52 protein-coding genes (1 of these 52 cut by a window edge) are annotated in these 57,671 nt (G+C 53.8%); 35 read left to right on the top strand and 17 right to left on the bottom strand.

The genetic code is table 11. The features are described 5' to 3' along the window. The 4 genes from EPIR_RS10320 to EPIR_RS10305 form a co-directional block, all read right to left on the bottom strand. A protein-coding gene (locus tag EPIR_RS10320; protein WP_023655336.1) for an AAA family ATPase crosses the window boundary here: on the bottom strand, positions 1 to 2,919 show its 5' portion. Its footprint begins 1,644 nt before the window's first position; 2,919 of the gene's 4,563 nt are visible here — the first part of the coding sequence; it begins with the start codon at positions 2,917 to 2,919; the stop codon falls past the left edge of the window. A 126-nt stretch (positions 2,920 to 3,045) separates the two neighbouring features. Next, entirely contained in the window at positions 3,046 to 4,308 is a 1,263-nt protein-coding gene (umuC, locus tag EPIR_RS10315) for a translesion error-prone DNA polymerase V subunit UmuC (RefSeq protein ID WP_023655335.1), read from the bottom strand. 2 nt (positions 4,309 to 4,310) lie between these two features. Continuing rightward, on the bottom strand, positions 4,311 to 4,730 hold the full coding sequence (gene umuD / locus EPIR_RS10310) for a translesion error-prone DNA polymerase V autoproteolytic subunit (protein ID WP_023655334.1): 420 nt from the start codon (positions 4,728 to 4,730) through the stop codon (positions 4,311 to 4,313). 176 nt (positions 4,731 to 4,906) lie between these two features. Next, a complete protein-coding gene (locus tag EPIR_RS10305; RefSeq protein WP_023655333.1) occupies positions 4,907 to 5,638 on the bottom strand; it encodes a YoaK family protein in 732 nt (243 codons plus the stop codon). A gap of 688 nt (positions 5,639 to 6,326) precedes the next feature. On the opposite strand from EPIR_RS10305, the gene otsB reads away from it, so the two are divergent. The 19 genes from otsB to flhE all read left to right on the top strand — a co-directional run bounded on the left by otsB (position 6,327) and on the right by flhE (position 29,061). Beyond that, on the top strand, positions 6,327 to 7,130 hold the full coding sequence (otsB, locus tag EPIR_RS10300; protein WP_420834760.1) for a trehalose-phosphatase: 804 nt from the start codon (positions 6,327 to 6,329) through the stop codon (positions 7,128 to 7,130). Next, positions 7,105 to 8,532, top strand: a complete 1,428-nt coding sequence (gene otsA / locus EPIR_RS10295) for an alpha,alpha-trehalose-phosphate synthase (protein ID WP_023655331.1) — start codon at positions 7,105 to 7,107, stop codon at positions 8,530 to 8,532. The genes otsB and otsA overlap by 26 nt, the downstream gene beginning before the upstream one ends. Positions 8,533 to 9,506: 974 nt before the next feature. Continuing rightward, a complete protein-coding gene (flhD, locus tag EPIR_RS10290; RefSeq protein ID WP_023655330.1) occupies positions 9,507 to 9,860 on the top strand; it encodes a flagellar transcriptional regulator FlhD in 354 nt (117 codons plus the stop codon). Further along, positions 9,860 to 10,438 (top strand): flagellar transcriptional regulator FlhC, encoded by a 579-nt coding sequence (gene flhC, locus EPIR_RS10285; protein ID WP_023655329.1) that lies wholly within the window; start codon positions 9,860 to 9,862, stop codon positions 10,436 to 10,438. Before flhD ends, flhC begins: the two co-directional genes overlap by 1 nt. Positions 10,439 to 10,571: 133 nt before the next feature. Continuing rightward, positions 10,572 to 11,456 (top strand): flagellar motor stator protein MotA, encoded by an 885-nt coding sequence (gene motA, locus EPIR_RS10280; protein WP_023655328.1) that lies wholly within the window; start codon positions 10,572 to 10,574, stop codon positions 11,454 to 11,456. Then, the gene (motB, locus tag EPIR_RS10275) at positions 11,453 to 12,484 is read left to right on the top strand and encodes a flagellar motor protein MotB (RefSeq protein WP_023655327.1); all 1,032 of its coding nucleotides are present in this window, start codon (positions 11,453 to 11,455) and stop codon (positions 12,482 to 12,484) included. The genes motA and motB overlap by 4 nt, the downstream gene beginning before the upstream one ends. 10 nt (positions 12,485 to 12,494) lie before the next feature. Next, the gene (gene cheA, locus EPIR_RS10270) at positions 12,495 to 14,474 is read left to right on the top strand and encodes a chemotaxis protein CheA (protein ID WP_023655326.1); all 1,980 of its coding nucleotides are present in this window, start codon (positions 12,495 to 12,497) and stop codon (positions 14,472 to 14,474) included. A gap of 24 nt (positions 14,475 to 14,498) precedes the next feature. Beyond that, positions 14,499 to 14,996 carry a chemotaxis protein CheW gene (gene cheW, locus EPIR_RS10265; RefSeq protein WP_023655325.1) on the top strand — a complete coding sequence of 166 codons (498 nt, stop codon included), beginning with the start codon at positions 14,499 to 14,501 and terminating at the stop codon, positions 14,994 to 14,996. 171 nt (positions 14,997 to 15,167) lie between these two features. Continuing rightward, positions 15,168 to 16,832 (top strand): methyl-accepting chemotaxis protein, encoded by a 1,665-nt coding sequence (locus EPIR_RS10260; RefSeq protein ID WP_023655324.1) that lies wholly within the window; start codon positions 15,168 to 15,170, stop codon positions 16,830 to 16,832. A 143-nt stretch (positions 16,833 to 16,975) separates the two neighbouring features. After that, positions 16,976 to 18,640 (top strand): methyl-accepting chemotaxis protein, encoded by a 1,665-nt coding sequence (locus tag EPIR_RS10255; RefSeq protein WP_023655323.1) that lies wholly within the window; start codon positions 16,976 to 16,978, stop codon positions 18,638 to 18,640. Positions 18,641 to 18,798: 158 nt separating this feature from the next. After that, positions 18,799 to 20,481, top strand: coding sequence for a methyl-accepting chemotaxis protein (locus EPIR_RS10250; protein ID WP_023655321.1), 1,683 nt, complete (start codon positions 18,799 to 18,801; stop codon positions 20,479 to 20,481). 81 nt (positions 20,482 to 20,562) lie between these two features. Then, positions 20,563 to 22,122 carry a methyl-accepting chemotaxis protein gene (locus EPIR_RS10245; RefSeq protein ID WP_023655320.1) on the top strand — a complete coding sequence of 520 codons (1,560 nt, stop codon included), beginning with the start codon at positions 20,563 to 20,565 and terminating at the stop codon, positions 22,120 to 22,122. Positions 22,123 to 22,201: 79 nt separating this feature from the next. Continuing rightward, positions 22,202 to 23,077 carry a protein-glutamate O-methyltransferase CheR gene (gene cheR / locus EPIR_RS10240; RefSeq protein ID WP_023655319.1) on the top strand — a complete coding sequence of 292 codons (876 nt, stop codon included), beginning with the start codon at positions 22,202 to 22,204 and terminating at the stop codon, positions 23,075 to 23,077. Further along, positions 23,077 to 24,126, top strand: a complete 1,050-nt coding sequence (locus tag EPIR_RS10235) for a protein-glutamate methylesterase/protein-glutamine glutaminase (protein WP_023655318.1) — start codon at positions 23,077 to 23,079, stop codon at positions 24,124 to 24,126. Before cheR ends, EPIR_RS10235 begins: the two co-directional genes overlap by 1 nt. A gap of 102 nt (positions 24,127 to 24,228) precedes the next feature. Beyond that, a complete protein-coding gene (cheY, locus tag EPIR_RS10230) occupies positions 24,229 to 24,618 on the top strand; it encodes a chemotaxis response regulator CheY (RefSeq protein ID WP_023655317.1) in 390 nt (129 codons plus the stop codon). 13 nt (positions 24,619 to 24,631) lie between these two features. Continuing rightward, entirely contained in the window at positions 24,632 to 25,276 is a 645-nt protein-coding gene (gene cheZ / locus EPIR_RS10225) for a protein phosphatase CheZ (protein ID WP_023655316.1), read from the top strand. Between the two features lie 161 nt (positions 25,277 to 25,437). Beyond that, the gene (gene flhB, locus EPIR_RS10220; protein WP_023655315.1) at positions 25,438 to 26,589 is read left to right on the top strand and encodes a flagellar biosynthesis protein FlhB; all 1,152 of its coding nucleotides are present in this window, start codon (positions 25,438 to 25,440) and stop codon (positions 26,587 to 26,589) included. Then, complete coding sequence (gene flhA / locus EPIR_RS10215) at positions 26,582 to 28,669, top strand: flagellar biosynthesis protein FlhA (RefSeq protein WP_023655314.1); 2,088 nt, start codon at positions 26,582 to 26,584, stop codon at positions 28,667 to 28,669. Before flhB ends, flhA begins: the two co-directional genes overlap by 8 nt. Next, positions 28,669 to 29,061 carry a flagellar protein FlhE gene (gene flhE, locus EPIR_RS10210; RefSeq protein WP_048697318.1) on the top strand — a complete coding sequence of 131 codons (393 nt, stop codon included), beginning with the start codon at positions 28,669 to 28,671 and terminating at the stop codon, positions 29,059 to 29,061. Before flhA ends, flhE begins: the two co-directional genes overlap by 1 nt. 100 nt (positions 29,062 to 29,161) lie before the next feature. Here the strand turns inward: flhE and argS are convergent, their stop codons facing one another. Then, entirely contained in the window at positions 29,162 to 30,892 is a 1,731-nt protein-coding gene (gene argS, locus EPIR_RS10205) for an arginine--tRNA ligase (protein WP_023655312.1), read from the bottom strand. A gap of 310 nt (positions 30,893 to 31,202) precedes the next feature. Between argS and EPIR_RS10200 the strand changes: the two genes are divergently transcribed. Then, positions 31,203 to 31,772 carry a VOC family protein gene (locus tag EPIR_RS10200; protein WP_023655311.1) on the top strand — a complete coding sequence of 190 codons (570 nt, stop codon included), beginning with the start codon at positions 31,203 to 31,205 and terminating at the stop codon, positions 31,770 to 31,772. Here EPIR_RS10200 and EPIR_RS10195 read toward each other — a convergent pair. Beyond that, the gene (locus tag EPIR_RS10195; protein WP_023655310.1) at positions 31,766 to 32,905 is read right to left on the bottom strand and encodes a MalY/PatB family protein; all 1,140 of its coding nucleotides are present in this window, start codon (positions 32,903 to 32,905) and stop codon (positions 31,766 to 31,768) included. The two genes, EPIR_RS10200 and EPIR_RS10195, sit on opposite strands and share 7 nt — an antisense overlap. Positions 32,906 to 32,993: 88 nt before the next feature. Between EPIR_RS10195 and cutC the strand changes: the two genes are divergently transcribed. The 3 genes from cutC (at position 32,994) to EPIR_RS10185 (ending at position 34,335) form a co-directional block, all read left to right on the top strand. Further along, positions 32,994 to 33,749, top strand: coding sequence for a copper homeostasis protein CutC (cutC, locus tag EPIR_RS10190; RefSeq protein WP_023655309.1), 756 nt, complete (start codon positions 32,994 to 32,996; stop codon positions 33,747 to 33,749). A 223-nt stretch (positions 33,750 to 33,972) separates the two neighbouring features. Next, a complete protein-coding gene (locus EPIR_RS18720) occupies positions 33,973 to 34,131 on the top strand; it encodes a hypothetical protein (RefSeq protein ID WP_023655308.1) in 159 nt (52 codons plus the stop codon). A gap of 9 nt (positions 34,132 to 34,140) precedes the next feature. Beyond that, positions 34,141 to 34,335: a hypothetical protein gene (locus EPIR_RS10185; protein ID WP_023655307.1), complete on the top strand. Its 195-nt coding sequence runs from the start codon at positions 34,141 to 34,143 to the stop codon at positions 34,333 to 34,335. 154 nt (positions 34,336 to 34,489) lie between these two features. Here EPIR_RS10185 and cmoB read toward each other — a convergent pair whose 3' ends face one another. The 5 genes from cmoB to EPIR_RS10160 form a co-directional block, all read right to left on the bottom strand. Beyond that, positions 34,490 to 35,458: a tRNA 5-methoxyuridine(34)/uridine 5-oxyacetic acid(34) synthase CmoB gene (gene cmoB, locus EPIR_RS10180; protein ID WP_048697313.1), complete on the bottom strand. Its 969-nt coding sequence runs from the start codon at positions 35,456 to 35,458 to the stop codon at positions 34,490 to 34,492. Then, positions 35,455 to 36,195 carry a carboxy-S-adenosyl-L-methionine synthase CmoA gene (gene cmoA / locus EPIR_RS10175; protein WP_023655305.1) on the bottom strand — a complete coding sequence of 247 codons (741 nt, stop codon included), beginning with the start codon at positions 36,193 to 36,195 and terminating at the stop codon, positions 35,455 to 35,457. The genes cmoB and cmoA overlap by 4 nt, the downstream gene beginning before the upstream one ends. A gap of 85 nt (positions 36,196 to 36,280) precedes the next feature. Further along, positions 36,281 to 36,676, bottom strand: coding sequence for an MAPEG family protein (locus tag EPIR_RS10170; protein ID WP_048697484.1), 396 nt, complete (start codon positions 36,674 to 36,676; stop codon positions 36,281 to 36,283). A gap of 86 nt (positions 36,677 to 36,762) precedes the next feature. Further along, entirely contained in the window at positions 36,763 to 37,587 is an 825-nt protein-coding gene (locus EPIR_RS10165; protein ID WP_023655303.1) for a DUF72 domain-containing protein, read from the bottom strand. A gap of 104 nt (positions 37,588 to 37,691) precedes the next feature. Further along, on the bottom strand, positions 37,692 to 38,258 hold the full coding sequence (locus EPIR_RS10160; RefSeq protein WP_023655302.1) for a hydrolase: 567 nt from the start codon (positions 38,256 to 38,258) through the stop codon (positions 37,692 to 37,694). Positions 38,259 to 38,570: 312 nt separating this feature from the next. Between EPIR_RS10160 and aspS the strand changes: the two genes are divergently transcribed. From aspS to ruvB, 6 genes are all read left to right on the top strand, one after another. Continuing rightward, positions 38,571 to 40,358, top strand: coding sequence for an aspartate--tRNA ligase (gene aspS / locus EPIR_RS10155; RefSeq protein WP_023655301.1), 1,788 nt, complete (start codon positions 38,571 to 38,573; stop codon positions 40,356 to 40,358). After that, on the top strand, positions 40,358 to 40,792 hold the full coding sequence (gene nudB / locus EPIR_RS10150; protein WP_023655300.1) for a dihydroneopterin triphosphate diphosphatase: 435 nt from the start codon (positions 40,358 to 40,360) through the stop codon (positions 40,790 to 40,792). Before aspS ends, nudB begins: the two co-directional genes overlap by 1 nt. 62 nt (positions 40,793 to 40,854) lie before the next feature. Then, positions 40,855 to 41,598, top strand: a complete 744-nt coding sequence (locus tag EPIR_RS10145; protein WP_023655299.1) for a YebC/PmpR family DNA-binding transcriptional regulator — start codon at positions 40,855 to 40,857, stop codon at positions 41,596 to 41,598. Between the two features lie 31 nt (positions 41,599 to 41,629). Beyond that, positions 41,630 to 42,151, top strand: a complete 522-nt coding sequence (ruvC, locus tag EPIR_RS10140; RefSeq protein ID WP_023655298.1) for a crossover junction endodeoxyribonuclease RuvC — start codon at positions 41,630 to 41,632, stop codon at positions 42,149 to 42,151. 68 nt (positions 42,152 to 42,219) lie between these two features. Then, the gene (ruvA, locus tag EPIR_RS10135; protein WP_023655297.1) at positions 42,220 to 42,834 is read left to right on the top strand and encodes a Holliday junction branch migration protein RuvA; all 615 of its coding nucleotides are present in this window, start codon (positions 42,220 to 42,222) and stop codon (positions 42,832 to 42,834) included. A gap of 8 nt (positions 42,835 to 42,842) precedes the next feature. Then, positions 42,843 to 43,847, top strand: coding sequence for a Holliday junction branch migration DNA helicase RuvB (gene ruvB, locus EPIR_RS10130; protein WP_023655296.1), 1,005 nt, complete (start codon positions 42,843 to 42,845; stop codon positions 43,845 to 43,847). Positions 43,848 to 43,891: 44 nt separating this feature from the next. Here ruvB and znuB read toward each other — a convergent pair whose 3' ends face one another. Together znuB and znuC are read right to left on the bottom strand one after the other, a co-directional pair. Beyond that, on the bottom strand, positions 43,892 to 44,677 hold the full coding sequence (gene znuB / locus EPIR_RS10125; RefSeq protein WP_023655295.1) for a zinc ABC transporter permease subunit ZnuB: 786 nt from the start codon (positions 44,675 to 44,677) through the stop codon (positions 43,892 to 43,894). Further along, entirely contained in the window at positions 44,670 to 45,428 is a 759-nt protein-coding gene (znuC, locus tag EPIR_RS10120; protein ID WP_023655294.1) for a zinc ABC transporter ATP-binding protein ZnuC, read from the bottom strand. The genes znuB and znuC overlap by 8 nt, the downstream gene beginning before the upstream one ends. A gap of 77 nt (positions 45,429 to 45,505) precedes the next feature. Here znuC and znuA point away from each other — a divergent pair, with 77 nt between their 5' ends. The 3 genes from znuA to lpxM all read left to right on the top strand — a co-directional run bounded on the left by znuA (position 45,506) and on the right by lpxM (position 48,903). Beyond that, entirely contained in the window at positions 45,506 to 46,453 is a 948-nt protein-coding gene (gene znuA, locus EPIR_RS10115) for a zinc ABC transporter substrate-binding protein ZnuA (RefSeq protein WP_023655293.1), read from the top strand. Positions 46,454 to 46,465: 12 nt separating this feature from the next. Continuing rightward, positions 46,466 to 47,791 (top strand): murein DD-endopeptidase MepM, encoded by a 1,326-nt coding sequence (gene mepM / locus EPIR_RS10110; protein WP_023655292.1) that lies wholly within the window; start codon positions 46,466 to 46,468, stop codon positions 47,789 to 47,791. A 140-nt stretch (positions 47,792 to 47,931) separates the two neighbouring features. Next, entirely contained in the window at positions 47,932 to 48,903 is a 972-nt protein-coding gene (gene lpxM, locus EPIR_RS10105; RefSeq protein WP_023655291.1) for a lauroyl-Kdo(2)-lipid IV(A) myristoyltransferase, read from the top strand. A 61-nt stretch (positions 48,904 to 48,964) separates the two neighbouring features. Here the strand turns inward: lpxM and EPIR_RS10100 are convergent, their stop codons facing one another. Both EPIR_RS10100 and pyk read right to left on the bottom strand, forming a co-directional pair. Further along, a complete protein-coding gene (locus tag EPIR_RS10100; protein ID WP_023655290.1) occupies positions 48,965 to 50,206 on the bottom strand; it encodes an MFS transporter in 1,242 nt (413 codons plus the stop codon). A 213-nt stretch (positions 50,207 to 50,419) separates the two neighbouring features. Then, a complete protein-coding gene (gene pyk, locus EPIR_RS10095) occupies positions 50,420 to 51,901 on the bottom strand; it encodes a pyruvate kinase (protein WP_048697309.1) in 1,482 nt (493 codons plus the stop codon). 739 nt (positions 51,902 to 52,640) lie between these two features. Between pyk and zwf the strand changes: the two genes are divergently transcribed. Then, a complete protein-coding gene (gene zwf, locus EPIR_RS10090; RefSeq protein ID WP_023655287.1) occupies positions 52,641 to 54,116 on the top strand; it encodes a glucose-6-phosphate dehydrogenase in 1,476 nt (491 codons plus the stop codon). Between the two features lie 171 nt (positions 54,117 to 54,287). On the opposite strand, the gene purT is transcribed toward zwf, so the two are convergent. Then, complete coding sequence (gene purT, locus EPIR_RS10085; RefSeq protein ID WP_023655286.1) at positions 54,288 to 55,466, bottom strand: formate-dependent phosphoribosylglycinamide formyltransferase; 1,179 nt, start codon at positions 55,464 to 55,466, stop codon at positions 54,288 to 54,290. A 137-nt stretch (positions 55,467 to 55,603) separates the two neighbouring features. On the opposite strand from purT, the gene EPIR_RS10080 reads away from it, so the two are divergent. Next, positions 55,604 to 55,903: a YebG family protein gene (locus EPIR_RS10080; RefSeq protein ID WP_023655285.1), complete on the top strand. Its 300-nt coding sequence runs from the start codon at positions 55,604 to 55,606 to the stop codon at positions 55,901 to 55,903. A gap of 15 nt (positions 55,904 to 55,918) precedes the next feature. On the opposite strand, the gene EPIR_RS10075 is transcribed toward EPIR_RS10080, so the two are convergent. Further along, the gene (locus EPIR_RS10075) at positions 55,919 to 56,731 is read right to left on the bottom strand and encodes a sugar phosphate isomerase/epimerase family protein (RefSeq protein WP_023655284.1); all 813 of its coding nucleotides are present in this window, start codon (positions 56,729 to 56,731) and stop codon (positions 55,919 to 55,921) included. 178 nt (positions 56,732 to 56,909) lie between these two features. Here EPIR_RS10075 and EPIR_RS10070 point away from each other — a divergent pair, with 178 nt between their 5' ends. Beyond that, the gene (locus EPIR_RS10070) at positions 56,910 to 57,563 is read left to right on the top strand and encodes a tellurite resistance TerB family protein (RefSeq protein WP_023655281.1); all 654 of its coding nucleotides are present in this window, start codon (positions 56,910 to 56,912) and stop codon (positions 57,561 to 57,563) included. Positions 57,564 to 57,671 lie beyond the last annotated feature (108 nt).

The raw sequence follows: 57,671 nt of genomic DNA, 5'->3' as shown, positions 1-57,671 counted from the left end.
GAAACCGGAGGTGGCGGTTCGCATACTCAAAATAGTCGCCATGACAGCATCTTGTGCTGGCGTTGCGAGGAACCTGAAGGCTGACGCTATCAATTCACCGGATTCGTAGGAAAGTTGAGATGCCAGCAGGGTGTTATCGCGCAACATGCGGCCGGTCAGCTCAATATTGGCTTCAGGCGATGCGGTGCAAGCCCGTATGGCGAAGTAGCGCAACGCACCTTCGGGATGGAAGCCAAGACGTTCGCGGTTTTTTTGCCACCAGTCTGAGTGTGTTTTTGCATGCTGGAGAATGGCAGCTTCAACGGCCTCAAGCAAAATGTTCATACTGTTCTTGTGGCTTATGATTTTCTGGCTATGTGTATCTGCGTAAGAGGTGCTTTTTAAGAAACCCTCCCGGTAGTCTGCGCGGGGGATGCCATAGCGAGGGGCGCGAGCATTGCTCCAATGTTCAATTGACTCCAGGGCTAAATCCAGCAAAGCGCTGGATTGCATCATACGTTGACGGAGAAATTGTTTATTTTGGCTGCCGAACTCATGAGGCAGGCAACGCAGCCTGTTACCGAAGCTGATTTGCTGCATATTTTTGTCTCTGAGGTCATCAGTGATATAACGCCAGAGCAAGCCATCGTCCACCACACCTGTCGTCACACAATGAGCGATAACGCGCCCAAGAAATCTGCTCTCAAAGTTTGGTACATTTATCAGCCGCTCCACTAATGGCGCAACCCGTGCCAGATTTTGTGATTTAATGGCAGAAAGCTGCGATCCCAGCAGGCGGGCAATGCCACTGCTATCAAGCCATTCCAATGACAGCGCTTCCATCCAGAATGCAATGACGCCTGTGCTGTCTTCATTACACCATTGCGTAATACGATGCGCATGCGCCGCCATTCCTTCCGCATCGCGCATCATTTTTAAATGGGGAACCAGATATTTGAGCCAGAAGCGATGCCACTCAATCTCACCAGCCGAGGTATAGATCGTCTGAAAAACAGCGCGATGATTTTCACGTAAATCACGTATCAATGACCAGTCTTCATCTTCGGGTCGCTGTCCGGCAAAGGATTCTGCCACCAGACGTTTGATATGGAAGGGCGAACTACCCGTTAAGACCGTTCTAAGCTGTTTTCTGAATTCGCGGCGATCGCCTGGCGCCAGCTGTGCGACAAAGCTGCGGATGCTGGGGCGTACAAAAGGAACGGGCGGCAAGCTGTGTATAAACGTATTTAACGTGACGCCATTGCGCATGGCTCCGCTGATGACAAGCACATCCAGCAGCGTTTGATGTCCGAATGTCAGCTTTCCATCCTGGGTTTCCTGCAACACGTTAAGACTGCACAGCTTGCGCTGAATATCCTCAGAGGCAGTGAAACGCTGATAGGGTATCACCAGGCTACGCGATTGCAGCATTTCCGCCGCGATCGTTTCTAACGCCACTATTGCCGTATTGCCTAATTCATTGTTGGCACGCACGATAGTGTCAATATAGCGTTGCGCTAATGCCTGACTGGTCACCACGTTGAAGCTGCCGTCTCGCTGAGCCAGCTCGACAAACAGTGCAAGCTCGCGTGGGTTTCTGATCAGCTCACGGGTGATGGCATCAATAGCCGCAGTCGCAATCCCCAGCGTATCAAGCAATGGCGCTATTTCGCTATTCCAGTTCAGCGGTTGGCAGGTTACTTCACAATCCCATCTCCTTTCGGCAATACGTCGGTCGTAATGTCTGTCAAAGTCACGGCAGGCAGTCACAACCGTAACGTTGGGAATGAGTAACAGGCGATCGGTCTGGGCCAGAAAATACTGCAATACCCGATGATCCCTGGCGATGGACAGCACATCCAGGGAATCAATGACGACGATCACCCTGGCATCTTCAGCCAGTCGGGCGGTGTTTTCCACCCATTGCTCAGCCAGGCCCTGGGCCTGGCGCTCATCAGATGTCGCCAGGTCGGCGAATTCGCGCGACTGGATAAACAGAGGAACGATATCCGAACGCGTTTTTGTCCGTTCTTCCAATGCTTCCTGCAACGTAAGCATCGCACAGGTTTTTCCCGAGCCAGGAAGCCCGGTGAGCAGGATAGATCTTTTTTGGGCATCAATGGCTGCAAGCAGTTCATCGACAATGGAGGTGGAAATTTGTTGTCCCGCAATGTCGCGCCGCCACGATCTGCCGATGGCAGAGGTGCTGGCAAAAGAGCGACGGATCTCAGCAAGGTCCATCGGCGGAGCCAGCATTGCGCCAGCCTGCTGAATAATCGTCCGAAGGTCGCCTTTGGTCAGGCGATACTGCGTAGCGACAGAGGCATTATCGCTATCCATGCGCCCGCCTAATCTATCAAGTTTTACCCATAGTGCATTGAATGCAGCCTCAGGATTGCTTACCAATTGTCGTAAGCGCTGGTGTAGATCTTCATTCATTCGATCTATGTCATCGGTAGCGACAAAATGGGTCCGGCACAAGAATGCAAAAGTAGAAAGGTTGGGGGCAGGTTTAGCAAGCTGTGCAGACAAATCCCCATCTACCGCCTGTAATTCCTTACCTAAACTTTGGCGGTAGCTATTTTCATCATGCTGGGTTGAGCTGTGTTCTTTCAGTTTTGCCAGAGCGCCGAAGTTGTTGCGGGAATAGAAGCGGACTTGTACATTTTGATCGCTGGCCAGCATATGGGCCGCTTTGTCCAGTTCGTCTGCAAGATCGGCTATCGTCCACGCCCTGAAATGGATTTGATTTTTTTTGCATTGACAAGCGATCCTGGCATCGCCAACTTTGCCAATGACCACATCATCTACGGGGCAGGTTATCGAATCAATTTCAAGCCATTGATAATCTTTATCGGACAATACTTTCAATGCCCAATCAAATGCGACCAGCGTCTGGTACCCATCACCACGATTGGATCGTATGCCTGCAATACTCATCAATTTTATCCTGTCGGATGGTCTCTGTTCACGCATCCGCAATAACGTTAAGTTTTGATTATGATACTCACCTCTTATTGACCGCACCAGACTGTTAGACGATATAGCCGCAGTGACAATGTGGCGTCATTTCGCCACGGGAAGGTCGGCATAGCGCGTGGTGTAAGCGGGCGAAAGCATCTCCCGCTTCATCTTCCAGGCTTTTTCTATTCCCTGACCGGCAAACCAGATCTTACCTTTACCCGAGTGGTTTAAACCGTCGATGGTTTGCATTAGTGCGGCGCTGTTAGCCCACATGCGCTGCTGATCAAACAGGTTGAGCTGCGAAACCCCGTTACTGTAGAAATCTGCCAGCATCACGCCAGCTTTCATATAGCGGTGGCCGTCTACCCATATACGCTCCAGGGATTCTGTTGCGGCACGGATAATGTCGCGCGTGTCGTTTGACGGTGTCATCAGCGTTGTTGACGCCTGGTTGCCGTAGTAAATTTCATTGTCTGCGTGCGGGCTGGTGCGCACGAACACGCTGATAAAACGGCAGAACTGTCGTTCGCCGCGCAGCTTTTCCGCTGCCCGCTCGGCATAGGCGCAAACCGCCTGATGCACGTCTGGATATTGCGTTAAGCGGCTGCCAAATGAGCGGCTACAGACGATCTGCTGCTTGGTCGGGGCGAACTCTTCCATCTCCAGGCAAGGTTCACCACGCAGTTCACGCACGGTCCTTTCCAGCACCACGTTGAAATGTTTCCTGATCACCCACAGGGAGCTTTCTGCCAGATCGAGTGCGGTCGTAATGCCCATCAGATTAAGCTTTTTACTGATACGCCGTCCCACTCCCCAGACATCTTCCACCGCCACCAGCGCCAGCAGTTTGCGCTGGCGGTCAATATGAGACAGATCGACAACGCCGCCGGTAGCGCGCCATTTTTTCGCTGCGTGATTGGCCAGCTTTGCCAACGTTTTGGTTTGTGCAATGCCCACGCCAACCGTCAGTCCGGTATTCCTTAACACTTGATTACGCATCTGATGACCAAAATCCGCCAGAGAAACGCAGTTGCTGACGCCGGACAGATTAACGAAGGCTTCATCGATGGAATAGATCTCAATGGCGGGAGCGATATCGCTCAGCGTTTGCATAACGCGTTCGCTGAGGTCGGCATAAAGCGCATAATTAGAGCTGAATACGTGAACTTTAGCGGGATATACGGCGTTTTTTATTTTAAAAAAGGGCTCCGCCATTTTTATACCCAGCAACTTTGCCTCCGCAGAACGTGAAATCACGCAGCCATCGTTATTGGAGACCACCACCACCGCCTGTCCGCGCAGGTCCGGGCGGAAAACGGTTTCGCAAGAGGTATAAAAACTGTTTACGTCGACCAGGGCAAACATGATTACTTATGTGCTTTCAGGGTAAAAGTGACGACGCCAAAGATTTCCAATTCTTCATCATTTTGGAATGAAATGGGTGAATAGTGGCGGTTATGTGGTATCAGCTGTAAAACCGGATGGGTGCGTAGCTCTTTGACGGTAAACTCACCGGATATAGCGGCCACCACGATATCGCCATGCACGGCATTCAGCGAACGATCGACGATCAACAAATCACCATCGCCGATCCCTGCTCCACGCATCGAATCACCGCTGACTTTAATAAAATAAGTGGCACTAGGATGTTTAATGGCGAGTTTATTCAGGTCGATGCGGTCTTCAACGTAGTCCTGAGCAGGGCTGGGGAAACCGCAAGGGACGCGCTCTGTAAATAACGGAAGCAGCAGGGGGCTATCAATGTTGAGCGGGCGGATAAACGGCATAACGGTAATCTCAAAATAACTGTATTTATATACAGTATCAGCGAATAACCGGAGCAATCAAGCCACCCAGCAGACAATTCCTGGAAGCAATTGAACGGGCAGGGAATTTAACTTTTTTCTTTTCTGCGGGCCAACGCCTCTCGATGGACCGCAGCGGAAAGACACCGGCAGGCGGGTCAATAACGTGCAATACGCACGGTCACCACAATCGAGCTGATGGCGATCAGCACCAAAAACCCGCCTACGGCGATCATTGAGCTGAAACCAAACTGGTTAAATAACAGCAGGCCAGCAATACCTCCGGTCAGAAAGGAGGTAATAGTCACCAGATGAGTGACAAACTGCTGGCATTGGGGGGCCATCGGCTGCGAGCGGTCACGCTGCAACAGAGCGCTTAGCACGGAGCCGAGAGCAATGCCCGCATCCGTCAAGGTGCCGGTGACGTGGGTGGAACGCACGCGGCCGTTGGAAAGTTGGGTGGATGTCGCGTTATGTATTCCCATCAAAAACCCGAGGAAAACAATCACCTCACGGTTATTGCGGGTGGCATAAAAGAACGTTTCAAACGCTGACAGCATCATCAACATGATGCCTTCAGTCAGCAGAATAAGGCTGAAAATGGTGCGTATATTCTTTTTAATCCCCCACAGCCCCGTCAGGCGAGACGCCACGCAGCCGATCACAAAAGCGGTAATAATCGCCAGCAGAAACTTCAGATCTCTGAAATCGACGCTGGAGACTTCAGAAGATAATTGTGACGTATTGCCGGTCATATGTGATGGGAAGATGCCGAATGCCCCCAGCGCCATCGCATTCAGTAATCCGGCGCTGGTGGCCAGTACCAGCGCCAGGTAACGGTCTTCAGCGTGGGTGCGTTCACACTTTCTTTTGATCATCATACGCAGCATTATCGCCTCTCCTTGTTGACGCCAGGCTTCAGCCGGGCTGGTGCCATTTTTTCAGGGCAATATAACGTATCTGAACGGGTTTAGTGAACGGATGAGGCATTATTGCCTACATCTCGGACTGGTCTGAAAAAGATCTCGATTTCGTACTTGAAAAATGCGTAAACAGGCTGTCATTCAGCCGCTACGCATAAGCCGTTTCAGCCGTTGTTATAGAGAGCCAAAGCCGTGCTGGGGCGGTGCGCGAAAGGGAGAAACGTCTGTCGTGTTGAAGATGTCGACAGAGAATAAACTCCCTGGGCTGGCTGGCTGATATCCAGCCACCACGCTGGAGCCACGGGTCAGGCGGCACGGCCGGGCTGACTGAAAACTGTTATACTGACTTGTCGAACCAGGATTATCTGTCCGGCATCATCATCGGTTGGTGCGATCGCATAAAAACAGGAAGCTTTTAACAAGTAACGCTGTTAATCCTTTTTTTATCATAAGGTTATTTTGGTGTTTTTTGGAAGTGTAGCTACAATTTACTGTGATGTTGTCCGCACTCAGGGGGCAGGGTAAGAAAACCGTGACCCTCTCACCGTCGTCTGGCGGCAGACGCTATGGTCTGCTGTATTACCCATGAATGCAATGCTCCTTCCATTGCCTGCAACATCTTTCCGCATGCTTAACCCAGGAGAACGATGTGCTGATATCAAAAGATTCCGTTTCCCCGTTACAGGCGGCAACAACCTATGCTTTTTTCTTTGATGTGGATGGCACTCTTGCCGCGATCCAGCCGCATCCGGATGAGGTTTTTATCCCTGCCACCGTGCTGAATGACTTGCAGTGGCTGGCGCATCACTGCGCCGGGGCCGTTGCTCTGGTTTCCGGTCGTCCGATGGTTGAACTGGATGCCCTGGTTGCGCCGTTAATTCTGCCGCTGGCCGGTGTGCACGGTGCCGAGCGCCGTGATATTAACGGTGAGATGACGCGTGTAGCGCTCGAACCACACACTGTCAGCGTACTACAACGGGAGCTGGAACAGGCTATCGCCTCGCTGCCGGGCTGCATGCTGGAAACGAAAGGGGTTGCCTTCGCTCTGCATTACCGACAGGCACCGCAGCATCAGCAGCAGATAGAGCAGCTGGCAGCCGCAATGGTGGCGCGTTTTCCCGAACTGGCTCAGCAGCCGGGGAAATGTGTGGTTGAACTGAAGCCGCAGGGGGTGAACAAAGGTGCTGCCATTACTTTATTTATGCAACGGCCCCCGTTTGCCGGTCGCATACCGGTTTTCCTCGGCGATGATTTGACCGACGAAGCCGGTTTTAAGGCGGTGAATGATATCGGAGGCCTCTCTATTAAAGTCGGTACCGGTTCCAGTGAGGCGCAGGAACATCTGGCCGATGTGAACGCCGTTTATCGCTGGCTGGCGCAGGCTCGAAAACAACTGGAAAGCGGCGCAGAAGCGTCGGTAAGGAGTCAAGGTTATGAGTCGCTTAGTAGTCGTATCTAACCGTATTGCCATCCCTGATGGCAGCAAGGTCAGTGCAGGGGGCCTTACCGTAGGCATCGTCGATGCGCTAAAAACGACCGGCGGCGTGTGGTACGGCTGGAACGGTGAGATAAATGAAATTGGTGAAGATGACGACGAACTGACTATTCTGGAGCAGGATGGTATTACCTATGCCTCCTTCGGTCTGAATCAAAATGATTATGATCTCTACTATCTGCAATTTTCCAACGCGGTGCTGTGGCCAGCGTTTCATTATCGCCTCGATCTGGTCAACTTCCAGCGGGAAGCCTGGGATGGTTACTGCCGCGTGAATACGTTGCTTGCTCATCGCCTGCAACCGCTGCTGAAACAGGATGATATCCTGTGGATCCACGACTATCATCTGCTGCCTTTCGCTGCTGAACTGCGCAAGCTGGGCATCACTAACCGCATTGGCTTTTTCCTGCATATTCCTTTCCCCACCCCGGAAATATTCACTGCACTTCCACCCCATGCCGAACTGTTGCAGATGATGTGTGAATACGATCTGTTAGGCTTCCAGACGGAAAGTGACCGGATCGCATTTCTCGAATGCTTATCGTCACTCACTTCGCTGCAAAGCGATGGGAAACAGCACCGTGCTTTCGGCAATGGCTTTGCCACTGAGGTCTACCCAATCGGTATTGAACCCGACAGTATCAAAGAAATGGCTGAAGGGCCGTTACCGCCAAAAATGGTGGCAATGAAGAAAGATCTCGGCGACGCGCAGAATATTATCGCCTGTGAGCGACTGGATTATTCAAAAGGGCTACCGGAACGCTTTCTCGCCTATGAGGCGCTGCTGGAGCATTACCCGCAGCATCACGGCAAAATCCGCTATTCGCAAATTGCCCCCACATCGCGTGGGGATGTGCAGGCCTACCAGGATATCCGTCACCAGCTGGAAACGGAAGCCGGACGAATTAACGGTAAATATGGCACCCTGGGGTGGACGCCGCTCTACTATCTCAATCAGCACTTTGATCGCCGTCTGTTGATGAAAATCTTCCGTCTGACGGATATCGGGCTGGTGACGCCGCTGCGTGACGGTATGAATCTGGTGGCGAAAGAGTATGTTGCCGCTCAGGACCCGGACGATCCGGGTGTTCTGGTGCTGTCGCGTTTTGCCGGGGCGGCGAACGAGCTGACCTCTGCGCTTATCGTCAATCCTTACGACCGGGATGACGTGGCTGCGGCTCTGCATCAGGCATTGACCATGTCGCGAACTGAACGCATCTCGCGCTATAACGACATGATGGCGGTACTGCGTCAAAATGATATCGCTCACTGGCGCAAAAGCTATCTGCAAGACCTGCGGACGTTAACGCCGTCACGCGCGGCAGCGGATGAAAAAAAATCCCCCCCTCTTTCAAAACTGGCCTGAATCGAGGGTGGATCTGAAACAGGTCCACCCTGATAACACAACTCCATCCTGTTTAACCGAGACGCGACTTTACCGACATGTATATATTGACATTACTTTACAAGTATTTTGTATAAATCGCTCAAAAAATGAGCAATAAAGGCATAACACAAATAAAAATGGCTTTTCGCTAAAGGTTCCAGCGCCTGTGCCGATACTAGCGGGGTAGATCCCTATCGTCTCGCTAAAATCATTCATATCCCTTATGTGATCTATGCTGCACATGCTGTTATGGGCTAAATATAAGGTGTCAACCGCTTACAAAACGCTATCACTTCCTGCTAAAAACCTGCGATACATCACATTTCTCGTACAAAAAAATCTTCAGTTACTCACCGTGATTCACTAGCTTCTTATGGCTGGGAATTGTCATTTACGTAGCTTAAAACGCTATTTTTGTGACATTTTTATTATTTTTTATTCTTTTTTTTGTGATTAATGCAGTTTTTAGGACTTATGTGTTTCGTGGTTGTTTTTTGGTGCTCGGTCATAATTATCTTTAAGGATAAAACCTGCAAAAAAAGCCATAAATGATTAGTTAGTGAGCTAATCAACAGCGTTGCTGATAGGTTTTTAGGAAAAAGTTTTAGATAAAGTGTGATCTGGATCACACTTTATCTAAAATTGGCACTGTCTCACGTTGTATGTCGCGATCAGAGGGGATAGAGTTGCCTTGCTTTAAGAAAAGTCCTAATCGAATGTAACAGCGAGTTACAAAGGAACAGGTCAGGGAAGAAAGGCTCAGGAATAGCCGCTGGCAAAATGAGTTTATAATTATCCTTGGCTTAGTTTCTGCAAAAAATATGAAACAAGTCAGCTTTAGCTCATCTTTGGCTCCTGCCACTAATTTTTGCCATCTTTAGATCTACCAACCAGCAACCAGGTAGCGGTTTCCACCGCACACGTTAAAAGTAGTGCTAGTCAGGATGGAAAAAATGGGTACATCAGAATTACTCAAACATATTTACGACATCAATTTGTCTTACTTATTGCTTGCACAACGTATAATAAATCAGGAAAAAGCTTCGGCTATGTTTCGTTTAGGAATTGACGAACAGATGGCTGACGCCTTATCGAGCCTAACATTGCCAGAAATGGTTAAGCTTGCCGAGACCAACCAACTGGTTTGTCAATTTCGCTTCAGCGACCACCAGTCAATCAGTCGTTTAACCCAGGAGTCACGGGTGGAAGATTTGCAACAAATCCACACCGGTATCCTGCTATCCAGTCGTTTATTGCGCGACGTCTCGAAAGAAAAAGAGATGCCGAAAAAAAGGGCGGCAAGCTGATGAGTGAAAAAAGCATTGTTCAGGAGGCGCGTGATATTCAACTGGCAATGGAGCTCATCACTCTGGGCGCACGCCTGCAAATGTTAGAAAGCGAAACTCAATTAAGCCGTGGCCGCTTAATTAAGTTATATAAAGAGCTGCGTGGTAGCCCGCCGCCTAAGGGCATGCTGCCATTTTCTACCGATTGGTTTATGACATGGGAGCAAAATATTCATGCTTCCATGTTTTGTAACGCCTGGCAATTTATGGTGAAGAGCGGGCAGTGTCGCGGGATAGAGGCGTTGATTAAAGCCTATCGGCTGTATCTTGAACAGTGCCCGCAGCAGGATGAAGGGCCGCTGTTGGCGTTGACCCGCGCCTGGACGCTGGTACGGTTTGTTGAAAGTGGAATGTTGGAGTTAACCGACTGTAAATGCTGTGGCGGAAGTTTTATCAGCCACGCCCACCAACCGCGAGGCAGCTTTACCTGTAGCCTTTGCCAGCCACCATCTCGTGCGGTAAAAAGACGTAAACTTTCGCCTGAAACTGCCGATAACAACTCACAACTGCTGGATGAACAGGTTAAACAAGCCGTTTAAACATGTTCGCCACGAGGAGTGAATCCAGCAGCGGTCTTTGACCGCTGCTTTTTTTTGCCCCACGCCCGGCGTACTGACCTGTCAGATATCTGGCTCATCTTTCACCCACGTGTTTACAGCGTAAGGATTTATCGTGCTGATTATATTGGGTTATATCATTGTCCTCGGATCGGTTTTGGGCGGCTACGCTATGGTTGGTGGCCACCTCGGCGCATTGTATCAGCCCTCGGAAGTGCTGATTATTGTTGGTGCTGGCGTGGGGGCTTTTATCGTCGGCAATAACGGTAAGGCGATTAAAGCAACGTTGAAATCACTGCCATTACTGATGCGCGGTTCGAAATACAACAAAGCCGTGTATATGGATCTGATGGCGCTACTGTATCGGTTGATGGCTAAATCGCGTCAGCAGGGGATGTTGTCTCTGGAGCGCGATATCGATAATCCACAGGAAAGTGAAATTTTCGCTAATTACCCGCGCATTCTTGCCGATAAAAAACTGGTCGACTTTATTAGCGATTATTTGCGTCTGATGGTCAGTGGCAATATGAATGCCTTTGAAATCGAAGCGTTAATGGATGAAGAGATTGAAACCTACGAGCATGAGTGTGATGTGCCGGCCACGGCGCTGGGCACCATGGGCGACTCGCTTCCGGCATTTGGTATCGTCGCCGCAGTGATGGGGATTATCCATACGCTTGCCGCCGCCGATCGCCCGGCCGCCGAGCTTGGTGCGCTGATCGCCAACGCGATGGTGGGAACGTTTCTCGGCATCCTGCTGGCCTACGGTTTTATCTCGCCGCTGGCGGGCGTGCTGCGCCAGAAATGTGCGGAAAATATCAAGATGATGCAGTGCATAAAGGTCACGCTGCTCTCCAGCCTTAACGGCTACGCCCCGCAGATCGCGGTCGAATTTGGTCGTAAAACTCTGTATTCGACCGAGCGGCCGTCGTTCAGCGAGCTGGAGGAGCATGTGCGTAACGTTAAATCTCCACAACAGACCTCGGACCAGGACGCATGAAGCATAACGATCGCCCCATTGTGCTGGTAAAGCGAAAAAAGGCCAACAAGCATAGCGGCTCGCACGGCTCATGGAAAATTGCCTACGCCGATTTTATGACGGCCATGATGGCATTTTTTTTGGTGATGTGGCTGATTTCAATCTCAAGCCCTCAACAATTGGTGCAGATTGCCGATTACTTCAAGACGCCGCTAAAAGTGGCGATTACCGGGGGGCAGCGCAGCAGCGATAGCAGTAGCCCTATTCCCGGCGGTGGGCAGGACCCGACGGAGAAAATAGGTGAGGTGCGTAAAGCGATCGATATGAATGCGCAGAAACGTAAGCTGGATGAGATACGTCTTAACCATCTGCGTGAAAACCTGGACCAGCTGATTGAGGCCGATCCGAGACTGCGCGCCCTGCGTCCGCACCTGATTATTAATATGGTGGAAGAAGGGCTGCGTATCCAGATTATAGACAGCCAGAATCGCCCGATGTTTAAAACCGGTAGTGCCGAGGTGGAATCGTATATGCGCGATATTTTACGCGCCATTGCACCGATTCTGAACCAGATCCCTAACCGTATCAGCATGGCGGGTCATACAGATGACTTCCCCTATGCCGGGGGGGAGCGTGGTTACAGTAACTGGGAACTTTCAGCTGACCGGGCTAACGCTTCACGCCGTGAACTGGTTGCCGGGGGGCTGAGCAGCGGCAAGATGCTGCGGGTGGTGGGGATGTCGGACACCATGAAATTGAAAAACCGTGGAGCTAACGATGCGGTAAACCGACGTATCAGCCTGCTGGTGTTGAACCACGACGCCGAAGAGCAGATAGAGCGGGAAAATGCCGAGAGTGATGCGGTAGATGTTAAAGATACCAATAGCCTTAAAGAAATCGCGGCACCGGAGATGTCCTCCGCTGCCAGTAAAAACCAAGACCTTCAACAATCACGGGCTGAGCCAGGTAGTGCCAATGCGCAAGTAACTCCGTTACCTGCTGCGGCGACGCCACCTGCCCAGACCGATCGCGACTCACAGCCGAGGTAATACCGTGAGCATGGATATCAGCGATTTTTACCAGACGTTCTTTGATGAAGCCGACGAGTTGTTGGCTGACATGGAACAACACCTGTTGGGACTTGACCCACAGGAACCAGATGCGGAACAGCTCAATGCTATCTTCCGGGCGGCCCACTCTATTAAAGGCGGGGCCGGAACGTTCGGTTTTTCTGTATTACAGGGAACCACGCATATTCTGGAGAACATTCTCGATGGTGCGCGCCGTGGCGAAATGCAGCTGAGCACCGATATCGTCAACCTGTTTTTGGAAACTAAAGATATTATGCAGGAACAGTTGGATGCATATAAAAGCAGCACCGAACCCGATGCGGCAACCTATGAATATATTTGCCAGGCTCTGCGTCAGTTAGCGCTGGAAGTGAAGGGCGACGCACCGCAAGCGGCTGCGCCTGTCTCCGTGGGCGGAAAAGCTGAACCTGCCGTTGTCGCCAGCGGTCTGCGTATTAAGCTGACCGGGCTGAAGGCGAACGAAGCCGATCAGATGCTGGAAGAACTGGCTAACCTCGGCACGGTTTCTGCGGCGGTCAAAGGTGAGAACTCACTGGAAGCCACGCTCGATTCATCGGTCGGTAAAGACGATATCATCGCGGTACTGTGCTTTGTCATCGACGAATCGCAGATTCACTTCCCGCAGGCGGATGAGGTGAGCGCCGTCACGACCACGGACGCGGTGGAACCGACACCCGCCGCAGCGCCACAACCCGTTACTGCCAGTGAAAGCGCCGCACCTAAGCGGGAAGTGGCGAAAAAAACGGCGGCGAAAGCCAGCGAATCAAGCAGTATTCGCGTCGCGGTCGAAAAGGTCGATCAGCTGATCAACCTGGTCGGTGAACTGGTCATCACCCAGTCGATGCTGGCCCAGCGGTCGAGCGCACTTGACCCAGTTCATCACGGCGATCTGTTGAACAGCATGGGCCAGCTGGAACGCAATGCCCGCGATCTGCAAGAGTCGGTGATGTCGATCCGCATGATGCCGATGGAGTATGTCTTCAGCCGCTTCCCGCGTCTGGTACGCGATCTGGCCAGTAAGCTGGGTAAAGAGGTTGAGCTGACCCTGTTGGGCAGTTCAACGGAGCTGGATAAGAGTCTGATCGAGCGCATTATCGATCCGTTAACACATCTGGTACGCAACAGCCTCGATCACGGTATCGAATCGCCGGATAAACGCGTGGCCGGTGGTAAACATGCCACGGGTAATCTGACGCTTTCCGCTGAACACCAGGGCGGTAATATCTGCATCGAAGTCAGTGATGATGGAGCGGGCCTGAATCGTGAGCGTATTCTGGCCAAGGCCCTGTCATCGGGGCTGCCGGTTAGTGATGCCATGAGCGACGAAGAAGTGGGTATGTTGATTTTCGCTCCCGGTTTCTCCACCGCCGAACAGGTGACCGATGTTTCCGGCCGAGGCGTGGGGATGGACGTGGTGAAACGTAATATCCAGGAGATGGGGGGACACGTTGAAATTGCCTCTAAGCAGGGTAAAGGCACCACTATCCGCATCCTGCTGCCGCTGACGCTGGCGATCCTTGACGGGATGTCGGTTCGCGTGGCGGATGAAGTGTTTATTCTGCCGCTGAACGCGGTAATGGAATCACTGCAACCGCTGGCTGACGATCTCAAGGCGCTGGCGGGTGGCGAGCGCGTGCTGGAAGTACGCGGCGAATATCTGCCGCTGGTCGAGCTGTGGAAGGTGTTTGACGTGCAGGATGCTAAAACCGAAGCGACGCAGGGCATTGTCGTTATTCTGCAAAGCGCCGGTAAACGCTATGCGCTGTTGGTCGATCAGCTGATTGGACAGCACCAGGTGGTGGTGAAAAACCTGGAAAGTAACTACCGCAAAGTGCCGGGCATCTCTGCCGCCACCATCCTTGGCGATGGCAGCGTGGCGCTGATCGTCGATGTCTCTGCATTGCAGTCTCTGAACCGTGAAAAGCGTGTGGCGGGAGCCGCAGCCTGACAATAACTGATTAAGGGTAGAATTATGACTGGAATGGCTACTGCCACCAAACTCGCCGGAGAAACCGAGGGACAGGAGTTTCTGGTGTTCACGCTGGGCGACGAAGAGTACGGAATTGATATTCTCAAGGTGCAGGAGATCCGTGGCTACGATCAGGTCACTCGCATTGCCAACACACCGCCGTTTATAAAAGGGGTGACCAACCTGCGCGGCGTCATTGTACCGATTATCGATCTGCGCATTAAATTTGCTCAGCCTGATGTCGAATATAATGAAAACACCGTGGTGATTGTGCTGAACCTTGAGCAGCGCGTGGTAGGCATTGTGGTGGATGGCGTATCGGACGTTCTGTCCCTGACGCAAGAGCAGATCCGTCCTTCACCGGAATTTGCCGTCACCATGTCGACCGAGTACATGACCGGACTGGGTGCGCTGGGCGAACGTATGCTGATTCTGGTCGATATTGAAAAGTTGTTAAGCAGCGAAGAAATGGCGCTGATGGATACGCTGCGTAGCGCATAAGCAATAACGCAGACGGGTTCCAACAGGGGCAGATCGCAGATCTGCCCTTTTTTATCGCAAATTTTTATTTTCTGACAATTTCGTACCGAATTTTAACGTTGCGCCTCATAAAGATCGTCGTCTGATTACCGATACCCAGTGGTATTCCCTCATTTCTTGCAAAGGTATTTTATGTTCACGCGTATCAAAGTCGTCACCAGCCTGATCCTCGTATTAATGATTTTCGGCTTTTTACAATTATTATCGGGCGGCTTGTTTATTAAAGCGCTGACAAAGGACAAGGAAAACTTCGCGTTATCGCAAACGTCAAATGATAATGTCACCCAGTTTACCGATGCGTGGATCACACTCAACCAGACGCGTATTGTGCTGAACCGTGGCATGCTGCGCATTCAGAGCGAAGCCGCCAATGCAGGCAGCAGCGCCTCTCTCACGGCGTTAAGTGACCGGGCAAAACAGCTTCTGAATGAAGCGCAGGCCTTTCACGCTGCCTATAAGGCTACGCCAGACACGCCGGGAATCGATCCGAAACTGTCAGAAGACTTGGAACAAACTTATGAGCAGTTCAGCAGCGCTCTGCAAGAAATGACCCAGCAGATGGCAAACAGGCAGCTGGACGCGATGTTCGCGCAGAATATTGAACAGAAGCAGGTGGCGATGCAGGCTGTTTATACCAAGTGGCGTAGCCAGCAGAACCGACTTATTGAACAGGGAGCCAGCCAAAATAAACAGGCTTATGACCATATGCTGTGGGCCATTGCCGCCATGATGACGCTGGTTCTTGCGCTGATCGTGCTGTGCTGGTTTGGTCTTCGCAACATTTTGATCCGCCCGTTACAGACAACGATTGGACATATCAGCCGCATTGCGGAAGGCGATCTGACGCAGAACGTTGAGGTAAATGGCCGCAATGAAATGGCCCAGTTGGCTGGCAGCGTGAAGAACATGCAGCAGGCGCTGGTCAAAACCGTCAGCGTAGTGCGCGAGGGTTCCGATGCCATCTATACCGGTGCCAGCGAAATATCTTCAGGCAATAATGACCTCTCGTCGAGAACCGAACAGCAGGCCGCTTCACTGGAGCAAACCGCAGCCAGCATGGAAGAGCTTACCGCCACGGTGAAACAGAACGCCGAAAACGCGCGTCAGGCATCACAACTGGCGTTGACGGCATCAGAAACGGCGCAAAAGGGCGGCAAAGTCGTCGATGGCGTGGTGAAAACCATGAGTGAGATTGCCGGTAGTTCGAAGAAAATTGCCGATATTACCAGCGTCATCGATGGCATCGCCTTCCAGACCAATATCCTGGCGCTGAACGCAGCGGTAGAAGCGGCACGCGCGGGTGAACAGGGGCGTGGTTTTGCCGTGGTGGCGGGAGAAGTTCGTAACCTTGCCCAGCGCAGTGCGCAAGCGGCGAAGGAAATCAAAGGGTTGATTGAGGATTCTGTCGCGCGCGTAGACAGCGGATCCACGCTGGTAGGCACCGCCGGTGAAACTATGACCGATATCGTCAATGCGGTCACCCGCGTCACCGATATTATGGGTGAGATTGCTTCCGCCAGCGATGAGCAGAGTCGCGGTATTGACCAGGTGGGCGAAGCGGTAAACGAAATGGATCGCGTCACCCAGCAGAATGCGGCGCTGGTGGAGCAGTCAGCGTCGGCATCGGCATCACTGGAAGATCAGGCCAGCCGACTGACCCAAGCGGTAGCGGTGTTCCGCATCACGCAGCCGTCCGGCATGGCTACCCGCGAGCTTAAACGTCCAATGCTCAAACCGGCGGCGATGCCAGAACGCACGTCGTCACCGGTCAGTGACAGCAACTGGGAAACATTCTGATTTTCGCCAACGGGTGAGGAGCGGAATTGACGTTCATTTCCTGTTGAGCAAGATAAAAAAACAGACCTTCAGGCGTTTAAAAACATAAAGATCCGTCATGGGCTGCCGATAACAGCAGCCTAAACAGGATAATTAGGAACATTATGTTTAAGCGAATGAAGGTCGTTACCAGCCTGATTCTGGTGCTGGTATTTTTTGGTTCTTTGCAGTTAATTACCGGCGGTCTGTTCTTCCAGGCCCTGAAAGGCGACAAAAACAACTTCGCCATCTCCCAGCAGTTGCGTTTGCAGCAGTCAGCCCTGAATCAGTCATGGATCGCACTGGTGCAAGCGCGAAATACTCTCAATCGTTCCGGTATCCGCTATATGTTGGATGCTAACCATATGGGCAGCGGCGACAGCGTGAAACAACTGTTGGCAGCGGCGCAGGAGCAGCTCGGCATCGCAGAAAAAAACTACCAGCTGTGGCATTCACATTTGTCTGAGGCGGGTAAAACGTCGGTCAACGTACAGGCAGTACAGAAAAACTACGCCATCCTGCATGACGCGCTCAGCGAACTTATCCCACTGATCGGTTCCGGTAAAATCACCGAGTTCTTCGGGCAGCCCACCCAACGCTATCAGGACGACTTCAGCGCGGCTTATGATACCTGGTTGGCAAAAAATGACTCCCTCGCCGCGCTGGGTGTGGCGGAAAACCAATCCGCTTTCCATCAGGCTATCTGGATAATCTTCCTCGGGCTGACAGTTACCCTGCTGGTTATTGCTGGCGTTTGGATCGGTATGCGTCACATTCTGCTGCTGCCTCTCCGGACCAGCATTGACCATATTCGTCGTATCGCCAGCGGTGATTTAACCCGGGAGATCACCGTCGAAGGGCATAACGAAATGTCCAGTCTGGCCGCCAGTCTGCAACATATGCAGGAGGAACTGGTACAGACCGTTAGTGCGGTGCGTAACGGTTCTGATGCCATTTACAGCGGTGCCAGCGAAATTGCCGCTGGCAATAACGACCTCTCATCCCGCACCGAGCAGCAGGCGGCCTCGCTGGAGCAAACGGCCGCCAGCATGGAAGAGCTGACCGCCACGGTGAAGCAGAATGCTGAAAATGCCCGTCAGGCGTCACAGCTGGCGCACAGCGCCTCAGATACGGCGGTGAAAGGCGGCAAAGTGGTGGATGGCGTGGTGAAAACCATGAGCGAAATTGCCGTCAGTTCACGGCAGATCGCGGATATTACCAGCGTTATCGACGGCATTGCTTTCCAGACCAATATCCTGGCGCTCAATGCGGCGGTCGAGGCGGCGCGTGCCGGAGAGCAGGGACGTGGCTTTGCAGTAGTCGCGGGAGAGGTGCGCAATCTGGCACAGCGCAGTGCGCAGGCCGCCAGGGAAATCAAAGAGTTGATTGAAGACTCGGTGGCACGTGTCGACAGCGGATCGGCACTGGTGGAGCATGCCGGAGAAACCATGAGTGAAATCGTTAATGCCGTCACGCGCGTCACCGATATCATGGGTGAGATCGCCTCCGCTTCAGACGAGCAAAGCCGGGGGATCGATCAGGTTGGCAGCGCGGTTACTGAAATGGATCGCGTCACCCAGCAGAATGCTGCGCTGGTAGAACAGTCGGCTTCAGCGGCGGCATCGCTGGAGGATCAGGCCAGCCGTCTGACGCAGGCGGTGGCGGTGTTCCGCATCGCGATGCAGCAGGCCGTGCCACCAGTGGAGCTAAAGCGTCCGCAGCAGCCCGCTGCGAAACCCCCCACATCTGCCGCTGTGACCACCAGTGACGGCAACTGGGAAACCTTCTAAAGCCTCAACACGAGGCGAGCGAAAATAAACGCTCGCCTCTGACAAACATATCCGCCTTTTGCCTCGTCATGCTTCTGCTATTTATCTGAATAACCCGATAAAGATCCTTTCACTGATGCCGATAAAACAGAGTGGTAGCTATCTCACAGGGGAAAGATATGTTTAAGCGTATTAACGTGGTGACCAGCCTGGTGCTGGTTTTAGTTTTGTTTGGCTCACTACAGCTTATTTCAGGCGGTCTGTTCTTCCATTCGTTAAATGGGGATAAGAATAACTTCACATTGACACAACATATCCGCCATGAGCAGGCAAATCTTACCTCTGCGTGGATTGCGCTGGTACAAACGCGTAACACGCTTAATCGAGCCGCTACGCGTCACCTGCTGGATGAAAAAGGTCAGGGAACGGGTTCCTCCGTCGATGAGTTGGTTGCCCTGGCGAAAACTCAACTGAACACGGCGCAACAGCAGTTTGCCCTCTACAGCCAGGAACTGCCGACGGGAGTGGCTAACCAGCCTCACGTTCAGGCGGTTAACGAACATTACAACATTCTGAACCATGCACTCAGCGAACTGATGCGGATGTTGACCAGCGGCGACTTTAAAGGTTTTGTCGACCAGCCCACCACGGGTTTCCAGAATGGTTTTGAACAAGCCTATGATAACTGGTTGCAACATACCGATCGGCTGCTCAGTGCCGGTTCTGAAGAGAACAATCATGCCTACCAGCGCGCAATCTGGGTATTGCTGTCTGTGCTGGTGATATCGCTGGCGCTCATCGCCGTGGCATGGTCGGGTATCCATCACATTTTGCTGCGCCCGTTGAAACAAAACATTGAGCATATCCGTGGGATTGCCAGCGGCGATCTCACCCAAGTTATCGAGTCGCAGGGGCATAACGAAATGGCGCAGCTGGCCGCCAGTCTGCAACATATGCAGGAGTCGCTGGTGCGCACCGTCAGCGAGGTGCGCGACGGTTCCGAGGCCATCTACACCGGAGCGAGCGAAATTGCTTCGGGCAATAACGACCTCTCATCGCGCACCGAGCAGCAGGCAGCCTCACTGGAGCAAACCGCTGCCAGTATGGAACAGCTGACCGCCACGGTGAAGCAGAATGCTGAAAACGCCCGTCAGGCGTCACAGCTGGCGCTAAGCGCCTCGGAAACTGCGCTCAAAGGCGGCAAAGTGGTGGATGGCGTGGTGAAAACCATGAGTGAGATCTCCACAAGCTCGAAGCAAATCGCCGATATTATCAGCGTGATCGACGGCATTGCTTTCCAGACCAATATCCTGGCGCTCAATGCGGCGGTTGAAGCGGCGCGTGCCGGAGAACAGGGGCGTGGCTTCGCGGTAGTGGCGGGAGAGGTGCGTAATCTGGCACAGCGTAGTGCGCAGGCCGCCAGGGAGATCAAAGGGTTGATTGAAGATTCCGTGACACGGGTCGATACCGGTTCGGTACTGGTGGAGAGCGCCGGAGAAACCATGAGCGATATTGTTAACGCCGTCACGCGCGTCACCGACATTATGGGCGAGATCGCCTCTGCTTCCGATGAACAGAGCCGGGGAATCGATCAGGTTGGCAGCGCAGTCACCGAAATGGATCGCGTCACCCAGCAGAATGCCGCCCTGGTCGAGCAGTCTGCTTCAGCGGCAGCCTCGCTGGAAGAACAGGCAAGCCGACTGACAAAGGCGGTGGCGGTGTTCCAAACTCGTAAAGAAAATCTCATCGCGGCCGTTAATAACCCTGCCGCGCCGAAGAGTTCCATGCTGTCGCCACCGGCTACGGCGAATAAAGCCCTGGCGAAGGCGACAGGCCCAGATGTCAACTGGGAAACGTTCTAAATAATAATATCGACGCTGCGCGTACAGGGGCTGCGTCGAATAATTTTTTACTTTGCAGGCTATATCTCTGGGGAGATCGCAATGTTAGGTCGTTTACGTATTGCTGGCACGGTTATCTGCCTGTTTGGCCTCTTCTGTGTGATGCAGATTGTGGCTAGCGGCTTGTCATTTAACTCATTCCGCCTTGATGCCCACAATATACATCAGGTGGAGATCAGTGGCGGTCAGCGCGATGCGCTGGGCGAAAGCTGGGCGGCACTGCTGAGCACCCGACTGACCTTGAGCCGGGCCAGTACCCGTGCCGCGATTAATCGTCCTCATGAACAGGTGATCAGCCTGATGAGTAAGGCGCAAGCCGACTTGGTAACAGCCGATAAAGCGTTTAAAGATTTTCAGGCTATCCCGGCGGTGACACCTGAAGGCGAGGTGTTGAAGCAGCAGATCGCGACGGCCTATGACGTCTACTACAACGAGCTGGCGCAGCTGGCCGAGTATCTACGTAACGATCGGCTACAGGCCTTCCTCGACTCACCGACGCAGGGCAAACAGGATCAATTCCAGCTTCAATATAACCGCTGGATGGAGCATATCGACGAGCTGCGCGATCATGCTGGTGAAGCTAGCAAAGGCTTCTATTTCCAGTCGAAGGTGATTTTTGCCGCGTCTGTGGTGCTGTCGTTGCTGTTGACGCTGGCGGCACTTATCTGGGTAAAACGCGGCCTGATTGCGCCACTGGCACGTATGCGTAGCCACTTTGAACGCATTTCTCACGGCGATCTGAACGGTCAGATAGAAAAGTGGGGAAGCAATGAGCTGGGGCAGCTGTTTACCAGCTTGCAACATATGCAACAGGCGCTGGCGTCGACGGTACGTGATGTTCGTGACGGCAGCCGCAGTATGCAGAGTGGTATTCAGGAGATCGCCTTAGGGAATAACGATCTCTCTGCGCGTACCGAGCAACAGGCGGCATCGCTGGCCCAGACGGCGGCCAGTATGGAACAGCTGACCGCAACGGTGTCGGCCAACGCTGATAATGCGCGTCGGGCTTCAGAGCTGGCACGCTCTGCTTCTGGCACCGCGCATAAGGGCGGTACGTTAACTGATAACGTGGTGACCACCATGAACGGCATTGCCGACAGTTCGAAAAAAATTGCCGATATTACCAGCGTCATTGATGGGATTGCCTTCCAGACCAATATTCTGGCGCTGAACGCGGCGGTAGAAGCGGCGCGTGCCGGTGAGCAGGGGCGTGGCTTTGCCGTCGTCGCCGGTGAAGTGCGTAGCCTCGCGCAGCGCAGCGCCGGAGCAGCGAAAGAGATTAAAACACTGATAGAAGAGTCCGTATCGCGCGTTGATCAGGGAGCCGGGCTGGTGGCTTCAGCCGGAGACACCATGACCGAGATTGTGCAAAGCGTGACCCGGGTCAATGAAATTATGGGCGAGATCGCGGCGGCAAGTGATGAGCAGCGACGCGGTATCGAACAGGTGGCGCTGGCAGTCAGCCAGATGGATCAGGTTACCCAGCAGAATGCCGCGCTGGTCGAAGAAGGTGCCGCCGCGACCGATGCACTGGAAGCACAGGCTGGACAGCTGACCGAAACGGTAAGCCGTTTTGCGCTGGATGATGCCCGGCAAGAATAGGGACTGACCCGCAGGCCGCAAAAGCCCGCAGGACAGTCAGATGATATGGATAACTTATCCGCGCTTGCGGGATGGCAAAATGAAGAAAACGACGTTGTTAGCTCCACCGGAAAATGAATCGCTGCTGACGCAGATGGTTCAGCGCCTGCCGTTATCCGATACGCATTTCAAGCGTATCAGTCAGTTGATTTATCAGCGGGCTGGCATCGTCCTTGCGGACCATAAGCGTGAGATGGTTTACAACCGTTTGGTACGCAGACTGCGTACCCTGAACATTGACGATTTTGGTCGCTATCTCGCGCTGCTGGAAAAGGATGTCAATAGCGCCGAATGGCAGGCCTTCATCAATGCACTGACCACCAACCTGACGGCATTTTTCCGAGAGGCGCACCACTTCCCGGTTCTGGCACAACACCATGCAGCGCGCAGTTCGGGCACTTACAACGTCTGGTGTGCGGCAGCGTCAACCGGCGAGGAGCCTTACTCCATCGCCATGACGCTGGCAGAAACCCCTACCGGTGGAGCGGGGAAATTTCAGATCCATGCCAGCGACATTGACACTCAGGTCTTGGAAAAGGCGCAGGCGGGCGTATACCGCCAGGATGAGCTGCGCACGCTATCCCAGCAGCAGCTTCAGCGCTTCTTTCTGCGCGGTACAGGGCCCCATGAGGGCATGGTGCGGGTACGACCGGAGCTAACGAACCGGGTAAGCTTCTCTCAGCTCAACCTGCTGGGGAATGAGTGGGCGCTGCCCGGCACCTTTGATGCCATTTTTTGCCGCAACGTAATGATCTACTTTGATAAAGAGACGCAGGAAAAGATTTTGCGGCGTTTTGTTCCCTTGCTAAAACCAGGCGGTCTGCTGTTTGCCGGTCACTCAGAAAACTTTAGCCAGATAAGCAAAGAGTTTTATCTGCGTGGCCAGACGGTCTATGGACTGACTAAGGAAAGATAATGAGTAAAATCAAAGTATTGTGTGTTGATGATTCATCTCTGATGCGTCAGTTAATGACCGAAATTGTCAACAGTCACCCCGACATGGAGATGGTGGCTTCAGCACCGGATCCGCTGGTAGCGCGGGAATTGATCAAGCAATTCAATCCGGACGTGTTAACGCTGGATGTTGAGATGCCGCGTATGGACGGCCTCGACTTTTTGGAAAAACTGATGCGCTTGCGCCCGATGCCGGTGGTGATGGTCTCCTCACTGACCGGGCAAGGCTCTGAAATCACCCTGCGTGCGCTGGAACTGGGGGCGATAGACTTTGTCACCAAACCGTCTCTGGGGATACGCGAAGGGATGCTGGCCTATAGCCAGACCATCGCCGACAAGGTACGCGCGGCCTCACGCGCACGTCTGCCGACGCGTGGTGCGCAGCCCGCACCGGTGATGCTGAAGGCCGGCCCACTGCTGAGCAGTGAGAAGCTGATCGCTATCGGTGCCTCAACCGGGGGCACAGAGGCGATTCGCCATGTGCTGCAACCGCTACCCGCTACCAGCCCGGCATTACTGATTACTCAGCATATGCCGGCAGGGTTCACCCGCTCGTTTGCCGACCGTCTGAATAAGCTGTGCCAGATTACGGTGAAAGAAGCGGAGGACGGGGAGCGTATTCTGCCCGGCCATGCCTATATCGCGCCGGGGGCTATGCACCTTGAGCTGGCGCGTAGCGGCGCGAACTATCAGGTCAAATTGAATGACGGGCCGCCGGTTAATCGTCATAAGCCGTCGGTCGATGTGCTATTTAACTCCGTCGCGCGCTTTGCCGGTCGAAACGCCGTTGGGGTGATCCTGACTGGTATGGGTAACGACGGCGCCGCCGGATTGCTGGCGATGAATCAGGCCGGAGCCTGGACTATCGCCCAGAACGAAGCCAGTTGTGTGGTATTCGGCATGCCCCGTGAAGCGATAGCGCTCGGGGGAGCCAGTGAAGTGCTGGACCTTCACCAAATCAGCCAGCATATGCTGGCAAAAATCAGCGCCGGACAGGCGTTACGTATCTAGGACGTGTTGCACAGTCAGAATTGACGCACGGCGGTATGCGTGTGCGCTGGTGTGACACAGCCTAAAACGGTCCTCGTAGGGCTACAAAAAACGGGAGTAGTTATGGTCGATAAAAATATGCGGTTTTTGGTGGTAGACGATTTCAATACGATGCGTCGTATCGTCAGAAACCTGTTAAAAGAACTGGGCTTTAACAATGTGGAAGAAGCGGAAGATGGCGTTGACGCGCTGAACAAGCTGCGCGCTGGGGGTTTTGACTTCGTGGTTTCCGACTGGAACATGCCGAATATGGATGGACTGGAACTGCTGAAAACCATTCGTACCGACGCCGCGTTAAGCAAGTTACCGGTATTGATGGTGACGGCTGAAGCCAAGAAAGAGAACATCATTGCCGCCGCTCAGGCGGGCGCCAGCGGCTATGTGGTTAAACCCTTCACAGCAGCAACCCTGGAAGAGAAGTTAGGCAAAATCTTCGAAAAACTGGGTATGTAAGTCAGGAGCCGAGATGAGTACTATTCCGAAACCTAATGTTGATGCTGCTTCGGCACAGGACATTATCTCCAAAATTGGTTCACTGACGCGGATGCTGCGCGACAGCCTGCGTGAGCTGGGGCTGGATCACGCGATTGCCGAAGCGGCAGAAGCGATACCGGATGCCCGCGACCGCCTCGATTATGTGGTACAGATGACCGCGCAGGCGGCAGAGCGCGCGTTAAATGGCGTTGAAGCCTCACAGCCGCGTCAGACGCTGTTGGAAGAGGGAGCGAAGGGGCTGAAAGGGCGCTGGGATGAGTGGTTTGAGCACCCTGTCGAACTGGCCGATGCCCGCTCTCTGGTTTCGGACACCCGCGGCTATCTGGAAGCGGTGCCGGAACATACGTCTTTCACCAACTCCCAGCTGATGGAAATCATGATGGCTCAGGATTTCCAGGATCTGACTGGCCAGGTGATTAAACGGATGATGGACGTGATCCAGGAAATCGAACGTCAGCTGCTGAACGTTCTGCTGGAAAACGTGCCGGAGCAAGGCCAGCGCAAGCCAAAAGAGACCGATAATCTGCTTAATGGTCCGCAGATTAATGCGGCTGCGCCGAACGTCGTGGCAAGCCAGGATCAGGTCGATGACCTGTTGGATAGCCTCGGTTTTTGATCACAGTGGCGGACGTTGTCCGCCGCTATCTCCCCTCACGCCAACCTCGCACTTAATACCATTCCACAAATAACCCCCTATTTAGCTGCTTACTCGAGGCATCACCCCTGTATGAATTTGGCATCCTAGCGGCTGTCATTCCGTGCTGAAGGTCAGAGTTCGTGTCTCAGGATAGTGATGAGGAAAAAACAGAGTCCCCCACGGCCCATCGTCTGGAAAAGGCGAGGGAAGAAGGACAGATCCCGCGTTCGCGTGAACTGACATCTATCCTGATGCTGGTCGCCGGTTTGAGCATCCTATGGGTAGGTGGCGAGTGGATGGGGCGCAAATTGGGCGCGCTGTTGGCGGATGGCCTGGTATTTAACCATTCGATGGTGAGCGATACCAGTCAGATGCTTCGCCAGATTGCTAATTTATTGCAGCAGGCCGTGCTGGCGGTGCTGCCAATGATGTTTGGCCTGGTGGTGGTGGCAATTGCCGCACCCATGCTGCTCGGCGGTTTGGTGCTCAGCGGCAAGGCGATTAAATTTGACCTCGGAAAAATGAACCCCATCAAAGGGTTGGCGAAACTGGTATCCGCACAATCCGCAGCGGAGCTGCTGAAGGCGGTGCTGAAAGCCACGCTGGTCAGCATTGTTTGCGGTCTGTATATCTGGCACCACTGGGCCGACATGCTGCGTTTGATGGCGGAGTCACCGCTTAACGCCCTGGCTGGCGCCATGAATATGATCGCCATGTGCTGCATTCTCGTGGTGCTTGGACTGTCGCCGATGGTCGGCTTTGACGTTTTTTTCCAGCTGTACAGTCATTTTAAGAAGTTGCGCATGTCGCATCAGGATATACGCGATGAGCACAAACAGCAGGAAGGCGACCCGCATGTTAAAGGGCGGATCCGCCAGCAGATGCGCGCCGCCGCGCGCCGCCGCATGATGGCCGATGTACCGAAAGCCGATGTCATTGTCACCAACCCGACTCACTACTCGGTAGCGTTACAGTATGACGAAAAGAAAATGAGTGCGCCGAAAGTATTGGCGAAAGGTGCAGGGGAAATCGCCCTGCGTATCCGTGAACTGGGCGCAGAGCATCGAATTCCCGTCCTCGAAGCCCCGCCGCTGGCGCGTGCACTCTATCGCCACAGTGAAATTGGTCAGCATATTCCGGGCACGCTGTATGCGGCCGTGGCTGAAGTACTGGCCTGGGTATGGCAACTACGCCGCTGGAAAGTGGAAGGCGGCCTGATCCCGAAACGACCTGTTAAACTGCCGGTGCCGGAAGCGCTGGACTTTGCTGGAGAACAAAAATCTGATGGCTAATCTGGCCGCTTTACTACGCCTACCGGGCAGCATGAAAGAGACGCAGTGGAAGGTACTGGCCGGGCCAGTCCTGATCCTGCTGATCCTGTCAATGATGGTGCTGCCGTTACCGCCTTTCATTCTCGATCTGCTGTTCACCTTCAATATTGCATTATCGATTATGGTGCTGTTGGTGGCGATGTTTACCCAGCGTACGCTCGATTTCGCCGCCTTCCCGACCATTTTGCTGTTCTCAACCCTGTTGCGCCTTGCGCTGAACGTCGCCTCGACGCGCGTCATTCTGATGGATGGCCACACCGGGGCGGGTGCTGCCGGGCGGGTGGTTGAAGCCTTCGGCCACTTTTTGGTCGGCGGCAACTTCGCTATCGGCATCGTGGTATTTATCATTCTGGTTATCATCAACTTTATGGTTATCACCAAGGGTGCAGGACGTATTGCCGAGGTAGGCGCGCGTTTTGTGCTCGATGGTATGCCGGGTAAGCAAATGGCGATCGATGCTGACCTGAACGCCGGTTTGATTGGCGAAGAGGAAGCAAAAAAGCGCCGTAGCGATGTGACTCAGGAAGCCGACTTCTACGGCTCAATGGACGGTGCCAGTAAATTTGTGCGCGGTGATGCCATTGCCGGGATTATGATCATGGTGATCAACGTCATCGGCGGCCTGCTGGTCGGCGTGATCCAGCACGGTATGGATGCAGGACATGCGGCGGAAACCTACACCCTGTTAACCATCGGTGACGGGCTGGTGGCGCAGATCCCGGCGCTGGTTATCTCCACGGCCGCAGGTGTGATTGTCACACGCGTTGGCACCGATCAGGATGTTGGCGAGCAGATGGTCGGCCAGATGTTCAATAACCCGCGCGTTATGATGCTCAGCGCCGGTGTACTGGGCATGCTGGGCCTGGTTCCGGGCATGCCGAACTTCGTCTTCCTGCTGTTTACCGCCGGGCTGCTGGCGCTGGCATGGTGGGTTCGTGGCAAACAGATGGCACCGCAAGCACCCGCCGTGGCGCAGTCATCCAGCATGCAGCCGGAAAACGCAGGCAGCCTGGAAGCCACCTGGGGCGATGTTCAGCTGGAGGATTCGCTGGGCATGGAGGTAGGGTATCGTCTGATCCCGATGGTAGACAGCGCGCAGGATGGCGAACTGCTTGGACGTATTCGCAGCATCCGTAAGAAATTTGCCCAGGAGATGGGCTTCCTGCCGCCGGTGGTGCATATCCGTGACAATATGGATTTGACCCCCGCACGCTACCGCATATTGATGAAGGGCGTGGAAATTGGCAGCGGTGACGCCTTCCCTGGCCGCTGGATGGCGATTAATCCGGGCACGGCGGCCGGTACGCTACCGGGCGAGAAGACCATCGATCCGGCATTTGGGCTGGAGGCCATCTGGATCGACAGCGCCCTGAAAGAGCAGGCGCAGATCCAGGGATTTACCGTGGTCGAAGCCAGTACCGTGGTGGCCACCCATCTCAACCACCTGATTGGCCAGTACGCCAGCGAGCTGTTTGGTCGTCAGGAAGCGCAGCAGCTGCTCGACCGCGTCACTCAAGAGATGCCGAAACTGACGGAAGACCTGATCCCTGGTGTGATTACCCTCACCACCCTGCACAAAGTATTGCAGAATCTGCTGGCTGAACGGGTTTCCATTCGCGATATGCGGACGATTATCGAAACGCTGGCAGAACATGCGGCGGTGCAGACCGATCCTCAGGAGTTGACTTCCGTGGTGCGCGTCGCGCTTGGCCGGGCCATCACCCAGCAATGGTTCCCCGGAGCGGGTGAAGTACAGGTCATCGGATTGGACACTACCCTTGAGCGCCTGTTGTTGCAGGCCCTACAGGGCGGCGGTGGACTGGAGCCGGGGCTGGCAGACAGACTGCTGGCGCAGGCGCAAACCGCGTTGCAGCATCAGGAAGGGCTGGGAGCACCGCCGGTACTGCTGGTTAATCATCCGCTAAGGGCGCTGCTGGCACGTTTCCTGCGCCGTAGTTTGCCGCAGCTGATGGTGATTTCAAATATGGAACTGACTGACAACCGGCAAATTCGCATGACCTCAACCATTGGTGCCCAGTGATGAAAATGATCCTGTGGCTGCTGCTGAGCGTTCCCGTTCTGGCTGCGGCGGCTGACGGTGGATGGCAGGCCAGCGGCACCGGGCCTGCGCTGTCGAATCGGGGTGTGCAGGCCTCGTCCCAGCCGCTAAATCCGGCTGCCCCGGTGGGCGGAACCATCACGGATGTCTACTGGCGCTATACGCTCAGTGCACCCGCGCCCGCCGGTTTGCAGGTGCGGCTGTGCTCAACAAGCCGTTGCGTGGCGATTGAGGGCGGTAGTGGGATGACGCGCGGTTTAACCAACGTGGCTGCGGGAGAAACGCTGCGCTTTATTTGGCTGGTGGAGGGAAAAGGACGGGTGTATCCACCACTGCGCGTGGTCAGTAACGAGGTCATGGTCAATTACCATTAGTGCGGGGAGCAGTGAGCGGATAAGGCGGGTTGGCTAACATTATCCGTTAATCGCGGCGTTGATAACCGGGCCGATGTGCTTCACACCGGCCCCGGCAGATTTACATGCGTTCTACCGTTTCAATCCCTAACGTATCCAGACCCTGTTTCAGGGTTTTCGCCGTTAACAGCGCCAGACGCAGACGACTCTGTTTGGTGGCTTCATCTTCCGCGTTGAGAATAGGGCAATGTTCGTAGAAGCCGGAGAACAGGCCAGCCAGGTCGTACAGATAGGCACACATCACATGCGGCATGCCGTCACGCGCCACCTGGGTAATCGTCTCTTCAAACTGCAACAGGCGAACGGCAAGAGCGGCTTCACGGTCATCAATAATACGCGTTACCCCACCCACCGCATCTGCATCGATACCGGCTTTGCGGAAGACCGACAGCACGCGAGTATAAGCGTACTGCATATAGGGGGCGGTATTGCCTTCAAACGCCAGCATATTGTCCCAGTCGAAAATATAGTCAGTAGTGCGGCTTTTTGACAGGTCGGCGTATTTGACCGCGCCGATACCGACGATATTTGCCAATGTTTTCAGCTCTTCGGCGGGCATGTCCGGATTTTTTTCCGCGACCAGCTTAGTGGCGCGATCCACCGCTTCATCCAGCAGATCGGACAACTTGATCGTACCGCCAGCACGGGTTTTAAACGGCTTACCGTCTTTGCCCAACATCATACCGAACATATGGTGCTCTAACGGGATTGTGTCCGGCACGTAACCCGCTTTGCGCACGATAGTCCAAGCCTGCATCAGATGCTGGTGCTGGCGTGAATCGATGTAATACAACACCCGATCGGCTTTCAGCGTTTCATAACGGTATTTGGCGCAGGCGATATCGGTGGTGGTGTAAAGATAGCCGCCATCCTTTTTCCGAATGATCACGCCCATCGGTTCACCTTCCTTGTTTTTATACTCATCAAGGAAAACCACCGTTGCACCTTCGCTCTCTACCGCCAGCCCTTTGGCTTTCAAATCCGCCACGATGCCAGGAAGCATATCGTTGTACAGGCTTTCACCCATTACATCGTCACGCGTCAACGTCACGTTCATGCGGTCATAAATCAGCTGATTCTGCGTCATGGTCACGTCAACCAGCTGTTTCCACATTTTGCGGCAGTACTCATCCCCGCCCTGCAATTTAACCACGTAACCACGTGCACGCTCGGCGAACGCCGGATCTTCATCATAGGTGCGTTTTGCTTCACGGTAGAAGGCTTCAAGGTCAGCCAGCGCGATCGCTTCGTGCTGTTCGTTCTGCTGTTTTTCCAGGAAGGCAATCAGCATACCAAACTGGGTGCCCCAGTCGCCGACGTGGTTGGCGCGGATCACCTTATGACCGAGAAACTCCAGGGTACGCACCGCTGCATCGCCAATGATGGTCGAACGGACGTGACCGACGTGCATTTCTTTGGCCACGTTAGGCGCAGAGTAATCAATAACCACCGTTTTGGGCGCGACAGGCGCGACGCCGAGTTTTTCGGCCGTCAATACGCTGTCAATTTGTGCAGAAAGCCACTGCTGCTCAAGGAAAATATTGATAAAACCGGGTCCGGCAATTTCAACTTTATGGGCAATACCGCTAAGATCCAGCTGCTCCAGCACCTTTTCAGCCAGTTGTCGCGGCGGCATACCCAGTTTTTTTGCCACGGCCATCATGCCGTTGGCCTGGTAATCACCAAACTGTGCTTTTGCCGACTGACGAACCTGAGGCTCGCAATCTGCCGGAGCACCTACCGCGATCATCGCCTGACTGACTTTTTCTGAAAGAAGGGCCTGAATATTCACCGAGTTACCTTAAATTTTCTCCGCCCACGCGGGCGGGCAAGAGGTTGTCACCACGTCGCGACAAGAAGATAATCATCCCTTGCCAGCAACGTTCAAAAAAGAAGGGGAAAAGTATACTGCATTTAGAGACAAGTTATCCAGGAACCTGAGGGTGCGGCGGGTGCATACTGCGGCTCCGCTGCGGGCAAGAAGGGCGTATTTAAAGCCTGTTATCATAACGTGGCCCATTATTGCCTGATGTTGTCGGGCAGAATAGCGATGACGCCGTGCGCTTCGGCCATGATCGATCGAGAAAGGAAAGGATTTTGTGATGTCAGATATGAAAAATGTACAAGAGCTGGCCGATTTAGTCGCCGATTTGCCGCGTTTTACCGAATCAATCCACCATTTGGCGCAGCGGTTAGCGCTGGATTTGCCGCCGCTGGAAGTCGATCATATAGCGTTACGTTGTCACCAATACGCTACCGCAGAACGCTGGAAGCAGGGGCTGTTACGCTGCGGTACGCTATTTTCACAAAAGGAGATTGCCGGGCGGCCCATCGCGCTGTTTGAGTTAGCCACGCCGCTCGAGGTCGGGCCGTGGAAAATTAGCGTAGTTGAACTGCCGTGGCCGGGGCAACGTCTCTACCGCCATGAAGGCTGGGAGCATGTGGAAGTGGTGCTACGTGGTGATGTGAGCCAGTTAGGCACGCGCGCCCTGGCGCTGATGGCCGACGAGGGGCTGACGCAGCAGGGCATATCAATTAAAACCAGTGCGCCACGGGGAGAAGGGGAAGCGCTGCCAAATCCTACGCTGGCGGTGACCGATGGCCAGGTCACCATTAAGTTTCATCCCTGGAGCCTGAAAGAGATCGTCGCCAGCGAAAGTGAGGTTCAGTGACCCACCGCCTGCGTCATGCGCTGTAGCGCTTCTTCAAGCAGCTGGCGTTGACAGCCGAAGTTGAAACGGACAAACCGATCGTTACCAAAGTCGCGTCCCGGTGAGAATCCAAGTCCGTGTTCTTCGAAGAAAAGCGCCGGGTCTGCCACGCCAAGTCCGCTGGCATCGATCCAGCCGAGGAAGCCCGCTTCCGGCGTGACCATGCTCAGGCCCGATAACTGATTGACGTGCTGCGCCAGCCTGTCACGATTAGTGCGCAGATAATCCAGCTGCGCGTCCAGCCAGGGCTGACCATCGCGCCAGGCGGCGCCGGCAGCGACATAAGCCAGCACATCGACATCGGGTACAATTCCTTTGCGCATGCGGTTAAAGCGCGCGCGCAGCTCAGGGTTGGGGATCACTGCCAGTGAAGCACCCAGCCCGGCGATGTTGAAGCTTTTAGACGGCGACAGCAGGGTTATCGAGCGCTGTGCCGCATCATCGCTCAGACTGGCGAAAGGAATATGGCGGATACCCGGCTCCAGCACCAGATCGCAGTGGATTTCATCCGAGCAGACCAGCAGGTCGTGGCGCTGCGCGAAGCGCAGCTGTGCCTCCAGCTCGCTGCGGCGGTAGACGGTGCCGCCGGGATTATGCGGATTACATAGTAGTAGCAGCTTTTCGTTACCGCTCAGCCTGTCCTCCTGGCTGTCCAGATCCAGCACCCAGCGCTGTTGCTCCAGCCGTAGCGCTACGCTTCGATGCGTCCGCCCGGCTAATTTGGGTGCCAGGAAGAAGGGCGGGTAAATAGGACTTGCAGAGACTGTGCTTTGATGCGCTTCAGTAAATGCGCGCACCGCGATGTTGATACCGGTCACTACGCCGGGCAAAAAAACCAGCCACTCTGGCTGAATTTTCCAGCCATAACGGCTATCCATGCGTTCAATGGCGGTCGCCGCGAAGTCTTCAGACGTGACGCCGTAACCGAAAACTCCTTGCGACACACGCTGCTGTAAAGCGTTAATAATGCACTCGGCAGCACGAAAGTCGGTATCGGCAATCCATAGTGGAATAATATCCCGGTCGCCGTACTTTTTCCATTTAAGGCTATCGCTGTGACGGCGGTCTATCCGCCGATCGAAATTGAATGGCATGATAATGTTCTCTGTTAGTTTAAACACTAATTCAGCAACGCTAAGTATACATAAACAAACAGCCCAGCAGTGATAACCGGAGGACAGGATGCGACAACTGGAAATATGCTGCTACGGAGTGGAATGCGCAGTAACGGCAGAGCGTGCGGGCGCCGACCGCATTGAATTGTGCTCTGCACCTGCAGAAGGCGGGTTGACGCCTTCGGCTGGCGCATTAGAAAGCGTGCGTCAACGTGTGAGCATTCCTGTTCACCCTATCGTGCGTCCGAGAGGGGGCGATTTTTGTTACAGCGCCGCTGAGTTTGACCTGATGAAGTCCGATATCTCGTTTATTCGTGAACGGGGATTTCCAGGACTGGTCATCGGCTTGCTGGATGTTGACGGCCATGTGGATCTGCCGCGTATGCGCCAGGTAATGCAACTGAGTCAGGGGATGGATATCACCTTTCATCGTGCATTCGATCTGTGCCATAACCCGCTGATGACGATGGCACAGATCGCGGATTTAGGGGTGACGCGGATCCTGACATCCGGCCAGCAACAAAGTGCTGAAAGTGGTTTACCTTTGATCAGGGAACTTATCCGCCAGTCTTGTACTCCAATTATTATGGCCGGAGCGGGAGTCCGTCTGAGCAACCTGCAAAAGTTTATTGATGCGGGCGTGATGGAACTTCACAGTTCAGCAAGCCAGCGGGTTTCCTCAACCATGCGTTACCGCAAAGCGGGCGTTTCAATGTGTTCTGACACTGAAATCGACGAGTTCAGCCGTACCTGCGTCGATGCCGATGTGGTCGCCGCGATGAAAAATGTGCTTATGGCGGCTTCACCGGGACGAGTGGCATGAAAGTTGAAATGCAATTGACGTTTACCCAGCGTCAAACGCACAGCAGATTTTGCCGCGCAGCACGTCGAACGTTGACGTGATGTTTGCAAGTACCAGACCCCAGCACCTTTGTTGGGGTTTTTTTTGTTGCTTAAGCCAGCGGCATTCTCAGCTGATATGACAACTGAATCACATTTCAGAGATTGACAGAAGAATCAGTAAAATACGCTAAATAAGTGAAAGAATGGCTAAAATCTGCGGGGATGCAGAAGCGTCGGGTGGAATCGAAAATATCCATGATAAAAAGGCATATCTCATTGGTAAATCCTTTGAAGAAATGCAATTTACCGGCTGGAGTTTCGTGGTATTTGTTATCATTGTAGCCGTGTTAAAAATCGGCTGAGGAGTCACTATGGCAGAGCCTTTTGTTCCAACTAACCAGCAGAACGCTCAACAGTCCAGCGCTCAGGGTGCAACTTCAGGTCATGCGCCCGCAAACGCCAAAGGCGATCTGGGTATGCCGAGAACAATACCGACCCCAGCGTTGGAAGTCTCTTTGGAAAGCCTTGATTCGCTTATTGAGCAAAGAAAAAACCATCCGCGCTGAGCTAACCGGCGCATCCCTGAAGCAACATTTTTACGCAATGGGCCGTTATGACATGTGCCGATATATTGCGCTGTCTATGAGCGGCAAGAGTTAAAGGCCGATCGGTTTCCCGGTCGGCCTTTTGCACAGAGCATCTTCATCAGGTGCCGTGCTATCAGGATTTCGTTGCTACCAGCACGGCTCGTAGCGGCGCGGGATAGCCCTCTACCGTTTTTGTTGGATCGTCAGGATCGAGGAATTCAGCCAACGATTCGCTGGTCATCCAGCTGCTGCGGCGCTGCTCGTCGGTGCTGGTGAAGGAATGGTCAACGATACGCACATTGACGAAGCCACATTTCTCCAGCCAGTTTTTCAGCGCACCGGCCGAAGGAATAAAGTAGATATTACGCATTTGCGCGTAACGTTCGCCCGGTACAAGCACCTGCTGGTCGTCAGCATCTATTACTAACGTCTCCAGCACCAGTTCACCGCCGCTCACCAGCTGATTTTTTAACTGGTACAGGTGGTCAAGCGGTGAGCGGCGGTGGTAGAGCACGCCCATGGAAAACACCGTATCGAATGCCTTTAGCTCCGGCAGCTGTTCAATTCCCAGCGGCAGCAGGTGAGCGCGCTGGTCATTACCCAGCAGTTTACGCACCGCTTCAAACTGACACAGAAACAGCTGCATCGGATCGATACCGACCACCAGATGTGCCCCCGCGCCGAGCATGCGCCACAGGTGATAGCCACTGCCGCAGCCCACATCCAGCACGGTACGACCGGCCAGCGAAGAGATATGCGGCAGCACCCGGTCCCACTTCCAGTCAGAGCGCCACTCGGTCTCGATATTTACGCCGTAAAGCGAGAAAGGGCCTTTGCGCCACGGCATCAGATTGCGCAGCAGTTTCTCAATACCGTCACGCTGGCGCGAGGTGAGCTGGCTGCTGTCGGCCGTTACGCCATGCAGTAAATCCAGCGATTCGGGCACCAGGCTTGGCAGATATTCCACCGAACGATCCCAGTTTTTGAAATGGCCGTGCAGCGACTCACGCTGCCAGGCAGCAAGCTGGGCGGGTAGGGTCTCCAGCCAGTGGGAGAGCGGGCTTTTAGCAATGAGCTGATAAAAGTTGGTGAAATCCATCAGGCGTGACCTGCTTTCAGGGCTACCAGAGAGCCAAAGTTAAAACATTGGAACCACAGTTCTGCATGCTGGAAGCCGGCCAGCTGTAGGCGCTGCTTATGGGTTTCTACGCTGTCAGTGAGCATCACGTTTTCTAGCATGCTGCGTTTCTGACTGATTTCCAGCTCGCTGTAGCCGTTGGCGCGTTTAAAGTCGTGATGCATATTGAATAACAGTTCGCCCACGTCTGCGTCGGCAAAGCTGAACTTCTCGGATAACACCAGCGCACCCCCCGGCTTCAGTCCCTGCCAGATGGTATTCAGTAGCTGCTGACGCTCTTCCGGCTGTAGAAATTGCAGGGTAAAGTTCAGCACCACCAGTGAGGCGTTTTCGATGGGTACCTCACGAATATCGGCCTCGATCACTTCAACCGGCGTATCGGCGCGAAAGGCATCAATATGCCGACGGCAGCGTTCAACCATCGCCGGTGAGTTATCGACAGCAATGATCCGGCAACCTGCCGCCTTGATATTGCGCCGCACTGCGAGGGTGGCAGCACCCAGTGAACAACCGAGATCGTAGACCTGAGAGTCGTTCTGTACAAAGCGCTCCGCTAACATACCAATCATGGAAATGATATTTGAATAGCCGGGCACGGAACGCTGGATCATATCGGGAAACACTTCAGCAACGCGCTCATCAAACGTCCAGTCGCCGAGTTTGGCTACTGGCGTAGAGAACAGCGTATCGCGGTTAGACATAGTGGTAAGTCCGGGGAAGCTAACAGAAAGGGCGTATTCTGGCAGAAAGCGGCGTGGGCTGCATCTTTTCTGCCATCTTGCGTGCTTAATCCGCCGTCAATATCAGATCCCAGGGCAGGAAAATCAGATTGACGATAACCATACCCAACAGGGACAGCAGCGTCAGGACCATGCCATTGCGCCGCCACAGCAGCGTGCGGCTGCGCAAGCCCCAGGCGTGTAACAGACGACCAAAGAAGAAAAACAGACCCAGCAGATGGAGCAGCCAGATATTGGCCCCGTTCATCTCCATCATTACCAGTAGCAGCAGGGCGATCGGAATATTTTCCACCGCATTGCCGTGAATTCGGATGGCAAGCTGAATATCAGAAATGCCGCCGTCGCCAATCGATACGCGATACTGGCGGCGCAGGCGGACGACGTCCAGCGAGAATTTAACAATGAGAAGCGCACCAAGCACCACGTAGAGAGCACTAACCATTCCATACCCCATCATGTAAGAAATATCCTGCTGATAGGGTAGCTAACAATTGTCAGGCTGTCGCCCCACATTCTGGCAGGAGAATATCAAAACAAACTCTCTTGCTGCGGCCAGTCAGGCGCTTCTCCCAGCTGGGGCAGAGCACGCTGTAGTTCTGGCCACAGATGGCGCACCAGATCCGGCGCGAAGCCGACATCCGGGGTGTGGATAAATAACCACGGCTGGCCAGTACGGCTCCATTGCGGTAAACGATCCAGCCAGGATTGAAACCAGCGCAAATTAGCCTGTGCGTTATCTCCGCCGATAAAACGGATCATGGGCGCATCGGATGTCATCACCGCATGTACCGGCAGCTTTGGTTTTTTATGCTGGGCTTCGATAATGGCCGCGCTGGATGGAATGGCGCTGTGAACGCCACGCGTATCAAGGATAACCCGGTTAACGTTACGCTGGTGCAGCCCGCGATTGAGCGCGCGCTCCGCCTCGCCTTTGGCAAAAAATTCAGGGTGTCGTACCTCAACACCATAGCGGAACGGCTGCGGCAGTGCGTCCAAAAACGCCCAGAGTGCAGGCAGATCCGAGGGTGAGAAGGCGGAAGGAAGTTGCAGCCAGTACTGGCCGATGCGGTCAGCCAGCGGATCCAGCAGGCTAAAGAATTCCGCACAGAGATCGCCACACTGACGCAGCGATGCCTGATGGCTTATGGTGGCGGGAAATTTGAAGCAGAAACGAAACCCGTCGTGCGTCATTGAACGCCAGCGCTGTACTATCTCCGGTTTTGGCAGAGCGTAGAGCGTGGTGTTGCCCTCAACGCAGTTAAAGTAGCGCGCATAATCTTCCAGGGTCGTCATTCCCAGCTTTTTCCATTGCGGGTGCTGCCACTGCGGCAGGCCGAGGTAAAACGGCATCATCGCGTATCCTGTTGAGATTGCTTGCCGCCGAATGTAACGTTTCCGGCGACGGTTGCGCAAGAAAGCATAAGAGATACCGCTTCACCGCGCTTGCCGACAGCGGATCACAATGCGGCCATCACCTCGTTGCTATGACGAACACGGGCAATACGCGGGAAGATCCAGTTCATGCTGGCCTCATGCTGCTCAAGGCTGGCCGTGCTGCAAATATCTTCGGCGATGATCAGATTAAAGCCCAGTTCCCAGGCGTTACGAGCAGTAGACTCGACGCCAATGTTGGTGGCAATGCCGCCCAGCACCAGCGTGTCAATGCCGCGACGCCGCAGCTGCAATTCCAAATCGGTGCCGTAAAAAGCCCCCCATTGGCGTTTGGTCACGTGAATATCATCAGGCTGTACGCCTAAAGCGGCAGGAAAATTCCACCAGTTTTCCGGCAGCGCAGCGCTGCCGTGAGCGGCATCAACCGGCTGCCGTAGCGCATCGGTAAAGTCTGCGGACCAGCCGACGCGCACCAGCACAACCGCTGACTGCGTGGAACGAAATTTTTCTGCCAGCTTCGCGGAGCGTGCTATCACGTCACCTGCGCTGTGAGGCCCCTGTGCATAGGGCAGAATACCTTCCTGTAGATCGATCAGCACCAGCGCGGTGGTTTTTGGGTTCAGTGTCAACATTGCTCTCTCCGTACAGATAGCGAAAAAAGGTAAGAATACAAAGTAAAAGTTCCTTGTTACGATGAAATTAATGTTATTAAAGCAGCGAGTTGTGTTAGCGGGTATGACATGCGGCTGCCGTTTTGTTAATCAGTTAACGCCAATGGGGTGATAGCGGATGTTTTTCTGGCGTTTTCCCTCATGGACAACACTTATCCTGTAAGCCATTTTCCATTATAATGAACGCCATTTTTCGCGGCAGCAGCGCTACTCAAAGCCGGGTATTGATTAAAAATGCTGCGCCAGCAGCGCTGAAGTTAAAAGGATAACGTTATGCGTACCGAGTATTGTGGACAGATCAACCTGTCTCATGTAGGCCAGCAAGTGACATTGTGCGGTTGGGTTAACCGCCGCCGCGACCTCGGCAGCCTGATCTTTATTGATATGCGTGACCGTGAAGGTATCGTACAGGTGTTCTTCGACCCGGACCGCCAGGAAGCTTTCCAGCTGGCTTCTGAACTGCGTAACGAGTTTTGCATTCAGATCGTTGGCACCGTGCGTGCACGCGACGAAAAAAATAAAAATGGTGACATGGCGACCGGTGAAATTGAAGTTTTCGCCACCGAACTGACCATCATCAACCGCTCTGAACCGCTGCCGCTGGATTCGAACCACATTAACAGTGAAGAAGCCCGACTGAAATATCGCTATCTGGATCTGCGTCGTCCTGATATGGCGAACCGCCTGAAAACCCGTGCCAAAATTACCAGTTTTGTGCGGCGTTTTATGGACGATCAAGGTTTCCTCGACATTGAAACGCCGATGCTGACCAAAGCCACGCCGGAAGGCGCTCGTGACTATCTGGTGCCAAGCCGCGTGCATAAAGGGAAGTTCTATGCATTGCCGCAGTCGCCACAGCTGTTTAAACAGCTGCTGATGATGTCGGGCTTCGATCGTTACTACCAGATCGTCAAATGTTTCCGTGATGAGGATCTGCGCGCCGATCGCCAGCCTGAATTTACCCAGATCGACGTGGAAACGTCATTTATGACCGCACCGCAGGTGCGCGAAGTGATGGAACGCCTGGTGCGTGATCTGTGGCTGGACGTCAAGTCGGTGGATCTCGGTGCATTCCCGAGCATGACTTTCGCTGAAGCGATGCGCCGTTATGGTTCTGATAAACCGGATTTGCGCAATCCGATGGAGCTGGTGGATGTTGCCGACCTGCTGAAGGATGTTGAGTTTAAGGTGTTCTCCGGCCCGGCAAATGATGTGAAAGGACGTGTGGCGGCGCTGCGGGTTCCGGGTGGTTCGGCTTTAAGCCGTAAGCAAATTGACGATTACGCCAAGTTTATTGAGACCTACGGTGCGAAAGGCCTGGCTTACATCAAGGTTAACGAACGTGCTAAGGGCATTGAGGGGATCACCAGTCCGGTGGCGAAATTCCTCAATGCAGAGATCGTTGAATCCATTCTACAGCGTACCGCTGCGGCCGATGGCGATCTGATCTTCTTTGGTGCCGACAGTGCGAAAGTGGTGGCCGATGCGCTGGGCGCGCTGCGCCTCAAGCTGGGTCGCGATCTGAAAATCACCAACGAATCGGCCTGGGCTCCGCTGTGGGTGCTGGACTTCCCGATGTTTGAAGATGACGGTGAAGATGGTCTGACCGCCATGCATCACCCGTTTACCGCGCCGAAAGAAATGTCGCCAGAACAACTGAAAGAAGCACCCGAAACGGCCATTGCTAATGCCTACGATATGGTCATTAATGGTTATGAGGTGGGCGGCGGCTCGGTGCGTATTCACAACGGTCAGATGCAGCAAACGGTGTTCGGCATTCTCGGCATTACCGAGCAGGAGCAGCGAGAGAAGTTTGGTTTCCTGCTGGACGCGTTAAAATTCGGTACGCCACCGCACGCCGGTCTCGCTTTCGGCCTCGACAGGCTGGTGATGCTGCTGACCGGAACGGATAATATCCGTGACGTGATCGCCTTCCCAAAAACTACCGCTGCGGCCTGTCTGATGACGGAAGCACCTAACTTTGCTAATCCGGCGTCTCTTAGCGAGTTGGGTATTGAAGTGGTGAAAAAGGGTAAAGATCAGCCATTAGAGAATGATTAATGGCTTTTAAGCATCCGGTGTCGGTTCTGGTGGTGATATACGCTGGCGACACCGGGCGGGTGCTGATGTTGCAGCGGCGTGATGATGTTGATTTCTGGCAATCGGTGACCGGCAGCCTTGAGCCGGGCGAAAGCCCGGCACAAACCGCACGACGCGAAGTGCAGGAAGAGACGGGGATTGATGTTGATGGCGAGCAGCTGACGATCGTCGACTGCCAACGTCATATCGACTTTGAAATCTTTATGCATTTTCGCCATCGCTATGCGCCGGGGACCACCCATAATCGGGAATACTGGTTCACCCTGGCGCTGGCGAATGAGCGAGACATCACGTTGAGCGAGCACCTGGCTTTTCAGTGGCTTGATCCTCTGACCGCCGCTGCGCTGACCAAGTCCTGGAGTAATCGCCAGGCAATTGAAGAATTTGTCAGTTAAATTGGATTATTTTTTAACTTAGCCAGCAAGATAGCCTGTGCAATACGGAGAGAATATTTAAGATGGCGGGACATAGTAAATGGGCAAACACCAAGCACCGCAAAGCGGCTCAGGATGCCAAACGCGGTAAAATCTTCACCAAAGTTATCCGTGAACTGGTGACCGCTGCCAAATTGGGCGGTGGGGATGCCGGCTCGAACCCTCGTCTGCGTGCCGCAATGGACAAAGCGCTGGCAAACAATATGACGCGTGACACCATGAACCGTGCTATCGCACGCGGCGTTGGCGGCGATGATGATTCCAACATGGAAACCATCATCTATGAAGGCTACGGCCCGGGCGGCACTGCCGTTATGGTTGAATGCCTGAGTGACAACCGTAACCGTACCGTTTCTGAAGTGCGTCATGCCTTCACTAAAACCGGTGGTAATCTCGGCACTGACGGATCTGTCGCCTATCTGTTCACCAAAAAGGGTGTGATCTCTTACGCACCGGGCCTGGATGAAGATACGGTAATGGATGCAGCGCTGGAGGCGGGTGCTGACGACGTAGTGACCTATGACGATGGCGCGATCGACGTGTTTACCGCCTGGGAAAATATGGGCGCAGTGAAGGATGTGCTGGATGCTGCCGGACTTCAGGCAGAAGGCGCTGAAGTGACGATGATCCCATCGACAAAAGCAGATATGGATGCGGAAACCGCGCCGAAACTGCTGCGTCTGATCGATATGCTGGAAGATTGCGATGACGTGCAGGAAGTTTACCATAATGGTGAAATTTCTGACGAGGTGGCGGAAACCCTTTGAGGCTTCGCCCGTCGCTTGTCGGGAGCGCATAATGGCCATAATTCTGGGAATTGACCCCGGTTCGCGCATCACCGGCTACGGCGTGATACGCCAGACGGGGCGGCAGTTGAGTTATCTGGGTAGCGGTTGTATCCGTACCAGCGTCACCGACCTGCCGTCCCGCCTCAAACTGATTTATGCCGGAGTGACTGAAATCATCACCCAGTTCCAGCCTGAATATTTTGCTATTGAGCAGGTATTTATGGCGAAGAATGCCGACTCGGCACTCAAGCTCGGGCAGGCCCGTGGAGCGGCGATCGTCGCAGCGGTCAATCAGGATCTGCCGGTATTTGAGTATGCTGCCCGCCAGGTAAAACAGACGGTGGTTGGCATTGGCAGCGCCGAAAAAAGCCAGGTGCAGCATATGGTGCGAACCTTGCTTAAACTGCCGGCCAACCCTCAGGCAGATGCGGCAGATGCGCTGGCCATTGCCATCACCCATTGCCACCTGAGCCAGAACGTCACCCGTATGGGAGAGGGTAATCTCAACCTCGCACGCGGCCGCCTGCGTTAAAAGCTGTATATCTATCCAGCTTTTTTATGCTATAAACTCCCTCATTACTGTTAATTAAGGAAGCTATTGTGATAGGTCGTCTGAGAGGCATTATCCTGGAAAAACAGCCGCCGGTCGTGTTGATTGAAGCCAGCGGTGTCGGTTATGAGGTGCAGATGCCAATGACCTGTTTTTATGAGCTTCCCGATATTCAGCATGAAGCGATTATTTTCACCCATTTTGTGGTGCGTGAGGATGCTCAGCTGCTGTTCGGCTTTAACAGCAAGCCGGAACGCGCGTTGTTCCGGGAACTGATCAAGGTTAACGGCGTTGGTCCAAAACTGGCGCTGGCTATTCTTTCCGGCATGTCGGCGCAGCAGTTTGTCACCGCCGTTGAGCGTGAAGAGATCGCCGCACTGGTGAAACTGCCGGGTGTTGGTAAAAAAACCGCCGAGCGGCTTGTGGTCGAAATGAAAGACCGCTTCAAAGGTATGCACGGCGATCTGTTTGCCAGCGATGCGCCGTTTGCACTCACCAGTGAAATGCCAAAAGAGACGGCCAATGATGCCGAGAGTGAAGCCGTAGCCGCGTTGACCGCACTGGGCTACAAACCTCAGGAGGCCAGCAGGATGATTGCTAAGATCGGCAAACCTGATGCTGACTGCGAAACATTAATTCGTGAAGCCCTGCGCGCGGCAATTTGAGGTAGAGCATGATTGAAGCCGATCGCCTGGTCTCCGCCGGGGTTATCAGCGAAGAGGAAGTCATCGACCGCGCTATTCGCCCCAAAATGCTGGCAGAGTATGTCGGCCAGCCGGTGGTGCGCGAACAGATGGAAATTTTTATCAAAGCCGCACAGATGCGTGGCGATGCCCTCGATCACCTGCTTATTTTTGGCCCACCCGGTTTGGGAAAGACCACGCTGGCTAACATTGTCGCCAACGAGATGGGGGTTAACCTGCGTACCACTTCCGGGCCGGTGCTGGAGAAGGCTGGCGATCTCGCCGCGATGCTGACCAACCTTGAACCGCACGACGTGCTGTTTATTGATGAAATTCATCGCCTGTCGCCGGTGGTGGAAGAAGTCCTGTATCCGGCGATGGAAGATTATCAGCTGGATATTATGATCGGCGAGGGGCCGGCAGCACGCTCAATCAAGCTCGATCTGCCGCCCTTTACCCTGATTGGTGCCACGACACGTGCCGGCTCACTCACTTCACCGCTGCGCGACCGCTTTGGCATCGTGCAGCGCCTGGAATTCTACCGCGTCGAAGATTTACAGCATATCGTAGGGCGCAGCGCCGCCTGCCTCGGCCTGCCGCTCAGTGATGAAGGTGCGCTGGAGATTGCACGACGCGCGCGCGGTACCCCGCGTATTGCCAACCGTCTGCTGCGCCGCGTGCGTGACTATGCAGAAGTGCGCGCGGCAGGGGTGATGAGTGGTGACGTCGCGTCTAAAGCGCTGGATATGTTAAGCGTTGATTCTGAAGGCTTTGACTATATGGATCGCAAACTGCTGCTGGCCATTATCGATAAGTTTATGGGCGGGCCGGTCGGGCTGGATAACCTGGCGGCGGCGATTGGCGAAGAGCGCGAGACCATTGAAGATGTGCTGGAACCCTATCTGATCCAACAAGGATTTATCCAGCGCACGCCGCGTGGCCGCATGGCGACTCAACATGCTTATAAGCATTTTGGTATCACGCGGGAAGGTTAATCTGCTCCAGTACCTTGCGATAACGCCGCAAGGTACTGACATCTTCACATCAGCGGTTTCTTTATCATACTCAACATAAACATCAGCGATGCGCCCAGCACCACCGAGGGGCCAGCTGGAGTATCATAAAACGCTGAAAAGCCGAGTCCGGCGGTGACAGCCAGCACGCCGACCATGACCGCCAGCGCCGCCATTTGCTCTGGGGAACGCGCAAAGCGGCGCGCGGTGGCAGCCGGAATGATCAGCAGGGAGGTAATAATCAGTGCACCAACGAACTTCATCGCAACACCAATTGTCAGAGCAGTAATCAGCATCAGAATCATTTTTGTGCGCTGAATATTAATGCCGTCCACTTGTGCCAGCTCCGGGCTGATTGTCAGCGAGAGCAGGGCGCGCCACTGCCATGCCAGCAGCACCAGTACCAGCGTAACACCCGCCAAAATAGCCCACAGATCGTCCGACGTTACCGCCAGCAGATCGCCAAACAGGTAAGCCATCAAATCAACGCGAACGTCGGACATCAGGCTCACTACCACCATCCCTAACGACAGCGCGCTGTGCGCCATAATCCCCAGCAGGGTATCAAGCGCCAGGTGCGGGCGGCGTTCCAGCCAGACCAGGATCAGTGATAACAGCAACGTAACCACAATCACCGCATAGAAAGGGCTGACGTTAAGTAACAGGCCAAAAGCGACGCCGAGCAGAGAAGCATGCGCCAGGGTATCGCCAAAGTAGGACATGCGACGCCAGACGACAAATGAGCCAAGCGGCCCGGCCGCCAGCGCCAGTAACACGCCGGCCAGCCAGCCGGGTAACAGCAGTTCAATCATGACGGGTTAATCCCCTGCGCAAAATAATTCGTCCCTGGAGATCGTGACGGTGGTTATGGTTGTGACGGTAAATCGCCAACTGTTCGGCTCCGCGAGAGCCGAACATGGAGATAAATTCAGGATGCTGCGATACCACTTCCGGGGTGCCGGAGCAGCATATATGGTGATTCAGGCAAAGTACTTCATCGGTTTTCGCCATCACCAGATGGAGATCGTGTGAGACCATCAAAACGCCGCAGTTCAGCTCACGCCGAAGCTGGTCGATCAGATCGTACAGCGCGACCTGACCATTGACATCCACCCCCTGGGTGGGCTCGTCAAGCACCAGCAGCTGCGGCTGGTTGAGCAGCGCTCGCGCCAGAAGTACGCGCTGCATTTCACCGCCGGAGAGTTTTTGTAAAGGATATTCCAGCAGGTGCGCTGCCTGCACACGTTTTAAGGCAGGCAAAATATCACTATGTTTTACGCCGGGGCGGAGCTGCATAAAGCGCCCAACCGATAGCGGTAAGGTGGCGTCGAGATGAATTTTTTGCGGAACGTAGCCAATACGCAACTGCACAGGGCGCTGCACGATACCAGAAGTTGGTGCAGTCAGTCCCAGCACCACGCGCACCAGCGTTGATTTACCTGCGCCGTTTGGCCCGAGCAACGTCAGAATGCGGCCAGGTTCCAGCGAAAGTGACACGTTGGAGAGCACCTGTCGCTGACCAAAGTTTACTGAAATTTTTTCAAGGGCGATCAAAGTGGTCATCTTAATTACAGTTTGCAGAAAATTTCAAATGTTATAATATCACAAAAAGCCCGCTCACCACGATGGAAGGAATCATTATGTTACATAAAAAAATGCGCACGATCTCAATGCTTGCCGGGGCTACCGTTGCCGTTGCGCTGGCGCTTCCGGCACAGGCAGCGGTCGTCGCCTCGGTCAAGCCCGTGGGCTTTATCGCTGCGGCCATTGCCGATGGCGTCACCCCGGTAGAAATCCTACTGCCAGATGGCGCATCAGAACACGATTATGCACTACGACCATCAGACATCAAGCGCCTGCGCGATGCGGATTTAGTGGTCTGGGTTGGGCCAGAGATGGAAGCATTTATGAGTAAGTCGGTGGCAACATTATCGGCAGAAAAAAATGTTGAAATGAGCCAGTTGCCGGGTGTGAAATCACTGTTGGTGAAGGGGGGCGATGATGACGAAGAAGAGCATCATCACGAGCATAACGCGGAGTCAACAGGGCACGACCACCACCATCACGGGGAGTATAATATGCACCTGTGGATGTCCCCGGAGATTTCCAGAAAAACGGCGATTGCAATCCATGCAAAATTGTTGGAACTTATGCCCGCTAGCAAGGACAAATTAGACGCTAACCTGCAGCATTTCGAAGCAGAACTGGCGTCTACCGATGCTAAAATTAACAGCCAGCTTGCTCCGGTGAAACATGAAGGGTATTTCGTTTTTCATGATGCTTACACTTACTTTGAAAAGCACTACGGTCTGAACCCAACGGGTCATTTTACCGTTAACCCTGAAATTCAACCTGGCGCACAGCGTTTACATCAAATTCGTACTCAATTGGTTGAGCAGAAGGCGGTATGTGTCTTTGCTGAACCACAGTTCAGGCCAGCGGTGATTGAAGCTGTTGCCAGAGGAACCAAAGTGCGTTCGGGCACCCTGGATCCTCTCGGAACAGACATCTCTCCTGGCAAAGACAGCTACGTACAGTTTCTGGCGCAGCTGTCCAGCCAGTATTCAAGCTGCCTGAAAGGAGATTAATGGGAGTTGTAAGTGCAGCAAAAACTCAGCGCTATCAGTCTGGCGTTTAACAGTTTATCTCGCCCCCACCGCATCATGCTGGGGGCGCTCACCGTAGTGACTCTGGCCGTTGCCGTATGGCGGCCGTATGTCTATCATCCTGATAGTGAAAATCCGATAGTTAAGCGGATCGAGCTGGAGAAAGACCAGCTTCGTACTTTGCTCCCGGAGTCCAGCGAACCTATCGACGCAGACAGTCCGTCTCCGGAAGACGATCTCCCCAAAGATGAAATTGATAGCGACACCCCTAATGAAAGCGGTACGCATGACTATGTCGTTTCTGGCGGAGACACGCTCAGCAGCGTGCTGAATCAATACGGCATTGAAATGTCAGATATCAGCCAGCTGGCCAAGAGCGATAAAGACCTGCGTAATTTGCAGATCGGCCAGCAGCTGTCATGGACGCTGAACGATGATGGACAGTTGCAGCGTCTGACCTGGGAAATTTCCCGGCGTGAAAGTCGTACCTACGATCGCTCCGGAAACGGATTCAAATCGTCATCAGCGTTGCAGAGCGGCGAATGGCAGAACCATGTGCTGAACGGGGTGGTCAACGGTAGCTTTGTTAACAGCGCGAAATCGGCCGGTTTGAGCAGCGGTGAGGTCAGCGCAGTGATCAAATCTTTGCAATGGCAGATGGACTTTCGCAAGCTACAAGATGGCGACAGGTTTGCGGTGCTGACCTCGCGTGAAATACTGGACGGTAAAAGCCAGCAGAGCCAACTGTTGGGGGTGCGACTGAACAATGGCGGTAAGGATTATTACGCTATCCGTGCCGAGGACGGTAAGTTCTACGATCGCAGTGGCTCGGGGCTGTCGAGTGGTTTTATGCGTTTCCCAACCGTTAAACAGTATCGTGTTTCCTCGAACTTTAACCCGCGTCGTACTAATCCGGTAACCGGTCGTATTGCCCCACATAAAGGCGTTGATTTTGCGGTGCCTGTGGGCACGCCAGTGCTGGCAATCGGTGATGGCGAAGTCATTGTGTCCAAGCGCAGCGGTGCGGCTGGAAACTATGTGGCTATCCGTCATGGTCGCCAATATATGACGCGCTATATGCATCTGAAGACGTTGCTGGTCAAGCCAGGGCAAAAGGTGAAGCGCGGCGATCGTATTGCCCTTTCGGGTAACACCGGGCGATCGACGGGGCCGCACGTTCACTTTGAAGTTTGGATCAATAATCAGGCGGTGAATCCTCTGACCGCCAGGCTGCCGCGTATGGAAGGGTTGAGCGGCAAAGAACGTCGTGACTATCTGGCTCAGGTGCATGAAGTGATACCTCAGCTGCGTATCAAATAGTCTTTTCTCAACATCACAGAGCCGACCGGCCAAACCGTTCGGCTCTTTTTTATTGGCGCTTTAGCGGGCAAACTGCCCGTTATCATTGCAAAATTGCACGTCAGCACTATCATAAGCCGGTTATTGTTTGGGGCCAGTGCATGGAAAACAGAAAAAAAAGCAACGTCGAATTTATCCCGGTCTTTCAGAAGTCCTTTTTATTACCACGCTACTGGGGGAGTTGGTTGGGGGTGGGGGCGTTTGCTGCCCTGACGCTGATGCCGCCACGTCTGCGCGATCCGTTGCTGGGTGCGTTAGGACGTAAAGCCGGAAAACTGGCCCGTAGCGCTCGCCGTCGTGCGCAGATCAACTTGTTATATTGCCTGCCTGAAAAATCGCAAGCAGAGCGGGAGCAGATTATCGACGAGATGTTTGCCACTGCCCCGCAGTCTATGGCGATGATGGCCGAGTTGGCACTGCGACCCGAAGCGGCAAAATCGCGTATTCGCTGGCATGGTCGTGAAATCGTCGATGCGTTACGCGACAGCGGGCAGAATGTCATCCTGCTGGTGCCACATGGGTGGGCGGTCGATTTACCTGCAATGCTGCTGGCTTCTGAAGGTCAGCCTATGGCCGCCATGTTCCATAACCAGAGCAATGAGGTGATTGATTACGTCTGGAACCTGGTACGACGCCGTTTTGGTGGCCGTATGCATGCACGTAACGACGGCATCAAACCGTTTATCAGCTCTATTCGACAGGGGTACTGGGGCTATTATCTGCCCGATCAGGACCACGGTGCGGATCACAGCGAATTTGTCGATTTCTTTGCGACCTATAAAGCTACACTTCCGGCCGTGGGGCGGATGATGAAAGTATGCCGGGCAAAAGTGGTGCCGCTGTTTCCGGTCTATGACAGCAAAACCCATTCACTGGATATTTATCTGCATGCACCGATGGACGATCTGCCGGATACCGATGATGTAACCCAGGCGCGCCGTCTGAATGAAGAGGTCGAAATGTTTGTTCGTCCGCACCCGGAGCAGTATACCTGGATACTAAAACTGCTTAAAACCCGCAAACCGGGCGAAACGGAACCCTACGAACGTAAAGAACTCTATCCAAAAAAGTAGGATCAAAAAGGGGGGAGCAAAGCTCCCCGGTTATTTTGACGCGGATAACGTGCCTGGCTGACTACGTTGTTTCGACTTTTTTCAGCGTGGAACGGCGTCTCCATTCACGTAAAAATGCCCCGACCAGCACGAACCACAGTATGCCGCAGGCCAGGTTGACCAGGCTAAAGCCTCGAGCCCCATCGCTGAAATAAGCATATTTTGCCAGCTCAATCCCTGAGGCAAACACCAGAATGCTGACCATGCCAAGCATAGCGGCCACGCTGCCTTTACCTGCATTACTGGAGAATAACGTCAGACGATAGAGCCCGGCATTTACCAGCCCGGTGCCAAAGCCATAGATACTCAGTCCGGCCGTCAGCCACAAATAGCTATGGTTGTCGATAGCCGAGGCCAGAGCCGATACCGTCAACCCCAGCAAAATTGGCCATGCACCCAGTCGCAGTGGGCGATCGATGGCGACCCGTGAGGCCAGCTTGCCCAGCGTCAGGTTGCCGGCAATCATGGCGACAAACACCGGAAGTTGCAGTAGCGCATAGTCCATCCGACTCAAGCCAGCGTCGTGAATAAGGATCACCGGTGACAGCGCCACCCAGGCAAGGCAGGGGATGGTCACCAGGCCAATTGCCAGTGAACCGCTTATTACCTGGCGGTCTTTGACCAGCGCCAGGTATCCTTTGCCGAGGGATTTCAACGACACGGATATTTCCGGGTCGCCTGAAGTCTCCGGCATGGTGCGCCACAGCCCGAACAGGGCAACCGCAGTCACAAGGCCAAAAAGCCAGAACATGGTACGCCAGTCGCCTATCTCGAGAAATGCGGCACCGGCCAGCGGTCCTGCCAGCGGGGCGATTAGCGCCACATTAGCCATCAGCGCCATGATACGCACGCTCAGCGCCTCGTTGAAGGCCTCCTGGATGGCGGCGTATCCCACGGCACCGATAAAGCACAGGCTGGTCCCCTGCAAGAATCGCAGCAGAATAAACTGTTCAATGCTCTGCACCCAGTGAGTCGCCAGACAGGTAAGCATAAAGAAAGCCACGCCGGACAACAGCACCGGCCGCCGCCCAAGCTTATCGGACAACGGGCCGAGCAGCCATTGCAGCGTAATGCCACCGATCAGATAGGCGGTCAGCGAGGCTGAAACCCACTCAGGACTGACCTGGAACTCCTCGGTGACCAGCAGCATACCGGGCTGGATCATGTCATGAGCAATATAGGTGGCAAATTCAAACAGAACTAATGATAAGGGGAAAATCAGATGTCGGCCGGTGAGTTTCGACAGAGGGATGTAAGACGCCATTCTGGCTCCTTCCAGGGGTTGCATAAAAGTATAAAAGCACAAAGGCTTAGCGACCGCGCTAACATACCGTATTTTTACCTGAAAATACTGCAAAATTATCACCGGAAGATAAAGCACATCTATCGGTTGATTGGCAACGGCGTACAGCAGAGGAACAGCAGGAGGCAGGGGATGAATAGCTATTGGGCCGCAACCCAATAGCCTGAGGCAGGATTAGTCAACGCGCAGCACGCGGCTGGTATTGGTTGTGCCGGTGGTGCCCATTACGTCGCCCTGAGTGACGATAACCAGATCGCCGGATACCAAAAAGCCTTTATCCCGCAGTAGGTTAATCGCATCGTGCGCTGCAGCAACGCCCTCATTATTACTGTCGAAATAGACCGGCGTCACGCCACGGTACAGCGTGATGAGGTTTAGCGTGCGCTCATGTCGCGACATGGCAAAAATCGGCAGGCCAGAGGTGATACGAGAAGTCATCAGCGCGGTTCGGCCAGATTCGGTCATGGTGATAATCGCAGTAACGCCCTGCAAATGGTTAGCGGCGTACATGGCTGACATGGCGATAGCTTCTTCGATGTTGTCGAACTGAACGTCCAGACGATGCTTGGAAACGTTAATGCTGGGGATCTTTTCTGCGCCGAGACAGACTTTAGCCATCGCCGACACGGTCTCTGCCGGATACTGACCCGCTGCGGTCTCAGCAGAAAGCATCACCGCATCGGTACCATCCAGCACGGCATTGGCAACGTCCATCACCTCAGCACGCGTAGGCATAGGATTGGTGATCATCGATTCCATCATTTGAGTGGCGGTGATCACCGAACGGTTCAGCTGGCGTGCTCGGCGGATAAGCGCTTTCTGGATACCGACCAGTTCAGGATCGCCAATTTCCACTCCCAAATCGCCCCTTGCTACCATCACCACGTCGGACGCGAGAATAATGTCATCCATCGCTTCCTGGCTGGCAACCGCTTCAGCACGCTCAACTTTAGAGACTATTTTGGCCTCACAGCCTGCCTCGCGGGCTAAACGGCGCGCATAATTCAGGTCTTCACCGCAGCGCGGGAAGGAGACGGCCAGATAGTCGACGCCAATTTGCGCAGCGGTGAGAATATCCGCTTTATCTTTTTCGGTCAGTGCTTCTGCTGACAGACCGCCACCCAGCTTATTAATGCCTTTGTTATTCGACAGTGGGCCACCGACGGTGATTTCGGTGAAGACTTTCATGCCCTTAACTTCAAGTACCTTCAGCTGCACACGACCATCGTCGAGTAGCAGGATATCACCCGGCACCACGTCTGAAGGCAGGCCTTTATAATCAATGCCCACTCTCTCTTTATCGCCTTCACCCTTACCCAGGCTGGCATCAAGCAGAAAATGTTCGCCCACGTTAAGGAAAACTTTGCCTTCTTTAAAGGTGGATACACGGATTTTCGGCCCTTGCAGATCACCGAGAATGGCGACATGCCGCCCCAGTTTCGCCGCAATTTCCCGCACTTTATTTGCGCGAATCTGGTGATCCTGCGCTGTACCGTGGGAAAAATTCAGACGTACGACGTTGGCACCGGCAGCAATGATCTTCTCCAGATTATTGTCACGGTCTGTAGCGGGCCCCAGCGTAGTGACAATCTTGGTTCTCCTCAGGCGGCGAGAAGGGTATTTAGGGTGAAGAAATGGAGATGATTGGTTATTCATTATGCATGACCTGAAGTGAATAGTTAGTCTATCTCGGTAGATTAAGGTGTGCTTATGCCCTGAACTGTCGGGGTCACTGGAGTGACAAAAGAAAGAAGGACACGCACACATAAGGTATCACCTCATGGAGTAAACTCAATAGGCTGGCATCGGGTTAGATAGCTAATTGTTTTAATGAAATTATGGGAACGCGCAAGAGAAGCGCGGGCTGAACTGCGATGATTTATCAGCTGCATTCCGGCCGCAGGGATACGCGAACTGGGCAAGTCGCAGCGAAATTTCAGACTAATTCCATCCTTATGACGTTCAGATATATTGAAAAAATTGGGTTAGTCGCAGATTTTTTATTACTTTTCAATGACCTGTTTCTTTATACATTTTGTCGATTTCAATCAAAGGAGAAATCAATGTCGTTTTGTAGAGAATATAGGTGGCGCTGCCATTCAGATAGTCATGATATAGCAGGGAAACGCCTGCGTTTGACTATAGTTTACGCTGTGCCGTGTTTGAGTGGGTTTACCCGGTCAGCCGCAATCGGACAAATCAGCTACGATCTGGCCGCTGGCCGCTGGAGTTGCCAATAAATTAAGCGCTGATTGAATACATTGTGCCAGACCTGCGTCACCCGGTTTACGCGGGCTGAGCAAATCAGTACATTGTACAGATACAAAATGACAATTAGGGTCTGTCCAACTATGGAATCTCCAGGACGGGCTAATCCTGCAACGAGGAGAATGAAATGGCGGTTACACAAACAGCCCAGGCATGCGATCTGGTTATTTTCGGTGCCAAAGGCGATCTTGCACGCCGAAAACTGTTGCCCTCACTGTATCAGTTAGAAAAAGCCGGTCAGATTCATGAGGATTCGCGCATTATTGGCGTTGGGCGTGCGGAGTGGGACAAAGCTGCATATACCAAGGTCGTGCGTGAAGCGCTGGAAACCTTTATGAAGGAAAAAATCGATGAGGCGCTGTGGGATAAGCTCAGCAGCCGACTCGATTTTTGTAATCTGGACGTGACTGACAGCAGTCATTTCCCTCGACTGGGCAAAATGCTCGATCAGAAAAAACGTGTCACCATCAACTATTTTGCTATGCCGCCAAGCACCTTTGGTGCCATCTGCCAGGGGCTGGGTCAGGCTAAACTGAATGCCAAACCCGCGCGCGTAGTGATGGAAAAACCGCTGGGAACCTCTCTGGTCACCTCGCAAGAAATCAATAATCAGGTGGGTGAATACTTCGAAGAGAGTCAGGTTTTCCGTATCGATCACTATCTCGGTAAAGAGACCGTGCTGAACCTTCTGGCGCTGCGTTTTGCTAACTCGTTGTTTGCTGCTAACTGGGATAATCGCACCATCGACCACGTCCAGATTACCGTGGCGGAAGAAGTTGGCATTGAAGGTCGCTGGGGCTACTTCGATAAAGCGGGTCAGATGCGCGACATGATTCAGAACCACCTGCTACAGGTGCTTACCATGATTGCGATGTCACCACCGGCAGATTTGTCTGCAGACCGTATCCGCGATGAAAAAGTCAAAGTACTGCGCTCTCTGCGCCGTATCGACCACACCAACGTGCGTGAAAAAACCGTGCGTGGTCAGTACACCTCCGGTTTTGTGCAGGGGAAAAAAGTCCCTGGCTATCTGGAAGAAGAGGGTGCAGACAAATCGAGCAATACGGAAACTTTCGTTTCTATTCGGGTTGATATCGACGACTGGCGTTGGGCAGGGGTGCCGTTCTATCTGCGCACCGGTAAACGTCTGCCGTCTAAATGTTCAGAAGTGGTGGTCTATTTCAAAAACCCAGCGCTTAATCTGTTCAAAGATAGCTGGCAGGAGCTGCCGCAAAACAAATTGACCATTCGCTTGCAACCAGATGAAGGTGTGGATATCCAGATCCTCAACAAAGTGCCCGGACTGGATCATAAACACAACCTACAAACTACCAAGCTGGATCTGAGCTTCTCGGAGACTTTTAACCAATCTCATCTGGCTGATGCCTATGAGCGCCTGCTGCTGGAGACCATGCGCGGCATCCAGGCGCTGTTTGTACGTCGCGATGAGGTCGAAGAGGCCTGGAAGTGGGTTGACTCTATCATGGATGCCTGGGCTGCCGACAAAGAAGCGCCTAAGCCTTATCAGGCAGGAACCTGGGGGCCGGTAGCTTCAGTCGCGATGATCACCCGCGATGGCCGTTCATGGAATGAATTCGAATAGGATAACCGGCTGACACAGCCCGCTTCGGCGGGCTTTTTTTTAACTATAAAATCAAGACATTCAGAGGAACGGGCCAGTCTGAAAACCCAGAGCGACAAACGTGAGAAGTGAGCGGGAGTGGGGCGTTTTCAGGGGCGGATATGTGATTCGCCCCTGCTGGTGCGGGCGCGATCAGCCGGAGACGCTGACGCTGGTGGCGGCGGTGATGGCGCGCTGCACCGCATCGTCGATATCATTACCGGTTGCCAACGCCACGCCTAAACGGCGTTTGCCCTGGATTTCTGGTTTGCCAAACAGACGAAGCTGTAAACCCGCCCCGACAGCCGCAGAAAGATGGGCAAACTGCACGTTATCACTGTTCAGCTCTGGCAGGATAACAGCGGATGCTGCCGGCCCGTACTGACGGATCGCGCCAACCGGCAGACCAAGGAAAGCACGTACATGCAGCGCAAACTCTGAAACATCCTGTGAAATCAGGGTTACCATGCCGGTATCGTGCGGACGTGGCGAGACTTCGCTGAACACAACGTCATCACCACAGACAAACAGCTCTACGCCAAACAGCCCGTGACCGCCGAGCGCCGCCACCACCTTTTCAGCAACCTGTTGGGCACGTTGCAGGGCCAGCTCACTCATGTGCTGTGGCTGCCATGACTCACGGTAATCGCCATCCTCCTGGCGATGGCCGATTGGCGCACAGAAATGAATACCGTCCACCGCACTGATGGTGAGCAGGGTGATTTCGAAATCAAAGTTCACCACGCCTTCAACGATCACGCGACCGGCACCCGCACGGCCACCCTGTTGGGCATATTCCCACGCCGTTATCAGCTGTGAGACGTCACGAATAAAGCTCTGGCCTTTGCCGGAAGAGCTCATCACCGGCTTGACGATGCACGGGATGCCGATAGCTTCCGCTGCGGCCTGGAATGCGTCATAACTGTCGGCAAATCGATAGTTGGATGTGGGCAGCTGCAACTCTTCAGCCGCAAGGCGACGAATGCCTTCACGGTTCATGGTCAGCTGGGCGGCACGGGCGGTGGGAACCACATGCTGGCCCTGTTTTTCCAGTTCGACCAGCGTATCAGTGGCGATAGCTTCAATTTCGGGTACCACGAAGTCTGGCTTTTCATTGGCTATCAGGGCCGCCAGCGCCGCGCCATCCAGCATATTAATAACATGACTGCGATGGGCAACCTGCATAGCAGGGGCATCGGCGTAGCGGTCTACCGCAATCACCTCCACGCCTAAACGCTGGCACTCCAGCGCGACTTCTTTACCCAGTTCACCCGATCCTAACAGCATGACGCGCGTCGCATTCGGACGCAGAGCGGTTCCAACAGTGGTCATAATCGCTACCTGAATAGATTGAAAAAATCCGCCGCATTATAAACGAAAACGTTTGCGCGTTCACCTGCAATGCCGCACTTGAGGCGAAAAGGTATCGCTGTTATACTGTATAAAAACACAGTAAACGAGGCATAATCATGGCTGTTGAAATCAAATACGTTGTCGTCAGAAAAGGTGAGGAAAAGATGACATTTGCCAGCAAAAAAGAGGCGGATGCCTTTGACAAAATGCTCGATATGGCCGAAGCGCTCTCCGACTGGCTGGCGGCCAGCCCGCTGGCGATGGAGGAGCAGCAGAATGAGTCACTGGGGCTGTTTATGGCAGAAAATAAAGACGTTCTGCAGCAGATCCTGCGCACTGGCAGGCGGCCTGAAGAAAACGCCACCGGGGAAAGCGACGAGGTGGCTGAAGGCAAGCTGCGGGCGGTAGCGGGCTGAGTTCCACGGGCTTTGCTAGATCATTTTGCGTAATGCCGCCATTGCTGCTTGAGCAGTGACATAAGGATCGGCTTTGTGGAGCCGATCGTTAAAGACTTCAAGCCCGATAGGCCCCCGGTATCCGATCTCTTGCAGGTGCTGTAGCAGCGCTGCTAACGGATAGGTGCCTTCTCCCGGCAGCAGGCGCTCATGGCGGGCAACCTCCTTCAGGTGTTGCTCTTGCGGTTGCATATCCAGATCCGACAGTTGAACTAAAAATATTTTCTCTGCCGGGATGCCTTCCAGATCGGCCAGCGTTCTTTGTCGAACGAAAATATGAAACGCATCAACAACCAGTCCCAGGTTTGGTGCACCAATGCGTTTTACCAGCTGCCATGCAGCGGCGGTGTCGTTAATGTGCTGACTCCATGCCATCGCTTCATAGGCGATGCGCAGGTTATGCTGCGCTGCCTGCTGCACCAGCCAACGTAAATCATCTTCTATCTTCTCTTTACAACAGAGGGGGTGGGTTGACGCCGGAACCAGCAGTGTAGTGGCTCCCAATTGCTGTGCCGTGGCGATCATCGTCAGTGCCTGGTCCCGTTTGTTTTCCCGCTGGTCAATCGGTGCGCCATCAAAATCCATCAACACCTGATAATCCGTCAACCCCAACGACAGCTGCGAGCAGAGATGAGCAAGGCTTGCCGCACCGCCAGAGGCGGCTTCCACATCCTGGCGCCACAGTTCCACCTGCTGAAAACCGGCTGCGGCAGCTGCGTGTAATTTCTGTTCGCTACTGCCGCCCAGCAGAATAGTATTAATAAATAACGGATTGTTCGAAAGCTTCATGGATATTTTCCTTCTTTGTTCTTCCTGCTTTCAGGGTAGAAGTCAATAACGGGCTGTGCAAACAGCCCTGAAGATGGCTTGACCCGATTGAGCGTAAATTTTAGCGCCTTTGCACCCTTTGACATTTCCTGACGTGGCGTACCTTATTGTGGTGTTTTGCACAAACAGAGGACTGTCTATGAGCAACTGGTTGCAACAAATCCAGACACTGTTAGGTCAGACGGGTAAATCATCTTCCGGCGGTGAGGGGCTAAGCAAAATGCTGGCACCGGGCGCATTGGGAGGACTGGCAGGGCTTCTTGTAACCAGCAAGTCCTCGCGCAAACTGCTGGCTAAATATGGCACAAATGCGCTCATTATCGGCGGAAGTGCCGTGGCGGGTAGCGTCTTGTGGAACAAGTATAAGCAGCGCGTCACTGAAACTCATCAGCAAAGCCCGCAGTTTGGTGAGCAGAGCACCCCGGTCGATCGCCGTGCTGAACGTCTGATTGAGGCGCTGGTGTTTGCCGCTAAAAGTGATGGTCACATTGACAGTGACGAACGCAGGGCAATCGATGAGCATATCCTTCAATCCGGGCTGGGTACGCAAGCTGAACAGCTGGTTCAGCGTGCCATAGACCAGCCGCTGGATCCGCACCGGCTTGCCGTGGACGTGAAAAACGAGGAAGAAGCGCTGGAAGTCTATTTTCTGAGCAATCTGGTGGTTGACGTGGATCACTTTATGGAGCGTAGCTATCTACAGGCGTTGGGAGATGCGTTGAAAATCCCGCAGGATGTGCGCGAGTCAATTGAGCGTGATATCCGCAGTGAAAAGCAAAAGCTAATCGCCTGACGGCAGGGTGGGCGATATAGTCAGCGCCCACCGATCTGTCACCTGCAATTTCAGCGGCTTCCCATCATATTTGCTTGGCAATCAGTTGGCTTAATGCCAACCTTATCA

The sequence above is a fragment of the Erwinia piriflorinigrans CFBP 5888 genome (assembly GCF_001050515.1).
Classification (GTDB): Bacteria; Pseudomonadota; Gammaproteobacteria; order Enterobacterales; family Enterobacteriaceae; genus Erwinia; species Erwinia piriflorinigrans.
The sequence above is the reverse complement of the archived record's forward strand: the minus strand, read 5'-3'. Positions and strand labels throughout refer to the sequence as shown.

Excerpts from the sequence above, each read along its gene's own strand:
- umuC (WP_023655335.1), bottom strand. The coding sequence starts at position 4,308 with ATGTTTGCCCTGGTCGACGTAAACAGTTTTTATACCTCTTGCGAAACC.
- umuD (WP_023655334.1), bottom strand. The coding sequence starts at position 4,730 with ATGCCGTTTATCCGCCCGCTCAACATTGATAGCCCCCTGCTGCTTCCG.
- EPIR_RS10305 (WP_023655333.1), bottom strand. The coding sequence starts at position 5,638 with ATGCTGCGTATGATGATCAAAAGAAAGTGTGAACGCACCCACGCTGAA.
- otsA (WP_023655331.1), top strand. The coding sequence starts at position 7,105 with ATGAGTCGCTTAGTAGTCGTATCTAACCGTATTGCCATCCCTGATGGC.
- flhD (WP_023655330.1), top strand. The coding sequence starts at position 9,507 with ATGGGTACATCAGAATTACTCAAACATATTTACGACATCAATTTGTCT.
- flhC (WP_023655329.1), top strand. The coding sequence starts at position 9,860 with ATGAGTGAAAAAAGCATTGTTCAGGAGGCGCGTGATATTCAACTGGCA.
- motB (WP_023655327.1), top strand. The coding sequence starts at position 11,453 with ATGAAGCATAACGATCGCCCCATTGTGCTGGTAAAGCGAAAAAAGGCC.
- cheA (WP_023655326.1), top strand. The coding sequence starts at position 12,495 with ATGGATATCAGCGATTTTTACCAGACGTTCTTTGATGAAGCCGACGAG.
- cheW (WP_023655325.1), top strand. The coding sequence starts at position 14,499 with ATGACTGGAATGGCTACTGCCACCAAACTCGCCGGAGAAACCGAGGGA.
- EPIR_RS10260 (WP_023655324.1), top strand. The coding sequence starts at position 15,168 with ATGTTCACGCGTATCAAAGTCGTCACCAGCCTGATCCTCGTATTAATG.
- EPIR_RS10255 (WP_023655323.1), top strand. The coding sequence starts at position 16,976 with ATGTTTAAGCGAATGAAGGTCGTTACCAGCCTGATTCTGGTGCTGGTA.
- EPIR_RS10250 (WP_023655321.1), top strand. The coding sequence starts at position 18,799 with ATGTTTAAGCGTATTAACGTGGTGACCAGCCTGGTGCTGGTTTTAGTT.
- EPIR_RS10245 (WP_023655320.1), top strand. The coding sequence starts at position 20,563 with ATGTTAGGTCGTTTACGTATTGCTGGCACGGTTATCTGCCTGTTTGGC.
- cheR (WP_023655319.1), top strand. The coding sequence starts at position 22,202 with ATGAAGAAAACGACGTTGTTAGCTCCACCGGAAAATGAATCGCTGCTG.
- EPIR_RS10235 (WP_023655318.1), top strand. The coding sequence starts at position 23,077 with ATGAGTAAAATCAAAGTATTGTGTGTTGATGATTCATCTCTGATGCGT.
- cheY (WP_023655317.1), top strand. The coding sequence starts at position 24,229 with ATGGTCGATAAAAATATGCGGTTTTTGGTGGTAGACGATTTCAATACG.
- cheZ (WP_023655316.1), top strand. The coding sequence starts at position 24,632 with ATGAGTACTATTCCGAAACCTAATGTTGATGCTGCTTCGGCACAGGAC.
- flhA (WP_023655314.1), top strand. The coding sequence starts at position 26,582 with ATGGCTAATCTGGCCGCTTTACTACGCCTACCGGGCAGCATGAAAGAG.
- flhE (WP_048697318.1), top strand. The coding sequence starts at position 28,669 with ATGAAAATGATCCTGTGGCTGCTGCTGAGCGTTCCCGTTCTGGCTGCG.
- EPIR_RS10200 (WP_023655311.1), top strand. The coding sequence starts at position 31,203 with ATGTCAGATATGAAAAATGTACAAGAGCTGGCCGATTTAGTCGCCGAT.
- EPIR_RS10195 (WP_023655310.1), bottom strand. The coding sequence starts at position 32,905 with ATGCCATTCAATTTCGATCGGCGGATAGACCGCCGTCACAGCGATAGC.
- cutC (WP_023655309.1), top strand. The coding sequence starts at position 32,994 with ATGCGACAACTGGAAATATGCTGCTACGGAGTGGAATGCGCAGTAACG.
- EPIR_RS18720 (WP_023655308.1), top strand. The coding sequence starts at position 33,973 with ATGGCTAAAATCTGCGGGGATGCAGAAGCGTCGGGTGGAATCGAAAAT.
- EPIR_RS10185 (WP_023655307.1), top strand. The coding sequence starts at position 34,141 with ATGGCAGAGCCTTTTGTTCCAACTAACCAGCAGAACGCTCAACAGTCC.
- cmoA (WP_023655305.1), bottom strand. The coding sequence starts at position 36,195 with ATGTCTAACCGCGATACGCTGTTCTCTACGCCAGTAGCCAAACTCGGC.
- EPIR_RS10170 (WP_048697484.1), bottom strand. The coding sequence starts at position 36,676 with ATGGTTAGTGCTCTCTACGTGGTGCTTGGTGCGCTTCTCATTGTTAAA.
- EPIR_RS10165 (WP_023655303.1), bottom strand. The coding sequence starts at position 37,587 with ATGATGCCGTTTTACCTCGGCCTGCCGCAGTGGCAGCACCCGCAATGG.
- EPIR_RS10160 (WP_023655302.1), bottom strand. The coding sequence starts at position 38,258 with ATGTTGACACTGAACCCAAAAACCACCGCGCTGGTGCTGATCGATCTA.
- aspS (WP_023655301.1), top strand. The coding sequence starts at position 38,571 with ATGCGTACCGAGTATTGTGGACAGATCAACCTGTCTCATGTAGGCCAG.
- nudB (WP_023655300.1), top strand. The coding sequence starts at position 40,358 with ATGGCTTTTAAGCATCCGGTGTCGGTTCTGGTGGTGATATACGCTGGC.
- EPIR_RS10145 (WP_023655299.1), top strand. The coding sequence starts at position 40,855 with ATGGCGGGACATAGTAAATGGGCAAACACCAAGCACCGCAAAGCGGCT.
- ruvC (WP_023655298.1), top strand. The coding sequence starts at position 41,630 with ATGGCCATAATTCTGGGAATTGACCCCGGTTCGCGCATCACCGGCTAC.
- ruvB (WP_023655296.1), top strand. The coding sequence starts at position 42,843 with ATGATTGAAGCCGATCGCCTGGTCTCCGCCGGGGTTATCAGCGAAGAG.
- znuB (WP_023655295.1), bottom strand. The coding sequence starts at position 44,677 with ATGATTGAACTGCTGTTACCCGGCTGGCTGGCCGGCGTGTTACTGGCG.
- znuC (WP_023655294.1), bottom strand. The coding sequence starts at position 45,428 with ATGACCACTTTGATCGCCCTTGAAAAAATTTCAGTAAACTTTGGTCAG.
- znuA (WP_023655293.1), top strand. The coding sequence starts at position 45,506 with ATGTTACATAAAAAAATGCGCACGATCTCAATGCTTGCCGGGGCTACC.
- lpxM (WP_023655291.1), top strand. The coding sequence starts at position 47,932 with ATGGAAAACAGAAAAAAAAGCAACGTCGAATTTATCCCGGTCTTTCAG.
- EPIR_RS10100 (WP_023655290.1), bottom strand. The coding sequence starts at position 50,206 with ATGGCGTCTTACATCCCTCTGTCGAAACTCACCGGCCGACATCTGATT.
- pyk (WP_048697309.1), bottom strand. The coding sequence starts at position 51,901 with ATGAATAACCAATCATCTCCATTTCTTCACCCTAAATACCCTTCTCGC.
- zwf (WP_023655287.1), top strand. The coding sequence starts at position 52,641 with ATGGCGGTTACACAAACAGCCCAGGCATGCGATCTGGTTATTTTCGGT.
- purT (WP_023655286.1), bottom strand. The coding sequence starts at position 55,466 with ATGACCACTGTTGGAACCGCTCTGCGTCCGAATGCGACGCGCGTCATG.
- EPIR_RS10080 (WP_023655285.1), top strand. The coding sequence starts at position 55,604 with ATGGCTGTTGAAATCAAATACGTTGTCGTCAGAAAAGGTGAGGAAAAG.
- EPIR_RS10075 (WP_023655284.1), bottom strand. The coding sequence starts at position 56,731 with ATGAAGCTTTCGAACAATCCGTTATTTATTAATACTATTCTGCTGGGC.
- EPIR_RS10070 (WP_023655281.1), top strand. The coding sequence starts at position 56,910 with ATGAGCAACTGGTTGCAACAAATCCAGACACTGTTAGGTCAGACGGGT.